56 protein-coding genes and 1 riboswitch (1 of these 57 cut by a window edge) are annotated in these 56,395 nt (G+C 64.2%); of the genes, 45 read left to right on the forward strand and 11 right to left on the reverse strand.

The features are described from left to right. Positions 1–144: 144 nt before the first annotated feature. The 9 genes from QXZ85_RS23705 (at position 145) to QXZ85_RS23745 (ending at position 7,617) form a co-directional block, all read left to right on the forward strand. Positions 145–1,158 carry an ABC transporter permease gene (locus QXZ85_RS23705; protein WP_315744228.1) on the forward strand — a complete coding sequence of 338 codons (1,014 nt, stop codon included), beginning with the start codon at positions 145–147 and terminating at the stop codon, positions 1,156–1,158. Continuing rightward, the gene (locus tag QXZ85_RS23710) at positions 1,155–2,054 is read left to right on the forward strand and encodes an ABC transporter permease (RefSeq protein WP_315744229.1); all 900 of its coding nucleotides are present in this window, start codon (positions 1,155–1,157) and stop codon (positions 2,052–2,054) included. Before QXZ85_RS23705 ends, QXZ85_RS23710 begins: the two co-directional genes overlap by 4 nt. A 12-nt stretch (positions 2,055–2,066) precedes the next feature. Beyond that, positions 2,067–3,866 carry an ABC transporter ATP-binding protein gene (locus QXZ85_RS23715; RefSeq protein ID WP_315768928.1) on the forward strand — a complete coding sequence of 600 codons (1,800 nt, stop codon included), beginning with the start codon at positions 2,067–2,069 and terminating at the stop codon, positions 3,864–3,866. 12 nt (positions 3,867–3,878) lie between these two features. Next, entirely contained in the window at positions 3,879–4,058 is a 180-nt protein-coding gene (locus QXZ85_RS23720) for a DUF4089 domain-containing protein (RefSeq protein ID WP_315702716.1), read from the forward strand. A 10-nt stretch (positions 4,059–4,068) separates the two neighbouring features. After that, the gene (locus tag QXZ85_RS23725; protein WP_315702717.1) at positions 4,069–5,445 is read left to right on the forward strand and encodes an AtzE family amidohydrolase; all 1,377 of its coding nucleotides are present in this window, start codon (positions 4,069–4,071) and stop codon (positions 5,443–5,445) included. 3 nt (positions 5,446–5,448) lie between these two features. Further along, entirely contained in the window at positions 5,449–5,847 is a 399-nt protein-coding gene (hpxZ, locus tag QXZ85_RS23730) for an oxalurate catabolism protein HpxZ (RefSeq protein ID WP_315702718.1), read from the forward strand. Next, the gene (locus QXZ85_RS23735; RefSeq protein WP_315744231.1) at positions 5,844–6,575 is read left to right on the forward strand and encodes a GntR family transcriptional regulator; all 732 of its coding nucleotides are present in this window, start codon (positions 5,844–5,846) and stop codon (positions 6,573–6,575) included. The genes hpxZ and QXZ85_RS23735 overlap by 4 nt, the downstream gene beginning before the upstream one ends. Positions 6,576–6,661: 86 nt before the next feature. Continuing rightward, the gene (locus QXZ85_RS23740) at positions 6,662–6,880 is read left to right on the forward strand and encodes a hypothetical protein (protein WP_315763458.1); all 219 of its coding nucleotides are present in this window, start codon (positions 6,662–6,664) and stop codon (positions 6,878–6,880) included. 11 nt (positions 6,881–6,891) lie between these two features. Then, a complete protein-coding gene (locus tag QXZ85_RS23745) occupies positions 6,892–7,617 on the forward strand; it encodes a hemerythrin domain-containing protein (protein ID WP_315744233.1) in 726 nt (241 codons plus the stop codon). Between the two features lie 3 nt (positions 7,618–7,620). On the opposite strand, the gene atzF is transcribed toward QXZ85_RS23745, so the two are convergent. From atzF to QXZ85_RS23760, 3 genes are all read right to left on the reverse strand, one after another. Next, positions 7,621–9,414: an allophanate hydrolase gene (gene atzF, locus QXZ85_RS23750; RefSeq protein WP_315768930.1), complete on the reverse strand. Its 1,794-nt coding sequence runs from the start codon at positions 9,412–9,414 to the stop codon at positions 7,621–7,623. Positions 9,415–9,647: 233 nt separating this feature from the next. Next, on the reverse strand, positions 9,648–10,922 hold the full coding sequence (locus QXZ85_RS23755) for an NAD(P)/FAD-dependent oxidoreductase (RefSeq protein WP_315744249.1): 1,275 nt from the start codon (positions 10,920–10,922) through the stop codon (positions 9,648–9,650). A gap of 368 nt (positions 10,923–11,290) precedes the next feature. After that, positions 11,291–11,779 (reverse strand): MarR family winged helix-turn-helix transcriptional regulator, encoded by a 489-nt coding sequence (locus tag QXZ85_RS23760; protein ID WP_315744251.1) that lies wholly within the window; start codon positions 11,777–11,779, stop codon positions 11,291–11,293. Between the two features lie 121 nt (positions 11,780–11,900). Here QXZ85_RS23760 and QXZ85_RS23765 point away from each other — a divergent pair, with 121 nt between their 5' ends. The 18 genes from QXZ85_RS23765 (at position 11,901) to QXZ85_RS23850 (ending at position 29,869) form a co-directional block, all read left to right on the forward strand. After that, complete coding sequence (locus QXZ85_RS23765; protein WP_315768932.1) at positions 11,901–13,136, forward strand: cytochrome P450; 1,236 nt, start codon at positions 11,901–11,903, stop codon at positions 13,134–13,136. Between the two features lie 8 nt (positions 13,137–13,144). Further along, entirely contained in the window at positions 13,145–13,468 is a 324-nt protein-coding gene (locus QXZ85_RS23770) for a 2Fe-2S iron-sulfur cluster-binding protein (protein ID WP_315702725.1), read from the forward strand. A gap of 65 nt (positions 13,469–13,533) precedes the next feature. Next, positions 13,534–14,748, forward strand: coding sequence for an ABC transporter substrate-binding protein (locus QXZ85_RS23775; RefSeq protein WP_315768934.1), 1,215 nt, complete (start codon positions 13,534–13,536; stop codon positions 14,746–14,748). A gap of 248 nt (positions 14,749–14,996) precedes the next feature. Then, the gene (locus QXZ85_RS23780) at positions 14,997–16,169 is read left to right on the forward strand and encodes an ABC transporter substrate-binding protein (protein ID WP_315768936.1); all 1,173 of its coding nucleotides are present in this window, start codon (positions 14,997–14,999) and stop codon (positions 16,167–16,169) included. 126 nt (positions 16,170–16,295) lie between these two features. Then, positions 16,296–17,213 carry a branched-chain amino acid ABC transporter permease gene (locus tag QXZ85_RS23785; RefSeq protein WP_315702728.1) on the forward strand — a complete coding sequence of 306 codons (918 nt, stop codon included), beginning with the start codon at positions 16,296–16,298 and terminating at the stop codon, positions 17,211–17,213. Continuing rightward, positions 17,210–18,157 carry a branched-chain amino acid ABC transporter permease gene (locus QXZ85_RS23790; protein ID WP_315702729.1) on the forward strand — a complete coding sequence of 316 codons (948 nt, stop codon included), beginning with the start codon at positions 17,210–17,212 and terminating at the stop codon, positions 18,155–18,157. Before QXZ85_RS23785 ends, QXZ85_RS23790 begins: the two co-directional genes overlap by 4 nt. Beyond that, the gene (locus tag QXZ85_RS23795; protein ID WP_315768938.1) at positions 18,150–18,917 is read left to right on the forward strand and encodes an ABC transporter ATP-binding protein; all 768 of its coding nucleotides are present in this window, start codon (positions 18,150–18,152) and stop codon (positions 18,915–18,917) included. Before QXZ85_RS23790 ends, QXZ85_RS23795 begins: the two co-directional genes overlap by 8 nt. Continuing rightward, a complete protein-coding gene (locus QXZ85_RS23800) occupies positions 18,910–19,623 on the forward strand; it encodes an ABC transporter ATP-binding protein (protein WP_315702731.1) in 714 nt (237 codons plus the stop codon). Before QXZ85_RS23795 ends, QXZ85_RS23800 begins: the two co-directional genes overlap by 8 nt. 135 nt (positions 19,624–19,758) lie before the next feature. Next, a riboswitch (guanidine-I (ykkC/yxkD leader) is annotated at positions 19,759–19,859 on the forward strand. Between the two features lie 77 nt (positions 19,860–19,936). Next, positions 19,937–21,007 carry a putative urea ABC transporter substrate-binding protein gene (locus tag QXZ85_RS23805; protein WP_315744238.1) on the forward strand — a complete coding sequence of 357 codons (1,071 nt, stop codon included), beginning with the start codon at positions 19,937–19,939 and terminating at the stop codon, positions 21,005–21,007. A 241-nt stretch (positions 21,008–21,248) separates the two neighbouring features. Then, positions 21,249–22,073: an ABC transporter permease gene (locus QXZ85_RS23810; protein WP_315703173.1), complete on the forward strand. Its 825-nt coding sequence runs from the start codon at positions 21,249–21,251 to the stop codon at positions 22,071–22,073. Continuing rightward, a complete protein-coding gene (locus QXZ85_RS23815; protein ID WP_315702733.1) occupies positions 22,070–22,843 on the forward strand; it encodes an ABC transporter ATP-binding protein in 774 nt (257 codons plus the stop codon). Before QXZ85_RS23810 ends, QXZ85_RS23815 begins: the two co-directional genes overlap by 4 nt. Before the next feature lie 35 nt (positions 22,844–22,878). After that, positions 22,879–24,084 (forward strand): agmatinase family protein, encoded by a 1,206-nt coding sequence (locus QXZ85_RS23820; protein WP_315702734.1) that lies wholly within the window; start codon positions 22,879–22,881, stop codon positions 24,082–24,084. A 134-nt stretch (positions 24,085–24,218) separates the two neighbouring features. After that, the gene (locus QXZ85_RS23825; RefSeq protein ID WP_315703174.1) at positions 24,219–24,599 is read left to right on the forward strand and encodes a hypothetical protein; all 381 of its coding nucleotides are present in this window, start codon (positions 24,219–24,221) and stop codon (positions 24,597–24,599) included. Between the two features lie 345 nt (positions 24,600–24,944). Next, positions 24,945–25,322, forward strand: coding sequence for a DUF2946 family protein (locus tag QXZ85_RS23830; protein WP_315768940.1), 378 nt, complete (start codon positions 24,945–24,947; stop codon positions 25,320–25,322). 207 nt (positions 25,323–25,529) lie between these two features. Next, positions 25,530–27,794: a TonB-dependent receptor gene (locus QXZ85_RS23835; protein WP_315768942.1), complete on the forward strand. Its 2,265-nt coding sequence runs from the start codon at positions 25,530–25,532 to the stop codon at positions 27,792–27,794. A gap of 47 nt (positions 27,795–27,841) precedes the next feature. After that, on the forward strand, positions 27,842–28,657 hold the full coding sequence (exbB, locus tag QXZ85_RS23840) for a tonB-system energizer ExbB (protein WP_315702737.1): 816 nt from the start codon (positions 27,842–27,844) through the stop codon (positions 28,655–28,657). 5 nt (positions 28,658–28,662) lie between these two features. Then, positions 28,663–29,097, forward strand: a complete 435-nt coding sequence (gene exbD / locus QXZ85_RS23845) for a TonB system transport protein ExbD (RefSeq protein WP_315702738.1) — start codon at positions 28,663–28,665, stop codon at positions 29,095–29,097. A 37-nt stretch (positions 29,098–29,134) separates the two neighbouring features. After that, positions 29,135–29,869, forward strand: a complete 735-nt coding sequence (locus QXZ85_RS23850) for an energy transducer TonB (protein WP_315762515.1) — start codon at positions 29,135–29,137, stop codon at positions 29,867–29,869. A 73-nt stretch (positions 29,870–29,942) separates the two neighbouring features. On the opposite strand, the gene QXZ85_RS23855 is transcribed toward QXZ85_RS23850, so the two are convergent. From QXZ85_RS23855 to QXZ85_RS23865, 3 genes are all read right to left on the reverse strand, one after another. After that, entirely contained in the window at positions 29,943–30,206 is a 264-nt protein-coding gene (locus QXZ85_RS23855) for a hypothetical protein (RefSeq protein WP_315702740.1), read from the reverse strand. 5 nt (positions 30,207–30,211) lie between these two features. Next, positions 30,212–30,568 (reverse strand): PilZ domain-containing protein, encoded by a 357-nt coding sequence (locus tag QXZ85_RS23860; RefSeq protein WP_315768943.1) that lies wholly within the window; start codon positions 30,566–30,568, stop codon positions 30,212–30,214. 329 nt (positions 30,569–30,897) lie between these two features. Then, positions 30,898–31,821 (reverse strand): helix-turn-helix transcriptional regulator, encoded by a 924-nt coding sequence (locus QXZ85_RS23865; RefSeq protein ID WP_315745212.1) that lies wholly within the window; start codon positions 31,819–31,821, stop codon positions 30,898–30,900. Between the two features lie 113 nt (positions 31,822–31,934). Between QXZ85_RS23865 and QXZ85_RS23870 the strand changes: the two genes are divergently transcribed. From QXZ85_RS23870 to boxB, 4 genes are all read left to right on the forward strand, one after another. Beyond that, entirely contained in the window at positions 31,935–33,485 is a 1,551-nt protein-coding gene (locus QXZ85_RS23870; RefSeq protein WP_315768944.1) for a benzoate-CoA ligase family protein, read from the forward strand. Between the two features lie 110 nt (positions 33,486–33,595). Then, entirely contained in the window at positions 33,596–34,399 is an 804-nt protein-coding gene (locus QXZ85_RS23875) for an alpha/beta hydrolase (RefSeq protein ID WP_315768945.1), read from the forward strand. A 97-nt stretch (positions 34,400–34,496) separates the two neighbouring features. Then, the gene (gene boxC / locus QXZ85_RS23880; protein WP_315702745.1) at positions 34,497–36,185 is read left to right on the forward strand and encodes a 2,3-epoxybenzoyl-CoA dihydrolase; all 1,689 of its coding nucleotides are present in this window, start codon (positions 34,497–34,499) and stop codon (positions 36,183–36,185) included. 85 nt (positions 36,186–36,270) lie between these two features. After that, positions 36,271–37,722, forward strand: coding sequence for a benzoyl-CoA 2,3-epoxidase subunit BoxB (gene boxB / locus QXZ85_RS23885; RefSeq protein ID WP_315702746.1), 1,452 nt, complete (start codon positions 36,271–36,273; stop codon positions 37,720–37,722). 68 nt (positions 37,723–37,790) lie between these two features. Here the strand turns inward: boxB and QXZ85_RS23890 are convergent, their stop codons facing one another. Both QXZ85_RS23890 and QXZ85_RS23895 read right to left on the reverse strand, forming a co-directional pair. Next, positions 37,791–38,600, reverse strand: a complete 810-nt coding sequence (locus QXZ85_RS23890; RefSeq protein WP_315702747.1) for an SDR family oxidoreductase — start codon at positions 38,598–38,600, stop codon at positions 37,791–37,793. A gap of 129 nt (positions 38,601–38,729) precedes the next feature. Next, positions 38,730–39,788 carry a polysaccharide deacetylase family protein gene (locus QXZ85_RS23895; protein ID WP_315702748.1) on the reverse strand — a complete coding sequence of 353 codons (1,059 nt, stop codon included), beginning with the start codon at positions 39,786–39,788 and terminating at the stop codon, positions 38,730–38,732. 327 nt (positions 39,789–40,115) lie between these two features. Here QXZ85_RS23895 and QXZ85_RS23900 point away from each other — a divergent pair, with 327 nt between their 5' ends. The 10 genes from QXZ85_RS23900 to phoB all read left to right on the forward strand — a co-directional run bounded on the left by QXZ85_RS23900 (position 40,116) and on the right by phoB (position 50,437). Continuing rightward, complete coding sequence (locus tag QXZ85_RS23900; RefSeq protein ID WP_315702749.1) at positions 40,116–41,510, forward strand: OmpA family protein; 1,395 nt, start codon at positions 40,116–40,118, stop codon at positions 41,508–41,510. A 5-nt stretch (positions 41,511–41,515) separates the two neighbouring features. Next, positions 41,516–41,821, forward strand: coding sequence for a hypothetical protein (locus QXZ85_RS23905; RefSeq protein WP_315768946.1), 306 nt, complete (start codon positions 41,516–41,518; stop codon positions 41,819–41,821). Between the two features lie 530 nt (positions 41,822–42,351). Continuing rightward, positions 42,352–43,407, forward strand: a complete 1,056-nt coding sequence (locus QXZ85_RS23910; RefSeq protein WP_315702751.1) for a UPF0104 family protein — start codon at positions 42,352–42,354, stop codon at positions 43,405–43,407. Between the two features lie 147 nt (positions 43,408–43,554). Next, positions 43,555–44,865, forward strand: coding sequence for an ATP-binding protein (locus QXZ85_RS23915; protein WP_315703175.1), 1,311 nt, complete (start codon positions 43,555–43,557; stop codon positions 44,863–44,865). Between the two features lie 143 nt (positions 44,866–45,008). Further along, positions 45,009–46,019 (forward strand): phosphate ABC transporter substrate-binding protein PstS, encoded by a 1,011-nt coding sequence (pstS, locus tag QXZ85_RS23920; RefSeq protein WP_315702752.1) that lies wholly within the window; start codon positions 45,009–45,011, stop codon positions 46,017–46,019. A 155-nt stretch (positions 46,020–46,174) separates the two neighbouring features. Next, positions 46,175–47,173 (forward strand): phosphate ABC transporter permease subunit PstC, encoded by a 999-nt coding sequence (gene pstC, locus QXZ85_RS23925; protein WP_315702753.1) that lies wholly within the window; start codon positions 46,175–46,177, stop codon positions 47,171–47,173. Between the two features lie 28 nt (positions 47,174–47,201). Next, positions 47,202–48,077 carry a phosphate ABC transporter permease PstA gene (gene pstA / locus QXZ85_RS23930; protein WP_315702754.1) on the forward strand — a complete coding sequence of 292 codons (876 nt, stop codon included), beginning with the start codon at positions 47,202–47,204 and terminating at the stop codon, positions 48,075–48,077. Further along, a complete protein-coding gene (gene pstB / locus QXZ85_RS23935; protein WP_315702755.1) occupies positions 48,074–48,895 on the forward strand; it encodes a phosphate ABC transporter ATP-binding protein PstB in 822 nt (273 codons plus the stop codon). Before pstA ends, pstB begins: the two co-directional genes overlap by 4 nt. Positions 48,896–49,000: 105 nt before the next feature. Next, positions 49,001–49,717: a phosphate signaling complex protein PhoU gene (gene phoU, locus QXZ85_RS23940; protein ID WP_315702756.1), complete on the forward strand. Its 717-nt coding sequence runs from the start codon at positions 49,001–49,003 to the stop codon at positions 49,715–49,717. A 15-nt stretch (positions 49,718–49,732) separates the two neighbouring features. After that, the gene (gene phoB, locus QXZ85_RS23945) at positions 49,733–50,437 is read left to right on the forward strand and encodes a phosphate regulon transcriptional regulator PhoB (protein WP_008972608.1); all 705 of its coding nucleotides are present in this window, start codon (positions 49,733–49,735) and stop codon (positions 50,435–50,437) included. 266 nt (positions 50,438–50,703) lie between these two features. Here phoB and QXZ85_RS23950 read toward each other — a convergent pair whose 3' ends face one another. Beyond that, on the reverse strand, positions 50,704–51,216 hold the full coding sequence (locus tag QXZ85_RS23950; protein ID WP_315702757.1) for a GcrA family cell cycle regulator: 513 nt from the start codon (positions 51,214–51,216) through the stop codon (positions 50,704–50,706). A gap of 487 nt (positions 51,217–51,703) precedes the next feature. On the opposite strand from QXZ85_RS23950, the gene QXZ85_RS23955 reads away from it, so the two are divergent. Both QXZ85_RS23955 and argF read left to right on the forward strand, forming a co-directional pair. After that, positions 51,704–52,912 carry an aspartate aminotransferase family protein gene (locus QXZ85_RS23955; protein WP_315702758.1) on the forward strand — a complete coding sequence of 403 codons (1,209 nt, stop codon included), beginning with the start codon at positions 51,704–51,706 and terminating at the stop codon, positions 52,910–52,912. Beyond that, on the forward strand, positions 52,909–53,835 hold the full coding sequence (gene argF / locus QXZ85_RS23960; RefSeq protein WP_315702759.1) for an ornithine carbamoyltransferase: 927 nt from the start codon (positions 52,909–52,911) through the stop codon (positions 53,833–53,835). Before QXZ85_RS23955 ends, argF begins: the two co-directional genes overlap by 4 nt. Here the strand turns inward: argF and QXZ85_RS23965 are convergent. Further along, complete coding sequence (locus QXZ85_RS23965; protein WP_315703202.1) at positions 53,832–53,972, reverse strand: hypothetical protein; 141 nt, start codon at positions 53,970–53,972, stop codon at positions 53,832–53,834. The two genes, argF and QXZ85_RS23965, sit on opposite strands and share 4 nt — an antisense overlap. Between QXZ85_RS23965 and QXZ85_RS23970 the strand changes: the two genes are divergently transcribed. Beyond that, positions 53,916–54,113 carry a DUF559 domain-containing protein gene (locus QXZ85_RS23970; RefSeq protein WP_315762610.1) on the forward strand — a complete coding sequence of 66 codons (198 nt, stop codon included), beginning with the start codon at positions 53,916–53,918 and terminating at the stop codon, positions 54,111–54,113. The two genes, QXZ85_RS23965 and QXZ85_RS23970, sit on opposite strands and share 57 nt — an antisense overlap. Positions 54,114–54,255: 142 nt before the next feature. Continuing rightward, entirely contained in the window at positions 54,256–55,254 is a 999-nt protein-coding gene (locus QXZ85_RS23975; protein WP_316165030.1) for an Hsp33 family molecular chaperone, read from the forward strand. Positions 55,255–55,405: 151 nt separating this feature from the next. On the opposite strand, the gene QXZ85_RS23980 is transcribed toward QXZ85_RS23975, so the two are convergent. Then, on the reverse strand, positions 55,406–56,395 hold the 3' end of the coding sequence (locus QXZ85_RS23980) for a molybdopterin-dependent oxidoreductase (protein ID WP_315745200.1). It continues 1,338 nt past the right edge of the window; only the last 990 of its 2,328 coding nucleotides appear in the window; the start codon falls outside the window, past its right edge; it ends in the stop codon at positions 55,406–55,408.

The following is a 56,395-nucleotide window of genomic DNA, read 5'->3' on the forward strand; positions in this document are numbered from 1 at the left end:
GGTTGGGCCTCGAAGCGTTCCGCCGCATCAAATACGGCACCACTCTGAGGCTCAAAAATGTGTGAATCGAATAGCCCACAGGGGGGGAGGGAGCCGACCGCGGGTGGCTTCACCACCGACCGCACCATTGGCAAGGCTGCTCGCATGCTGACGCTCATCGCCAAGCGCCTCGCGTTTGCGATCCCCTCGCTGATCGGCGTCGTCGTCGTCACCTTCCTGCTGACGCGCGCCTTGCCGGGCGATCCCGCCGCTTATTTCGCCGGTCCTGCCGCGACCAAGGAAGCGGTCGAGCAGATCCGTAAGAAGCTCGGCTTCGACAAGCCGCTGGTCGAGCAGTTCTTTCGTTATACCGCCGACCTCGCGCATGGCGACCTCGGCAACTCGCTGACCACGGGCCAGCCGGTCGCGACCGAGATCCGCAACCGCTTGCCGGCCTCCGCCGAGCTCACGCTGCTCGGCCTGTTCATCTCGATCCTGATCGCGCTGCCGCTCGGTGTGCTCGCCGCGACGCGGCCGGGCTCGTGGATCGATCATCTCTGCCGCATCGTCACCACGGCCGGCGTGTCGCTGCCGGTGTTCTTCACCGGACTCGTTCTGGTCTATGTGTTCTATTTCCGGCTCGGCTGGTCGCCGGCGCCGCTGGGCCGGCTTGATGTGTTCACCAGTGCGCCGCCAACGGTGACCGGCTTCTACCTGATTGACACGCTGCTTGCGGGCGACTTCGAGGCGTTCCGCTCGGCGTTCAGCCAGCTGATCTTGCCGGCGGCCACGCTTGCCATCTTCTCGCTGGCGCCGATCGCGCGCATGACCCGGGCTTCGATGCTGTCCGTGCTGGCATCCGAATTCGTCCGCACCGCGCGCGCCTCCGGCCTCTCCCCGTCGACCGTGACCATAACTTACGCCTTTCGGAACGCCATGCTGCCGGTGATCACGACGCTGTCGATGGTGTTCTCCTTCCTGCTCGGCGCCAACGTGCTGGTCGAGAAGGTGTTCGCATGGCCCGGCATCGGCTCCTACGCGGTCGAGGCGCTGATCGCCTCCGACTTCGCGCCGGTGCAGGGCTTCGTGCTGACCATGGCCGTCATGTATGTCGCGCTGAACCTCATCATCGACATTCTCTATGGCGTCATCGATCCCCGCGTGAGGCTGGAAGGATGAGCACTGTCGCGCCTGCGGTAGAACCCGTCACGTCATCGCGAGGCTCCGGCCTGATCGCTCTCGTTGAGCATGCCCGCTATGTGCTCGGTGAGAACAAGGTCACGGCCTTCGCCTTCGCGCTGCTCGTTCTGATCCTGCTCTCCGCGCTGCTGGGACCGTGGATGGTACCCTATGATCCGCTCGCCAGCGACACCGCGGCCGCGTTGAAGCCGCCGTCGGCGGCGCATTGGTTCGGCACCGATCAGCTCGGGCGCGACATCTTCAGCCGTGTCGTGGTCGCCACCCGCCTCGATACATTCATCGCGGTTGCGTCGGTGGCGCTGGTGTTCGCCATGGGCGGCCTCGCCGGCGTCGCCGCGGGCTTCTTCGGCGGTTGGACCGACCGCATCGTCGGCCGCATTGCCGACACCATCATGGCCTTTCCGCTGTTCGTGCTGGCGATGGGCATCGTCGCCGCACTCGGCAACACCGTGCAGAACATCATCATCGCCACGGCCATCGTGAATTTTCCGCTCTATGCCCGCGTGGCGCGGGCCGAAGCCAATGTCCGCCGCAGTGCCGGTTTCGTGCAGGCGGCGCGGCTGTCCGGCAACAGCGAAGCTCGGATCCTGCTCGGCCACATCCTGCCCAACATCATGCCGATCATGATCGTGCAGATGTCGCTGACCATGGGCTACGCCATCCTCAACGCCGCCGGCCTCTCCTTCATCGGACTCGGCGTGCGGCCGCCGACGGCGGAGTGGGGCATCATGGTCGCCGAAGGGGCGTCCTTCATGGTCTCCGGCGAATGGTGGATCGCGCTGTTTCCGGGACTAGCGCTGATGATCGCCGTGTTCTGCTTCAACCTGCTCGGTGATGGCTTGCGCGATATCGTCGATCCGCAGCGGCGGACGTAAAGGAGCTTTTCGATGACCGCGCAGCCGCTGCTCGATGTCCGCGATCTCACCGTCGAATTCTCCACGCGTCGCGGCATCGTCAAGGCGGTGCAGCATGTCGACATCTCCGTCGCCAAGGGTGAGACCGTTGCGATCGTCGGCGAGTCCGGGTCGGGCAAGTCGGTCACGTCCTATGCTGTGATGCGTATCCTGGATCGTGCGGGGCGCATCGCCCAGGGCTCGGTGGTGTTCTCCGGCATCGACGTCAAGGCCGCCGGCGAGGCCGAAATGCGCGATCTGCGCGGGCGCGAGATCTCGATGATCTTCCAGAACCCGCGCGCCGCGCTCAATCCGATCCGCAAGGTCGGCCTGCAGATCGAGGATGTGCTGAAGCAGCATGTGCAGGCCGCTGCGAACGAGCGGGCTGAGAAGGCGATCGCGGCGCTGGAGCAGGTCAAGATCGCGCGGCCGCGCGAGCGCTACCACGCCTATCCGTTCGAACTGTCAGGCGGCATGTGCCAGCGCGTCGTGATCGCGCTGGCGCTGGCCTGCAATCCGCAGCTCCTGATCGCGGACGAGCCGACGACCGGCCTCGACGTCACGACCCAGAAGGCGGTGATGGATCTGGTCGTCGAGTTGACGAAGAGCCGCGGCATGTCGACGATCCTGATCACGCACGATCTTGGGCTTGCCGCCGCCTATTGCGACCGCGTGGTGGTGATGGAGAAGGGCCATGTGGTCGAGACGGCGAGCGCTGCCGAGATCTTTGCGCGTCCGCAACATCCCTATACGCGCAAGCTGATGCGGGCGACGCCGCGGCTGGGCGTCTCGCTGCAGGATTTGTTGCCGGAGGATGATGTTCTCGTCACCTCTCCCCGCGTGCGGGGGGAAGTCGGATCGCGCAGCGATCCGGGTGAGGGGAACTCGCCGCGAGTCGTCCTGCCCGAGAGAGCCCCTTACCCCGACCCTCTCCCCGTAAGCGGGGAGAGGGAGAAGAGGCCGCTCTTGCTGGTCGACAAACTCGTCAAGGACTATCCGCGCCGGGGTGCGACCGCGACGCTGTCAAAATTGTTTGCGCGCAAGCCGCCGGTCGAGCCTGAGGTGTTTCGCGCTGTTGATGGCATCGGCTTTACGATCGGCCATGGCGAAAGCGTCGGCCTGGTCGGCGAATCCGGTTGCGGCAAGTCGACCACGTCGATGATGGTGATGCGGCTGTTGGACCAGACCTCCGGTCGCATCGCGTTCGACGGCGAGGAGATCGGCGAGATCTCGCCGCAGGCCTTCGCGCGGCTGCCGCTGCGCAGTCGCATCCAGATGGTGTTCCAGGATCCGACTGACAGCCTTAATCCGCGCTTCACCGCGGCACGCGCCATTGCCGATCCGATCCTGCAGCTCGGCATGATCAAGGGGCGCGATGCGGTGCGGGCGCGCTGCGAAGAGCTCGCGACGCTGGTCGGCCTGCCGATCGACCTGCTCGACCGCTTCCCGCATCAATTATCCGGCGGGCAGAAGGCGCGCGTCGGCATCGCACGCGCGATCGCGCTGCATCCCAAGCTCGTGATCCTGGACGAGCCGACCGCTGCACTCGACGTCTCGGTGCAGGCGGTCGTCCTGAACCTGCTGCAAGAGCTCAAGCAGCGGATGGGTATGAGCTACCTGTTTGTCTCCCATGATTTGAATGTGGTGCGGCTGTTGTGCGATCGTGTCATCGTGATGCGATCGGGACGGATCGTCGAGGAAGGATCGGCGGAGCGCGTGCTGGGCGATCCGCAGGATGCCTATACACGCGAACTGCTGACGGCGATTCCGCACCCGCCGCTTCCGGGTCATTGAGAGGGAAAGCCCATGGCTGAGCCATTGGACGATTATATCGACGCGGTCGGGCACGCGCTGGGCCTGCCGATCGAGGACGCGTGGCGCCCGGCGATTCGTGCCAATCTCGAGGTCTCGCTGAAGATGGCGCGGCTGGTCGACGACTATCAACTGCCCGATGAAACAGAGCCCGCCAGTGTCTTCACCGCTTGATTCCTCCGATATGAACGCGGCCGCCATCGCTGCCGCGGTGGCCGCACGCAAACTGTCCGCCCTCGAGGCGACCGAGGCCGCACTGGCGCGGATCGCCCAGCATAACGGCGTGCTGAATGCATTCACCGACGTGACGGCGGATCGTGCGCGCGAACAGGCGCGGGCGGTCGATGCCGCGATTGCGGGAGGGCAGAGCGTGGGCCCGCTCGCGGGTGTGCCGTTCGCCGTGAAGAATCTGTTCGATGTCGAGGGGCTGCCGACGCGCGCCGGCTCCAAGATCAATCGCGACCGCGCGCCGGCCGCGCGCGATGCGACCTTGATCGCGCGGATGGAAGCGGCCGGAGCGGTGCTGGTCGGCGCGCTCAACATGGGCGAATACGCCTACGATTTCACCGGCGAGAACATCCATGACGGACCATCGCGCAATCCGCATGATGTGACGCGCATGAGCGGCGGTTCCTCGGGCGGTTCGGGCAGTGCAGTCGGTGGCCGGCTGGTGCCGATCGCGCTCGGCTCCGATACCAATGGCTCGATCCGGGTGCCATCCTCGTTCTGTGGCATCTTCGGCCTGAAGCCGACCTATGGGCGGCTGTCGCGCGCCCGCTCCTTTCCTTTCGTCGCGAGCCTCGATCATCTCGGCCCGTTTGCGCGGTCGGTCGAAGACCTCGCGCTTGCTTATGACGCCATGCAAGGTCCGGATCCCGATGACGCCGCCTGCACGACGCGCGCGCCGGAGCCGGCAACGCCTCTGCTTCGGCGGGGCACCGGAGGCCTGCGCGTCGCGATGGCTGGCGGGCATTTCCAGAAGCACCTCTTTACGGAGGCGGTGGAAGCCGTGGCCCGCGTCGCCAGGGCTTTGAACGCGACCGAGGTGATCGAGGTGCCGGAGGCTGCGCGCGCCCGCGCCGCGGCTTATGTCATATCCACCACGGAAGGCGCATCGCTGCATCTCGATCGTTTGCGATCGCGGCCGCTCGATTTCGATCCGGCCGTACGCGATCGGCTGATCGCGGGCGCGATGATTCCGGCGCCGCTGGTCGATCGCGCCCAGAAATTCCGGCGCTGGTATCGCGCGCAAGTGCTGGAACTGTTCAGGAGCGTCGATCTGCTGATCGCGCCGGCGACGCCATGTGTTGCCCCAAAGCTCGGGCAAGCGACCTTCGTGCTCGACGGCGTCGAGCTGCCGGTGCGGGCCAATATCGGCATCCACACCCAGCCGATCTCCTTTATCGGTCTGCCCGTCGTTGCCGTCCCGGTTCCGCTATCGCCTCTGCCGATCGGGGTGCAGCTGATTGCCGCGCCTTGGCGCGAAGACATCGCGCTTCGGGTGGCCTACGCCTTGCAAGAGATGGGCGTTGCCGCCGCGCCGGCACCGAAAGGGTTCTAGTTTATGGAAGTCGATCTGCCCGATGTCGTTGCGGAGGTCACCGCGCAGTTCCAGCGTTATGAACAGGCGCTGGTGACGAACGATGTCGCCGTGCTCGACGAACTGTTCCGCAACGATCCGCGCACCCTGCGCTACGGCATTACGGAAAACCTGTATGGCTATGACGAGATCTCGAGCTTTCGCGCCGCCCGCTCGCCGGCCGGCCTGATGCGCCGAACAGCAGGCACCGTGATCTCCACCTATGGCCGCGACAGCGCGGTCGCTTCGACCTTGTTCTACCGCGACAGCGCACCCGGCCGCGTTGGCCGCCAGATGCAGACCTGGATCCGTTTTCCGGAAGGGTGGAGAATCGTCGCGGCCCATGTCAGCATCATCGACGAACCGAAGGGCGCCCCGGCATGAGCCTCGACGATGTATCGACTCGGTCGCGCCAGCGGTTGATCCGGGAGCCGGAGCTCCAGCGCGTCGATCGCGCCCTCCCAAGCGTTGCCAAGATCACCCGCGCCGAAGAGCTGCGGCTGCAGCTCGCCGACGAGATCGTGCGCGGGGTGCTCGCGCCCGGTGCGCCTCTCGACGAGACCGAGATTGCCAAGCGCTTCAACGTGTCGCGCACGCCGGTGCGGGAAGCGCTGCGTCAGCTCGCAGCCTCCGGCCTGGTCGAGGCTCGCGCCCATCGCGGCGCGGTGGTGGCGCGGCCGGGCGTCGAACGCCTGAGCGGGATGTTCGAGGCGATGGCCGAGCTGGAAGGTCTCTGCGCCGGTCTTGCGGCGCAGCGCATGACCCCGGTGGAGCGGCAGCGGCTGGAGCTCATTCACGACGAGTTGCGGACGCTCAGTCACGCCGGGAATCCCGAGCGATTCCACGAGGTGAACGAGCGGTTCCACAGCGCGATCTATGCCGGCGCGCACAATGCCTATATCGCCGAGATCACCTTGGCGACGCGGGTGCGGGTGCAGCCGTTCCGGCGCGCCCAGTTCCGCAATCTCGGACGGCTGGCGAAATCGCATGCCGAGCACGACCGCGTGGTGGTCGGGATCCTGCGCGGCGACAAGGCCGGTGCGGCGAACGCCATGCGCGCGCATATCGAGCTCGTCCGCGGCGAATACGAAATCTACGCGGTCTCCGTCTAGTCTTTGCATCCTGATGTGAGCAGCGAGGAACCTCCATCGCGGGCGGTCGTTTTCTCTGTTCAGTCCTGATCAGAGGAGACGTGTCCATGGCTACAGCTTCGGAGAAGGATCCTCGTCACCACACCCAGCGGATGAAGCAGCGCCTGCAAGAGACGGTGACGCATCTGCGCGAGGATATCGGCAAGGTCGACGAGCCGCAGCTCAAGGCGATGTTCGAGACCTCGGCGGAAGTGCTGAATGGCCTGATCAAGGCCTTCGACGATTACGGCAACAAGAACGAGTCGGCCTGGCGCAAATCGGCCTGATGGGACGTAACATGGTCCTGCTCACGCCAACTGATCTCGTCGCCGAAATCGACAAGCGGCGTTTCCTGAAGGCCGCCTCGACCGCAGCCGTCGCAGGTGGTCTTGTGCTCTCGCCCGTGGCCGCCTTTACCGCCAAAGAGGCAAAGAGCGAAAAAGAGCCGGAGGTCACGCCGCCGGAGGACCTGATGCGCGAGCATGGCGTGCTCGACCGCGTGCTGCTCATCTATGAGGCGGCGGTGCGCAAGTTCTCGGCCAATGAGGATTTCGATCCGGCCGTGATCACCAATGCGGCGGGAATCGTCCGCGACTTCATCGAGAACTATCATGAGCACTCGGAAGAGCAGGCCGTCTTTCCGCGATTCAAGCAGGCCGGCAAGCTCGTCCCGCTCGTCGATACGCTGTTGGCGCAACACGAGGCCGGCCGGCGGGTGACTGCGAAGATTTTGCAGGCGGCGTCAGGGAGCCGGAAGGCGGGCGACGACCGGCGTCAGGTCGTCGACGGCATTCATGCCTTCATCGCCATGTATCGGCCGCACGCGGCGCGCGAGGACACCGATCTGTTTCCGCTGCTGCGCAAGATCGTCTCGCCGCATGAATATGACGCGATGGCGGAGGATTTCGAGAAGAAGGAACAGCAGATGTTCGGCGGCGACGGCTTTGAAATGATGGTGCAGCGCGTCGCTTCGCTCGAGCAGCAGATCGGCATCGCCGATCTCAATCAGTTCACGCCGCGCTGATGTCTATGCCGCGCTCTGCGCCAGATACGCCCGCCAGCCGCCGAAAGAGGAGATGTCGCGGGCGCCGTGGGTCGCGGCGGACTCGACAATGAAGCCTTTGACATTGCGCTGGTCGGCGAGGCGGATCGTGCCGATCGACAGCGGCTCCGGCACGGCTGCGACGAACCGGCCGAAGCTCGCCGCCGACAGCGCCCACAGTTCGACGTCGACCGACACGCCCTCGCCGGGTTCGATGCGCAGCATGCCGGGCTTGGGCGGGACGGTCGCAAGCGCATAGAGCCGATAGTCCGGCGCGGTCTTGGTCGTTTCCAGCAGGCGCCCGCCGAGCGAGGTCAACTCGTTGTTCAGCGCCATTCCCGACAGGTGGGCGCCGACCACGGCGATCGTGATTTCGTCGCCAAGCGGCGCCGATGACAGCGGTGCGAGCGGCGGCAGTGGCACGGCATTGGCTCCGGCCGGAAGCCTGGTATCGGCATGGAAGGCGCGGCCGATGCTCGCGAGCTTTGCGTCGTGACCGGCTGGCGCGAGCAGGGTGACGCCGAATGGAATGCCGTCGTTGCGCATCGCCGCGGGCAGCGCCAATCCGCAGAGGTCGAGCAGGTTGACGAAGTTGGTGTAAGTGCCGAGCCGGCTGTTGAGCTCGACCGGATTGGCCAGCACTTCGGCCGTGGTGTAGGTGGTCGGAGCGGTCGGCAACACCATCGCGTCGATCTCGGCAAAGGTGCGTGCGGCCACCTTGCGCAATGTCTGCAGTCGATACAGCGCAGCGAAGGTATCGGCGGCACTCGGGCGTGCACCGGCGATGGTGATCTCACGTGTGACCGGATGGATTGCATCCGGATCCGACGCCAGGAGATCGCGGATCACGAGATAGCGCTCGGCGACCCACGGCCCTTCATAGAGCAGCCGCGCCGTCTCATAAAACGGCTCGAGATCGAATTCGACCAGGTCGGCGCCAAGTTTGGCGAACCGCGCAGTCGCCTCGCCATAGGCGGCTTCTGCGGCCTTGTCGCCGAAGAAGATCAGTTGCCCTGCACGCGGCACGCCGAGCCGCACGCCGGACGGGAAGGGCGCGAGCGCCTGCAGCGGCCGGTCGCGCGAGAACGGATCGAGCGGATCGGGGGCTGCCATGACGCCGAGCGCAGTCGCGGCGTCATCCACGATCAGCGAGAACAGCGAGATGCAGTCGAGCGTGCGGCAGGCCGGCACCAGTCCTGTCGTCGAGATCATGCCGAGGCTCGGCTTGAGGCCGACGATGTTGTTGAGCATCGCCGGCACGCGGCCCGAGCCGGCGGTGTCGGTGCCGAGCGAGAGCGGCACCAGCCCCGCCGCCACCGCGACCGCCGAGCCCGAGCTCGATCCCCCCGGCACGAGGTCACTGCGCACGGCATTCTTGGGAATGCCGTAAGGCGAGCGGACGCCGACCAGGCCGGTCGCGAACTGATCGAGATTGGTTTTGCCGATGATGATGGCTCCGGCGGCGCGCAACCGTGCCACCGCGGTCGCATCGCGCGCCGGCGTGTAGGCGAAGGCTGGGCAGCCGGCAGTGGTCGGCATGCCCGCGACGTCGATATTGTCTTTCACCGCGACCGGCACGCCATAGAGCGGCAGGCTTGCCGCATCCTTGTCGCCGAGGCGCTCGGCCTCGGCGATGGCCTCCTGCTCGTCACGCAGGCTGATGAATATGGCGGGATCGCCATGGGCACGGATGCGCGCGAAGCTGCGTGCCACCGTAGCTGCAGGTGACGTCAGCTCCTGCCGATGCGCGGCGACGATCTCGGCAACGGTCTCGATCACGAACGGCCCCGATCGTTGGAGATACCTGACGTCAGCCGTTGCATTCGCGTGCGCTCCCACAGTCCAGATGTCCTCCGACTGTAGCAAGGCACGTGCCATTGTGTACATCGGCGCAAATCGGCTGCATCGATGCTTATTGTTTTGATTTCAATCGTTTGGTTGGCAGTTGGGGGCGGCTGCCGGGGCCGGATACAGATCCTTGTCTGCCAAATTGCTCAATTTATGAGCAGATACTAGTCCATCACCTTGCTGGATCCTTGCGTGATCAGGCGCGCCGCGCGCTGGTCACGGGCGTGGATCCAGAGCCAGCTGAGCGCCACCGCGAGCCGGTTGCGCAACCCGATCAGGAAATAGATGTGCGCGATGCCCCAGATCCACCAGGCGATGGCGCCGCGCAGTTTGATCCAGCCGAAATCGATCACCGCAAGCCGCTTGCCGATCTGGGCCAGGCTGCCGGAATGGCTGTAGCGGAATGGCGGCAAGCTGCGGCCTTGCAGCCGCGCCTTGATGACTTCGGCCACATAGCGGCCCTCCTGCTTGGCCGCCGGCGCGATGCCCGGTACCGGCTGCCCATTCCAGGCGGGGATGGTGACGGTATCGCCGATGGCGAAGATCTCGGGATGACCGGGCACGGTCAGGTCGGGGGCGACCTGCAGCCGGCCGGCGCGATCGGCCGGTGCGCCCAGCCATTCGGCCGCGCGTGAGGCGCGCACGCCGGCGGCCCAGATGATGGTCTTGGCCTCCAATTGCTTGCCGCCATAGACCACGCCGTCCGCATTACAGTCGGTCACCGGCTGTCCGAGCACCACGTCAACGCCGATGCTTTCGAGCGATTTGAGCGCATAGGCCGAGAGATCGTCGGGAAAGCCTGCCAGCACGCGCGGGCCGGCTTCGATCAGCACCACCCGCGCTTTTTGCGTATCGATGTTGCGGAAGTCCGGCGGCAGCGTGGCGCGCGCCATATCGGCGATAGTGCCGGCGAGCTCCACGCCGGTAGGACCGGCGCCGATGATGACGAAGGTCATCAAAGCCGCGCGTTTGGCGGCATCGGTCTCGCGCTCCGCGCGCTCGAATGCGACCAGGATGCGCCGCCGCAGGGTGGTGGCGTCTTCGAGCGTCTTCAGGCCCGGCGCGAACGGCTCCCACTCATCGTGACCGAAATAGGCGTGGCGCGCGCCGGTGGCGAGCACCAGGCTGTCATAAGCCACCTCCGTGCCGTCCTCCAGCAGCACTCGGCGATTCGCTGCATCGATGCCGGTGACCGTTGCGAACAAGGTGGTGACTTCAGGGCGGTGGCGCACCAGATAGCGGATCGGCCAAGCGATCTCGGATGTCGAGAGCGAAGCCGTCGCGACCTGATAGAGCAGCGGCTGAAACAGGTGATGGTTGCGACGATCGATCAGCGTAATGCGCACGGGCGCGCCGGCCAGGCGATAGGTCGTTTCCAGGCCGCCGAAGCCGGCCCCGACAATGACGACATGATGAAGGTTGCGCGGTTCGGTCGTCATGAGGCTGTTCATCGCTGATGCGCTCCCAGCTTTAAGTACATGTCCGTGCGGCTGCTTCAAGCCCGTCGGCGCTATCGTACGATAGCAGGAATCTATCGCGTTGGTATGAGGCGCAATGCGGGCAACACCGTGCCAATCCCATTCGCGCCGCTGGCGCGGCCGTTGCGGTGCGATAGCGCGAATTTATGGTTGCCAAGGCAACTATATTCTGGATATTCTGTTGAGAACAGCAGGGGCGTGCGACCAATGCGCGCCTGCAGAGGGATGGAAGCGAGATGCAGGGTTCGGCCAACGCGGGCGAAGTCGCCGACGGACGTCGTGCTGGAGCGCAGCGCGATCGCCCGGTGAGCCGCGCAGCGATGGACCTCCTAGGAGTCGGCCGCTTCCGTGACCGCGTCGAGATTGTCGTGGATGGTGCGGAGCAGCCGGATCAGCGTTTCCTGCTCTTGCCTGTCGAGGCAGGACAGCAGCCGACGTTCGCGCTCCAACGCTGCCACGATGACTTTGTCGTGGGTGGCTCGTCCTTTGGCGGTCAGCGAGATCGAGTGGCTGCGGCCATCGACAGGATCGGAGCGGATGGCGATCAGCCCGCGCTTTTTCATCGCTGCCAGCGTGCGGCTGACCGGTCCCTTGTCAAAGCCGATCACGCTGCAGATGCGCGAGGCCGGAATGCCGGGCTCGATCGCCAGCAGCGACATGATGCGCCATTCCGTGACGTTGACGCCGAAATTGCGCTGATAGAACGCGGTCGCGCTGTTCGACAGTTTGTTGGCGATGAAGGTGATGAAGGCGGGCACGTAGCGGTCGAGATCAAGCGTGAGGTCATGGCCAGGGGGCTGGCCGCCCGTCGTCTCCATCTGCGGCTTTGTTGCACGCGATTTGCGGGCTTGGTCGCTCATGATCTCCATCACCGCTCGTCCATTTCAGTCATAGAGACAGCAAAAGCCGCATGACAAGGCCAAACTTCGGGAGGACTGCATGAACCAGACGGATATCTCCGCGCCGGCCGCTCGCCCCGCCGCGCCACCAGCCGATATTCCCCACCTCGACATCGATCCGTTCTCGATCGCCTTTTTTAATGATCCTTATCCGGCGCATGACCAAATGCGCCAGGCCGGACCCGTCGTTTATCTCGATCGCTGGAATGTCTATGGCGTTGCCCGCTATGCGGAAGTCTATGCGGTGCTGAATGATCCCCAAACCTTCTGCTCCAGCCGCGGCGTGGGGTTGAGCGATTTTGCCAAGGAGAAGCCGTGGCGGCCGCCGAGTCTCATTCTGGAAGCCGATCCGCCGGCACATACGCGTACCCGGGCGGTGTTGAGCAAGGTGCTGTCGCCCGCGGTGATGAAGCGCCTGCGCGACGGCTTCTTGGCGGCGGCCGAAGCCAAGATTGACGAGCTGCTGGCACGTCGGCGCTTCGATGCCGTCACTGATCTCGCCGAAGCCTATCCGCTGTCGGTGTTTCCGGATGCGCTGGGCCTCAAGCCCGATGGCCGCGAGCATCTGATCCCCTATGCGAGTCTGGTATTCAATGCGTTCGGTCCGCCCAACGAGCTCCGGCAGCAGGCGATCGAGCGCTCGGCACCCCATCAAACTTATGTCACCGCGCAGTGCCAGCGCGACAATCTTGCGCCGGGCGGCTTCGGCGCCTGCATCCACGCCTTCGCCGATAGCGGTGACATTACGCCGGCGGAAGCGCCGCTTCTGGTGCGCTCGTTGCTGTCGGCCGGACTGGACACGACGGTGTATGGCATCGGCGCGGCGGTCTACTGCCTGGCCCGTTTCCCGGAGGAATGGCGACGGCTGCGCCAGGATCCGTCGCTGGCCCGAAATGCATTCGAGGAAGCCGTGCGTTTCGAAAGCCCGGTGCAGACTTTCTTCCGCACCACCACCCGCGAGGTCGAGATCGCCGGCGCCAGCATCGGCGAAGGCGAGAAGGTGCTGATGTTCCTGGGCTCGGCCAACCGCGATCCGCGGCGCTGGGAGCAGCCCGACAGATATGACATCACGCGCAAGGTGTCCGGCCATGTCGGATTCGGTGCGGGCATCCATATGTGCGTCGGCCAGCTCGTGGCCCGACTCGAAGGAGAGGCGGTGCTGACGGCGCTCGCGCACAAGGTGGATTCGATCTCCATCGATGGTGCGGTGAAGCGCCGCTACAACAACACACTGCGTGGGCTGGAAAGCCTGCCGGTGAGCATCACTCCAGCCTGAGCGAGACCATGACGAGGATCACCTTCATTCATCCGGACAATCGCAGCGAGCAAGTCGATGCCGAGGACGGCGCCAGCATCATGCTGGCGGCGCTGACCCATGGCGTCGACGGCATCGTTGCCGAGTGTGGCGGCAACGCCGTGTGTGCGACCTGCCATGTGTACGTCGATGACGCCTGGCTTCCGAAGCTTGATGCGGTGAGCGACGACGAGGATGCGCTGCTCGACGGCACTGCATCGGAACGGCTGCCGAATAGCCGCCTGGCGTGCCAGATCAAGGTGTCGCCCGCGCTGGAGGGGCTCGTGCTGCGCCTGCCGGAACGGCAGAGCTGACGTTCGATCGGCCGGGGCGCAGAGCCCGGCCGCAACAACAAGCAAATCAAAACGGGGAGGGATATATGAAGCAGTTGAACTACGCGCTCGCACTTGCCGTGCTGGGCTTGGCCTGTGCGCCGGCTCGCGCGGAAATCTCTGACAATGTCGTCCGCATCGGGGTGTTGAACGATATCTCCGGCATTTTCCAGGACACCAATGGCATGGGCTCGGTCGAGGCCGCGCGCATGGCAGCGGAAGATTTCAACGGCGGCGGCAAGGGCATCAAGGTCGAGATCGTCTATGCCGACCATCAGAACAAGGCCGATGTCGGCTCGGCGATCGTGCGCAAATGGCTCGATGTCGACAAGGTCGACGCCGTGGTCGATGTCCCGAATTCGGCCGTGGGCCTGACGGTCAATGAGCTGCTGCGCAACAGCCGGATGACCTTTCTGGCTTCGTCGACGGCCAGCTCGGATCTCACCGGCAAGGCCTGCTCGCCGAATACGATCCAATGGGTCAACGATGCCTGGGCCACCGGCAACACCACGGCAGCCGCGATGATGGGGCGCGGCGGCAAGGATTGGTACTTCATCACCGTGAACTATGCGCTGGGCCAGGGCATCGAGGCCGAGGCCACCAACTACATCGACAAGCATGGCGGCAAGGTGCTGGGCTCTGCCAAGCATCCGCTCGGGACCTCCGATTTCGCCTCGTTCCTGCTGCAGGCGCAGAGCTCGAGAGCCAAGGTGATCGGGCTCGCCAATGCCGGCGGCGATACCATCAACGTGGTGAAGCAGGCCGCGGAGTTCGGCATCCAGCAGGGTGGCCGGTCGCTGGTCGCCTTCCTGCTCTTCATCAACGATATCCACGGCATGGGGCTGAAGGCCGCGCAGGGGTTGCAACTCCTGGAGGCGTTCTATTGGGACATGGACGACGATACGCGTGCGTTCGCAAAGCGTTTTGCCGCCCGTCCGGGCATGAACGGCAAGATGCCGAGCGGTAACCAGGCCGGCGTCTACGCCTCGACCCTGGCCTATCTGAATGCCGTTGCGGCGACCGGCAGCGACGATGCCAAGGATGCCGTGCCGCAGATGAAGACGTTCAAAGGCAAAGACAAGCTGTTCGGCGAGGTCACCATCCGGCAGGACGGCCGCGTGATCCATCCAATGTATCTGTTCGAAGTGAAGCAGCCGGAGGAGTCGAAATACCCTTACGACTACTATCGCCTGGTTGCGACCATTCCCGCCGACCAGGCGTTCCGGCCGCTCGCCGACGGCGGTTGTTCGCTGGTGAAGTGAGTGCGGCCATCTGAGGTGGCAAGCGAGAGGCCGGCCGTATGTGATGCGGTCGGCCTTCGGCTTTCACCATCATTGTCCCGCCGGCAGTATAGTTCTTGCCATCGGGCATTTTGGCGAACTATGGTGCATGAAGCCTGAGAAGCCCGGAGGCGCGCTGCGGCGAAACGCCGCCGGCACGTCATTGGCCGGTGCTAGATTCGGCCGATGGTACATAGAGAATAAAGACAAGAGCAGCAGGGGGAGGGAACATGAAAGCAACAGTCTGGCTGGCCGGCGCAGCGGCGTTGTGCCTGGCGCAATCCGCGCTTGCGGCCGACAGCATCAAGATTGGCTTCGTTTCCACATTCAGCGGTCCGACCGCCGTGATCGGTAACGACATGCGCAACTCGTTCGAGCTCGCGCTCGATCATCTCGGCCGCAAGATGGCCGGCAAGCCGGTCGAGGTGATCTATGAGGACGACCAGCAGAAGCCTGATATCGGCAAGCAGAAGACCGAGAAGCTGGTGCAGTCCGATAAGGTCGATTTCATCGTCGGCTATATCTGGTCGAACGTGCTGCTGGCCTCGCTGAAGACAGCTGTGGACTCGAAGACCTTCCTGATCTCGGCCAATGCCGGGCCATCGCAGCTGGCCGGCGAATTGTGTTCGCCTTACGTGTTCTCGACCTCCTGGCAGAATGACCAGACGCCCGCAGCGATGGGCCTCTATATGAACCAGAAGGGCGTGAAGTCGGTCTTCCTGATCGGCCCGAACTACGCCGCCGGCAAGGACATGCTGGCCGGCGTGAAGAGCACCTTCAAGGGGCAGGTGGTCGGCGAGGAATATACGGTGTGGCCGAGCCAGCTCGATTTCTCCGCCGAGCTGTCCAAGGCGCGCAACTCCAACGCCGAAGCGATCTTCGTATTCTATCCGGGCGCGGCGGGCGTGCAGTTCCTCAATCAGTACGCGCAGGCCGGATTGAAGGAGAAGATGCCGCTCTATACCGCCTTCACCATCGACGAGCTGTCGCTGCCCTTGCAGAAGGACAACGCGATCAGCGTGCCCGGCGCCCAGGAATGGGTCAACGATCTGCCGAACGAACAGAACAAGAAATTCGTTGAGGACTACCGCAAGAAATATACTGGACTGCGCCCGACCTATTATGGCGCCCAGGCCTATGATGCGGCGCAGCTGATCAACAGCGCGGTGGTTGCGGTCAAGGGCGACACGTCGCAGAAGGATGCGATGAAGGCGGAGATGGAGAAGGCCGACTTCAAGTCGCTCCGCGGCTCCTTCAAATATGGCAACAACCACGTCCCGATCCAGAATTTCTATCTTCAGGACGTGGTCAAGGAGGCCAACGGCCAGCTGTCGCTGAAGACGGTCACCACCATCGTCAAGGACGACCAGGATCGCTTCCACGACAAGTGCCCGATGAAATAGGCCGAAGGAAAACGGCCTGGAATTTGCTTGAAGCTTAAAGCATCGGCGGCCTAAGATCGGCCGGCTGGATTGGCGGCAGCGCCATACGGGTTCTGCCGCCATATTTGTTGAACGTGAAGTGAGGGCATGCTTCTCGTCGTCGAACAATTCCTGAATGGGCTGCAGTTCGGGCTGCTGCTCTTCCTGTTGGCCGCCGGATTGACGCTGGTGTTCGGCATCATGGACCTCGTCAATCTCGCCCATGGCTCGCTCTATATGATGGGAGCCTATTTCGCGGCGACGTTCGTGGCCTGGACCGGCAGCTTCGTCCTCGGCGCGCTGCTGGCGCTGGCTGCGACCCTGTTGCTCGGCATCGTGCTCGAATTGGCGGCACTGCGCCATCTCTATGGCCGCGACCATCTCGACCATGTGCTCGCGACCTTCGGCCTGATCCTGTTCTTCAACGAGGCGGTTCGGCTGATCTGGGGGCCCGCGGGCCTCGCGTTGCCGCTGCCGTCCTGGCTGGCGTTTCCGGTCACGATCATGCCGGGCATCCAATACCCCGCCTATCGGCTTGCGATCATCGTCGTCGCGCTGGCCGTGGCACTGCTGCTCTATCTCGGCGTGATGCGCACGCGGATCGGCATGCTGATCCGCGCCGGCGCCTCCAACCGGGAGATGATCGGCGCGCTCGGCATCAACATCAAGCTGCTCTATACGCTGGTGTTCGGCCTGGGCGCGGCGCTTGCTGGCCTCGCCGGGCTGATGCAGGCGCCGATCCTCACCGTGCAGATCGGCATGGGCGAGAACATCCTGATCCTCGCTTTCGTCGTGATCGTGATCGGCGGTATCGGTTCGATCCGCGGCGCCTTCATCGCCGCGATCCTGATCGGCCTGATCGACACATTGGGGCGAGCTTTCCTGCCCAACCTGCTCCGGCTGATCCTGAGCTCAGCCTCGGCCTCGACCGCGGCCCCCGCAATGTCCTCGATGCTGATCTATCTCCTGATGGCGATCGTGCTGGTGGCGCGGCCCGAGGGTCTGTTTCCGGCCAACCGCAGATGAAGTCCTCGCCCAACGTCCAGACCATCGTCGCTGCCGCGCTCGTCGCCGGCCTGGTGCTGCTGCCGGTCTATTCGAGCTTGACCGGCAACGTCTTCCTGCTGACCCTGTTCACCCGCATCGTCATCCTCGCGCTCGCCGCGGTCAGCCTGAACCTGATCATGGGCTATGGCGGCATGATGAGCTTCGGTCACGCCGCCTATCTCGGCATCGGCGGCTATGCGGTCGGCATCCTGGCACAGGAGGGCATCGGCTCCGGCTATGTGCAGTTCGGGGTCGCGCTCGCCGCGTCCGCGATCTTCGCGCTGGTGATCGGTGCATTGAGCCTGCGCACCCGCGGCGTCTATTTCATTATGATCACGCTGGCCTTCGCGCAGATGGCCTATTACGTCGCCTCGGGCCTCGCCCGCTATGGCGGCGATGACGGGCTCACCATCTACAAGCGCAGCGATTTCGGCGGACTCGTCAATCTCAACTACCGTATCGAATTCTATTATCTCTGCCTCGTCTGCCTGCTGGGCGTCGTGTTTCTGATCTGGCGGATCGTCAATTCGCGCTTTGGTCTGGTGGTGCAGGGCTTGCGCTCCAATGAGCAGCGCATGCAGGCGATCGGCTTTGCGTCCAAGCGCTACAAGCTCGTCTGCTTCGTCATTGCCGGCACCTTGTGCGGGCTTGCCGGCGCGCTGCTTGCCAACAACACCGATTTCGTCAGCCCCGCCGTGATGTATTGGACCCGCTCCGGCGATCTCATGGTGATGGTGATCCTCGGCGGCATGGGCACCTTGTTCGGCCCGGTGATGGGCGCGGTGGTCTATCTGGTGCTGGAAGAGCTGTTGTCGCAGCTCACCGAATATTGGGCGCTGATCATGGGGCCACTGCTGCTGCTCGTGGTGCTGTTCGGTCGCGGTGGCATCATGGGCCTGCTCGGGAGATTGAACCGTGGCTGAACCATTGCTGCGCGTCGACAATCTGGTGCGCCGCTTCGGCGGCATCGTCGCGACCGATCATGTCTGCCTCGATGTCGCCAAGGGTGAAATCCACGCCATCATCGGTCCGAACGGCGCCGGCAAGACCACGCTGATCGGCCAGTTGACCGGCCATCTCGCCCCGCATGCCGGCCACATCCATCTCGCCGGCCGCGATATCTCCCGGCTTCCTGCTTATCGCCGCAGCGCGCTTGGGCTGGCGCGCTCGTTCCAGATCACGTCGCTGTTGCCGGACTTCACCGCCGCGGACAACGTCGCGCTGGCGGCGCAGGCGCATGACGGTCACTCCTTCCGCTTCTTCGGCAATGCGCGCAAGGAGCCGCAGCTCCGCGCCGCGGCGCATGCGGCGCTGGAGCGCGTCGGTCTTGCACATCGCGCGGATGTGCCGGTCTCCCGGCTCAGCCATGGCGAACAGCGCGAGCTGGAGCTCGCCGTCGCGCTCGCCACCAGGCCGCAGCTGCTGCTGCTCGACGAGCCGATGGCCGGCCTCGGCGTCACCGAATCCGCGCGTATGGTGAAGCTGCTAATGGAGCTTCGCCGCGAAGTGTCGATCGTGCTGGTCGAGCACGACATGGAGGCTGTGTTCGCGCTGGCCGACCGCATCTCGGTCCTGGTCTATGGCCGCATCATCGCCTCCGGCACGCCGGATGAGATCCGCAAGAACGAAGAGGTCAAGCGCGCCTATCTCGGCGACCAGCATGTGGTGGTGAAACATGGCTGACGCCCTGCTCGAGGTCGAGGGCATCGAGACTTGCTATGGTCTCAGCCAGGTGCTGTTCGGCCTGTCGCTGTCGATCCGCCCGGGCGAGATGATGTCGCTGATGGGCCGCAACGGCATGGGCAAGACCACCACCATCCGTTCCATCATGGGGCTGACGCCGGCTCGCGCCGGGTCGATCCGTTTCGCGGGCCAGGAGACGCGCAAGCTGCCGTCCTACCGGATTGCGCAGCTTGGCATCGGTCTGGTCCCGGAGGGGCGGCAGATCTTCCCCAATCTCACCGTCACGGAAAACCTGGTCGCGGCGTCATCCAACCGCCTCGGCAATCCCGATCCCTGGACGCTGGAGAAAATCCACGCGCTATTCCCGCGCCTTGCCGAGCGCGGCAGCAACATGGGCAACCAGCTCTCCGGCGGCGAGCAACAGATGCTCGCCATCGGCCGTGCGCTGATGACCAACCCGAAGCTCCTGATCCTCGACGAAGCGACCGAAGGGCTCGCACCCTTGATCCGCGAGGAGATCTGGAACTGCCTCTCGATGCTGAAGGCAAAAGGGCAGTCGATCCTGGTCATCGACAAGAATGTCGAGCACCTCACCCGCATCTGCGACCGCCACACGATCATCGAGCGCGGTCGCACGGTCTGGAGCGGCACGTCGGATCAGCTGATGGCTGAGCCCGACCTGCAGCATCGCTACCTCGGAATTTGACCGCGCGGCTCGGATCTCCCAGCTCAGGCCGCTCAAAATCCGTTCTCGTTGATGCGTTTTTGGGCAGGCGATACGGAGAGTTGGCCTGAATCGCCAGCGTTTTCCTCTGGCATGACGATTGCTCCTTTCACGATCAGAGTTGGCAGCTAGGGTTCCGGTTCTCGTAGAGAATGCTGGTCCGAGAGCAGCCGCCAGGGGAGAGCCCTGGTGCACGGCGGGACAAAAACCCGGGAGACCTCAGTGGCCGCGCTTGGCAGGCTCGAGGTTCTTCATGCCAGTCCGCGGGTCCACCAAAAACCGTGAGGGACTGGATATGGGAAAAGCGCGAAATCTGTTTGTTGCCTTGATCGCTGCCTCCACGCTGGCGACTGCATCGCTGTCGCCCGCGTTCGCCGAGAAGAAGAAAGAGTTCAATATCGCCTGGACGATCTATGTCGGCTGGATGCCCTGGCCCTATGCCGCCGAAGCCGGCATCGTCAAGAAATGGGCCGACAAATACGGCATCTCGATCAAGGTCACGCAGATCAACGATTACGTCGAATCGATCAACCAATACACCGCCGGCAAGTTCGACGGCGTCACCGTCACCAACATGGATGCCCTGACCATTCCAGCCGCCGGCGGCGTCGACACGTCGGCCATCATCATGGGCGACTATTCCAACGGCAATGACGGCGTGGTGCTGAAGAAGGGCAAGACGCTGGCCGACATCAAGGGCCAGAAGGTCAATCTGGTCGAACTGTCCGTCTCGCATTATCTGCTCGCGCGCGGGCTGGGCACCGTCAAGCTGAGCGAGAAGGACATCAAGACCGTCAACACCTCCGACGCTGACATCGTGGCGGCGGCGAAGTCGCCCGACACCACCGCGGTCGTGACCTGGAATCCTCAGCTTCTGGAGGTGAAGTCCGAGCCCGGCGCGACGTTGGTGTTCGACTCCAGCAAGATCCCCGGCGAGATCGAGGACCTCCTGGTCGTCAACAGCGCGACGCTCAAGGACAATCCGGAGCTCGGCAAGGCGCTGGTCGGCATCTGGTACGACACCATCGCCCTGATGAAGGACCAAAGCGAAAAAGGCCGCGCGGCGCGCGAGGCGATGGCGAAGCTGTCCGGCACCGATCTGGCCGGCTTCGAGACCCAGCTCAAGACCACCTTCATGTACTACACGCCGAAAGATGCGCTCGCCTTCATGACCGGACCCGAACTACCCAAGACCATGGACCTCGTGCGTACCTTCTGCTTCGACCACAACCTGCTTGGCGAGAATGTGAAGTCGAAGGACGCAGTCGGCATCTCGACGCCTTCCAAGGCGCTGGGCTCGACGTCCAATGTCAAGCTGCGTTTCGACCCGACCTTCATGAAGCTCGCTGCCGACGGCAAGCTGTAGGCCCGATATTGGAGGGCAGGCGAGCCGCGTTCGCGGTGCGCTCCCTCTCCCCGCTTGCGGGGAGAGGGTCGGGGTGAGGGGGAGCCTCGACAAGGCCGCTGCAGGTGGGTCGCGGAGACCCTCCCTCACCCGGATCCGACCTCTTCCCGCAAGCGGGGCGAGGTTTAGCCGAGCTCGCAGAAAACCCTGTGAGCTTTCCTAACAGGCCGGGCGTTAGCAATCATCTCCGAGGGAGGCTGCCATTCCACGCGCAATGAACATCGTCCCCGGACGTGGCAGCCGGCTGTTGCTCGCACTGCTGCCGTTCCTGCTGATCGCGCTGATCTACGTGATCGGCTCGGCCGAGCGCCGCGCCGCCAATCCCGACGACAAGCTGCTGCCGCCGGTCGCCGAGATGGTCGCGACGTCGAAGCGTCTCGCCATCGAGCCCGATCGCCGCTCCGGCGACTATGTCCTGTGGGCCGACACGGCGGCGAGCCTGCAGCGGTTGGCGCTCGGGCTCGGCATCTCCGCCGTCATCGGCCTGGTGCTGGGACTGGCGATCGGGCTTCTGCCCGTCGCTGGCGCGGGTTTCGGCACGCTGGTGGCGGTGCTCTCGATGATCCCGCCGATGGCGGTGCTGCCGATCCTGTTCATCGTGTTCGGGCTCGGCGAGTTGTCCAAGGTGGTTCTGATCATCATCGGCGTCACGCCGATGCTGGTGCGCGATCTCTCGCTGGAAGTGCAGGCCATGCCGCACGAGCAGCTGATCAAGGCGCAGACCCTCGGCGGTTCGACCTGGCAGATCGCGATCCGCGTGGTGCTGCCGCAGATCATGCCGCGGCTGATCAAATGCCTGCGGTTGATGATCGGCCCGGCCTTCCTGTTCCTGATTTCGGCCGAAGCGATCGCCTCCGATGTCGGGCTCGGCTATCGCATCTTCCTGGTGCGTCGTTATCTGTCGATGGATGTGATCCTGCCCTATGTCGCCTGGATCACCCTGCTTGCCTATCTGTTCGATCTTGCGCTGGTCTGGATCGGCCAGCGTGCGTTTCCCTGGGCCTACGAGCAGGAGGCGCGCCGATGAGCGCCCTCTCGTTCCGCAACGTCTGGGTCGAATATGGCGATCAGGTCGTGCTCGAGCGCATCAATCTCGAGATCGCTTCCGGCGCGTTCATGTCGATCGTCGGCCCTTCCGGCGCCGGCAAGAGCACCTTGCTGCGCCTGATCCTCGGCCAGGAGAAGCCGACGCAAGGCGCGGTGCTGCTCGACGGCAAGCCGTTTCCGGCCGAGCCCGGTCCGGATCGCGGCATCGTGTTCCAGCGCTACTCGGTGTTTCCGCATCTCACGGTGCTCGGCAACGTCCTGCTCGGCTACGAATTCGCAAACAGCCCGTTCGCCGCACGGCTGTTCGGCGCATCGCGCCGTGGGGCGATCGAGAAGAGCCTCGCCCTGATCGAGGCGGTCGGCCTCGGTCCGCATCGCGACAAATATCCGAGCGCGCTGTCCGGCGGCATGCAGCAGCGGCTGGCGATCGCGCAGGCACTGGCCAAACAGCCGCGCGTGCTGCTGCTCGACGAGCCGTTCGGCGCGCTCGATCCCGGCACCCGCGCGCAGATGCATGCGCTGATCAAGCCGCTGTGGCGCGACCTGAAGATGACCATCGTCATGGTCACGCACGACATCAAGGAGGCCTTCGGGCTCGCCACCCGGCTGATCGCGCTCGACCGCGTCAGGCACGACCCGCAGGCGCCCGAGCGCTTCGGCGCGCGTATCACCTACGACCTCGACCTCACCCGCGACAGCGCTGTGCCCGTGCTCGGCTTCATCCGCGCCGTCGTGCAGGCAGCTCAGTAACAGCTTCAACAACGAAGAAACGAAGGAGACCTCCGATGTCATTCCCGTCCATGCGCCGGTCGCGCCGCGCCGGACTGTCGTCCCAGTACAAAGCCGTGCGCCGGCATCATCCGGATTTCGACAAGATGGCCACGCAAGGTTGGCAGGCGCTGGAGGCCGAAGGCAAGCTGCCCCACGGCGGCTGGCGCAAGGAGCGTCAATGGGCGCTCGACATGGGCCTGCCCGGCGCCGACAGCCTGACCGATCGCGACATCCCGACCTTCGCGCGTGGCGAGCTGCCGCACTTCGCCGGGATCAATACCTTCATGAAGGCGCCCTATGTCGAGAACGTGCGCGACGTCGGCAAGTACGATGCGGCCGTGATCGGCATTCCGTTTGATTCAGGCACCACCTATCGCCCTGGCACGCGCTTCGGGCCGCAGGGCATCCGCCGCATCTCCGCGCTCTACACACCCTACAACTATGAGCTCGGCGTCGACCTGCGCGAGCAGATGACCTTGTGCGATGCCGGCGACGTCTTCACCATTCCGGCCAATCTGGAAAAGAGTTTCGACCAGATCAGCCGCGGCGTGGCGCATGTCTTCTCGTCCGGAGCGCTGCCGATCATGCTGGGCGGCGATCACTCGATCGGCTTTCCGTGCGTGCGCGGCATTGCCGAGTGCACCGACAAGAGGATCGGCATCATCCATTTCGATCGCCACATCGACATCCAAGAGAAGGATCTCGACGAGCGCATGCACACCACGCCCTGGTACTGGGCGACCAACCTGCCGAACGTCTCGCCCACCAATCTGGTGCAGCTCGGCATCGGCGGCTGGCAGGTGCCGCGCGAGGGCGTCGAAGTCGCGCGCAAGCGCAACACCAACGTGCTGACCATCGCCGACATCGAGAAGATCGGCCTGGAGAAGACCGCGGAGATCGCGCTGGAGCTGGCGTGGAAGGATGCGGACGCGGTCTACATCTCGTTCGATGTCGATTCCATCGATTGTGGCTTCGTGCCGGGCACCGGCTGGCCGGAGCCGGGCGGCTTCCTGCCGCGCGAGGCGCTGAAGATCCTGGGGCTCGTCGCTGCCGAAGGGCTGTGCGGACTTGAGGTGGTGGAAGTCTCGCCGCCTTACGACACCTCCGACATCACCGCGCTGATCGGCGTCCGTGTTGTCGTCGAGGCGCTCGGCTCGATGGTGGCACACGGCAAGCTCGGCAGCCACAAGTCCATCATCAACAAGCCGGTTGCCTATTGAGGACTGTCATGCGCCAACATCACCATGGCCACCATCATCATCACGATCATGATCATCACCATGGCCATGATCACCATCACGAGCATCCGCCACATGGGCCAGGCCACAATCATCCGCATGGCGGACGCGGGCCGGTGCAGTGGCAGAGGCCGCATCAGCCCGAGGGTGCGACGGTTGCCGCGGCGCCCGAGGCGGATCTCGACAAGGTGGAGGCTGCCTTCGTCGATGGGTTCATCGCAGCGCCGGATCCGACCAGCTTTCTCCGGCTTGCGCGCATCCCTTTCGAGATCATGCGAGACGGGACAAGCATGAAGCTGCTGCGCGTCGAGATCGATGCCCTGACCGATGTCGGCAGCCTGACGCCGCATCTCGGTGGCGGCACGTTCCGCTACGATCCGTTGCCGTCGAACTTCATTTCGCGGCGGCGTCGGCTGCGCTTCGTCTATTTCGACGGGCAGGGGCTGACGGCGATGAGCTATGCAGAGCTCAGGGAGGCCGATACGCGGGATCGATGATCCGCTGTACCGTCGGATGTGGCGTCAGACCATTGTCCCGGCCGGTGAGGCAGCTTGCGTTGCGCCGTGAAGCGCGACCATCGATGCCGCGGCGGCCCCGAGCCCCAAGACGTGCAGGTCGAGCTGCGGGCAATCGGCTGCATCGATGCTAAATCGTAGACGGCGAGATCGCGGCAAGCACTCGCGCGGCGCGATCGTAGCAAGATCGTCATGCCGTCGACGGTCAAAGGATGGCAAAAAATTGTCATTGAGGGTTGTTACCAGCGTCAGAATTGACGGGCCAATCCGCTTGGTTAAGATCGCGCTGGTATTCGGTCCTCAAGGGATGATAAGTCGCAGTCGGACATGCGCTGGTTTCGGGACAATATCGGGCGGGGATCGTGGCTGGCGCTGATTGCGCTGGTCATCAACCTGTCGCTGTCCTTCGGCCACATTCATTCCTTCGACGGCAAGGCCGTCAGTGCCGGACCGATCGGCAAGCTCCTCTCTGCAGCTGCGCATGACGACGGTGGTACGCCCGCCCACCCCGACGATGACGATGCAGACACGCTGTGCCCGATCTGCATGGCGAGCTCCGACATCGCGGTGGGCTTGGTATCGTCGCCACCGGCGCTGGCGGTTGATTTCGCCGTCAGCGCGATCGGTCCCCCGGTTGCCCGGAATTTTGCCCGCATCGAGCGGCCGCGCGTCGCTTTCCAATCGCGTGGACCTCCTCTGACCTGACATCGACGCTTGCCTCGGCAGGTGCGCGCGTTGGCTGCGTCGGTCTGATCGGCCGGCGGCCGCCCTCATTTGTCGTCTGCCGGCGCGCTGAAGCGCCGGGAGTCCCTATGAAATCGATGTCAGGACAAATGTTTTATGTTTCCTCCACGGACGCAGTTCGGCCGTAAGGCTTTTCTTTCCGCGTCGTCATGTGCCTTGCTTGTCGCGATGAATGCGGCAGCCTCAGCCCAGGACGGCAATTCCGCTCAGACGCCGGCGGCGCCTGCACAGCAATCCGATCAAGGCACCGTGCTGCCGGAGACCCGCGTGGTCGCACCGGCCGAACGGCCGCGGCGGCGCACGCCGCCGGTCCGTGTGGCGACGTCGCGGCGGCCCGCCGCACGCGCAGTTGCGTCGACATCGGCTCCCGCGCCGACCCCGGCAGAGGTTCAGGTTCAAGCGGTCGCCAGCCAGAACCAGACCTTCGATGCCGCTCGGCAGGGCATCGTCGCCCCGGTCGGGGCGACATCGACGGTGATGAGCAGGCAGAATATCCAGGCCCTGCCGCAAGGCGACAATGCGCCGCTCGACAAGGCGCTGCTGCAACTCCCTGGCGTGACTCAGGATTCCGCCGCTTCCGGTGATCTGCATGTGCGCAACGAGCATGCCAACGTTCAGTACCGCATCAACGGCATCATGCTGCCGGACGGCGTTGGAGCGTTCGGGCAGATCCTCGACACCGGCATCGTCGGCAGTCTGGCGCTGCTTACCGGCGCCTTGCCCGCGCAATTCGGTCTGCGCACGGCTGGCGTGGTCGATATCCAGACCCGCAATGATGCGTTCAACAATTCCGGTTCGATCGGTGTCTATGGCGGCAGTCACGGCACGATCACGACGACCGGCGAATACGGCGGTACGATCGGGAATACTCAATATTTCGTGTCGGGGCGCTTTCTGCAGAACAATCTGGGTATCGAAAACCCGACACCGGCGCGGGATGCGATCCACGACCGCACGTCCCAGGAGAAGGGCTTTCTTTATCTCTCGACCCTGATCGACCCAACCAGCCGTTTGACGTTCATGAGCGGAGTCTCGAACAGCACCTTCCAGATTCCGAACAACCCGGGACAGACCCCGGCCTTCAACGCGTTCGGCGTGACCAACTTCGATTCCACCTTCCTCAACGAGCATCAGAACGAGTTCAACCAGTTCAACGTGTTCGCCTATCAGAAGTCGGCTGACGACGTCGATTACCAGATCTCCTATTTCAATCGTTACAGCCAGCTCCACTTCATGCCGGATCCGATCGGCGATCTCGTCTTCAACGGCGTCTCGTCCGACGTCTATCGGCAAAGCTTCATCAACGGCATCCAGGAGGATACCGCCTGGCGGGCCGGTTATGCGCATACCGTGCGGTTCGGCTTCACGGCGAGTGCGGAGCGCTCGCTGGTCAACAACATCTCATCGGCGTTCCCGATCGATGCCACCGGTGCGCAGGCCTTCGATACCGCCGGCAATCCGCTGGCTCCCGCCACCATCTTCGATTCCAGCTCCAAGCTCGGCTATTTGTTCGGCGCCTATGTGCAGGACGAGTGGCGAATCAACAACCAGTTGACCTTGAATGCCGGGCTTCGGTTCGACCAGATGTGGCAATATGTCGAGGCCAATCAGTTGAGCCCGCGGATCAGCCTGACCTGGAAACCCTACGACGGCACGACGTTCCACGCCGGCTACGCGCGCAACTTCACGCCGCCATCGCAGGTGATCGCGGCGCCGACCAATCTCGCCTTGGTCCAGGGCACCACGCAGCAGCCCGCGGTGTCGCAGAACGACCCCGTGCTGCCCGAGCGCTCGCATGTGTTCGATGTCGGTGTCGTGCAGAAGGTCTATCCGATTCCCGGTCTCGAAGTCGGCGTCGACGGCTATTACAAGCTCGCCAGGGACCTGCTCGACGACGGCCAGTTCGGTGCCGCCTATGTGCTGAGCGGGTTCAACTACGAGCGCGGCGAGAACGTGGGCGTCGAGCTCAAGGCGAATTACGAAAACGGCAATCTGCGCCTGTATGGAAACCTCGCCTGGGCCAAGCAGGTCGCCACCAACGTCGTCTCGAACCAATATTTGTTCGCCCCGGACGAGCTCGCTTATATCGCCTCGCACTACGTCTACACCGATCATGCGCAGGTGCTGACCGCGTCGGCCGGCGCGTCCTACCTGTGGAACGATACCCGGTACAGCGTGTCGATGATCTATGGCAGCGGCCTGCGGTCCGGCTTCGCCAACACCGACCATCTGCCGTCCTACGCCCAGGTCAATCTCGGGGTCTCGCACGACTTCTATTGGGTCGCGCCGAACAAGCCGACCACGTTCCGCTTCGACGTCGTCAATGTTTTCGATTCGATCTACGAGATCAGGGACGGCTCCGGCATCGGCGTGTTTGCTCCGCAATACGGTCCGCGGCGCGGCTTCTATTTCGGCATTTCACAAAAGATATGAGCTGCAAAATCAAAAGCGGTCGGATAGCCGGCCGCGGAAAGGGCGACATGCAAGAGAGCGCGCAATCGGCCTGGAAGTGCGAGGGCAGGAGATATCCTGCCCTCGGCGTGTTTTGCCTCCTGATCGGCCTTGGCTTCCTCACGGCTTCACAGCCTGCCCTGGCGCAGGAGGTCAATGCTCTGCTGCCGCGAAATCTGTCGCCTTGGGGCATGTTCCTGAGTGCCGACATGGTCGTGAAGGCGGTGATGATCGGGCTTGCACTGGCATCGCTGCTGACGTGGACGGTGTGGCTCGCCAAGACGATCGAACTCGCCTCGGAGAGACGACTCGTGCAGCGCCGGATCAAGCTGCTGGAGGCCGGTAGCCTGCAGGAGATGATTCCCTCCTGTCATGACAAGAGCGACGCAGCGGCCCAGCTCGTCATGTCAGCGGTGCGAGAGACCGTGCTGTCGGATCGCTTTGACGACGATTTCAAGGAGCGCGTCGGCCTGCGATTGGAGCGGGTCGAAGCCGCGGCGGCGCGGCGGATCTCTCGCGGCACCAGTGTCCTCGCGACGATCGGTGCGGTGTCGCCCTTCGTCGGCCTGTTCGGTACGGTGTGGGGCATCATGAATGCGTTTATCGGCATCTCGGAATCCCACACCACCAATCTCGCCGTGGTCGCGCCCGGGATCGCGGAGGCCTTGCTGACCACGGCGATCGGGCTGGTCGCCGCCATCCCTGCGGTCGTGATCTACAACCACCTGGCGCGGGTGATCACCGGGTATCGCGCGCTGCTGACCGACGCCTCCGCGCTGATCTTGTTGGCGATCAGCCGGAGCCGGCGAGGGCTGCCCGCATCCCTGCCGCATGCGGCGGAGTGACCACGATGGCTGTGCGTCTTGGCTCGCGGTTAGGCGGCGATGAACTCGAAGTTCAGCACGAGATCAACGTCACTCCGTTCATCGACGTGATCCTGGTGCTCCTGATCATCTTCATGGTGGCGGCGCCGCTTGCCACCGTGGACATCGGCGTCAACCTGCCCGCCAGCACCGCGCCCGAGCAGCCGCGGCCGGACAAGCCGCTGTTCCTTACCATCAAGCCGGACGGGACCATTGCGGTCGGCGAAACCGTGGTCGCGCGCGAGATGCTGGCAAGCGCGCTCGACGCGGCGACCGCCAACCGCAAGGATGAGACGATCTTCATCCGCGGCGACAAGGAGCTGAACTACGCTGCTCTGATGAGCGTGATGAACCTGTTGCGGGACGCCGGCTATCTCAAGCTGGCGCTGGTCGGTCTCGAAGAGGCGCCGGCCAAGCCATGATTATTAGCCATGATCTTCAAGCGATGATCTTGACGCCATGACCTCGTTCGCGCTGCATCTGCCGGAACAACGAAAGCCCGCGCGCTGGTTGCTCGCAGCCATCGTGATTGCTGCCGCGCATGCGTTGCTCATCGCGGGCGCTGTCCTGTGGACCACGCGCACGTCGCCTGAGCCGGCCGTTCTTCCCGCTATCGCGGTCACGCTGGCGCCGGTTCAAAGCGCTGCGCCGCAGGTCCAGGATCAGGAGGATCTTCCGGTCGGGCCGGAAATGCAGCAGGCTGATGCCGCGCCGCCGGAGCCGCCGAAGGTCGAGGCGCAGAAGCCCGACGATCAGATGGCGCCACCACCGCCGGCCGAGAACGCCGAGGCGGCACTGCCCAAGCCCGAACCCAAGCAAGTGGAGGAGATGCAAGCGGCAGCGCAACCGCCGGCGCCCGAAACCACCGCGCCGCCGAAGAACGATCGCATCGGTCAATTCTCCGAGGCTGCATCAAACGCTTACAATGCTCTTGTGGTCGGCCACCTCGAGAAGTTCAAGCGCTATCCGGCGGCGGCCCATCGCGCGGTGGGGAAAGCGACGTTGCGGTTCGTGCTCAATCGTGATGGCGTTGTCACCGACGTGCGGATCATCAAATCATCCGGCAATGCGGTCTTGGACCAGGCCGCACTCGACATCGTTCACCGCGCCAGTCCGTTCCCGAAATTTCCGGAGGCCAAACCTCAGGCCGAAGCCGTGTACCTCTGGCCGATGGATTTCGGCGTCGCACATTAATTCGCAAACGAGTGTGCGGCGGCGCGATGCGAACTTCGCAAGCCAACGACGAGGTCTTTCGTTGCCGGAGAGTTCAGTGGAACGGCGTATGCTTGAGCGCCGCGGCGATCGCCTCGAAGCGGCTGAGGATCTGGGGCAGCACAAGCGCGCGCACAGTGCCGGCCGCAGCGACACCTACGAGCAGCACGAGGGTATATTGGGCGGCGAACAGAAGCACGAGACGTCGGAGCCAGCGCCACCATGGACGGTGTTTCGCGACGCGCGACGCTTGCGGGGTGGGCGTGTTGGCTGCGGCGAGCCAAAGCTCGTCCGCTGACTCCAGCTGATGCTCCGACATTCTGCTCAGCGCTCCGAGAGCAATTGCTCGATGCGCGCTTTCAGCCGCTTGTTGGCCAGCTCGCGTTCGCGCAAGATCCGCGCCCATTCCAACGGGATCACCCCGCCGTCCTCTTCATCGCAGAAGGCGAGGCCGGCGGCGTCTCGGTCGCGCCACATCATCCGCGCGCGGCGCGACAAGCCGCGTCGTTCGATGGTGATGTCGATGCGGTCGGGAAGTAACGCGGTCCCTTCGAACTCGACCTTCGCGCCACGATCGCTGAAATTGCGCACGATGCAGGCGAGCGTCGAGCAGCGTGCATTGAATGTCAGAACGCCGCCGTAATAGACGCGGTGGCGAGTCTCGCGACGACGGTCTTGCACGATACGTCCTCCGATCACTTAACTCTTTATTAATTAATCGGAAGGTGCGCGCCAAGTCGCGACGGTATTGAAATGACGCTGGTGGTTAACGCGGGACGCCAGCCCTCGCGGATGAATGGTGTCGTTTCGCAATGCCTCACCATCATCGCGATCGCGCAGTCCGAGCTCGGGCTTCGAACGCAAGTAGATTGCAGGCAGGATGATGCGTAGCGCATTGCAGCCGGTTGCCGATCGACGAAGGCCGGTGCCGATGTCGCGGAGATCAAGGACAGGCTGACGGCGATTCTTGAAGCTCACGACAAAAGCGGTCGCGGCGACATCTGGATGGGTCAACCCCGCGCGAACACCTTGGCGTCGTTTGCCAGCATCGGTTTGACCGCCTGCGCGAGCCGTGTCGCGGCGGCGTCGACCGTGAGGCCGGCGGTGTCGACCACCGCGTTGGCGCGGGCATAGAGCGGCTCGCGGCTCACCAGGATGTTGCGCAGCTCCGCCATGGCCGAGCGGTCGTCCGCCATCGGCCGCAGGTCGCCCTGCTGGCGCACGCGCGCCATATGCTCTTCCGGCTCGGCCTTCAGCCAGATCGTATAGAAGGATTTCAGGATCAGGTCGAAGGTGACGGGTTCGGAGACGATGCCACCACCGGTGGCCAGCACCATCAGCTCCTTGCGCGCGAGCAGTTGCACCAGCGTGGCCTGCTCCATGCGGCGAAAACCTTCCTGGCCATAGAGATTGATGATCTCGGCCACCGAGAGCCCGTTCTGCCGCTCGATCTCCTTGTTGAGCTCGACGAAGCTCCAACCGATCGCGTCCGCGAGCCGTTTGCCGAGCGTGGATTTGCCGGCGCCGCGCAAGCCGATCAGTGCGATGCCGGAGAACGCGCGGCGCAGCGGCGCCGAGGTGCTGCCGGCCAACAGCTCCTTCGCTTGCGCGATCTGGCTTGGGTTCGCCTTCTTCAGGAGATCGCGGATCACCGGCCAATCCGGCGACGGCTCGCCGCCAGGGATGAGATCTTCCAGCGGTGCGCCCATCGCATGCGCCACACGCCGTAGCAGCACGATCGAGACGTTGCCTTTGCCGCTCTCGAGCTGGGCGATGTAGCGCTCGGAAATGCCGGATACTTTGGCGAGCACCTTACGCGACATGCCGCGTAGCGCGCGCATCGTGCGCACCCGCTGGCCTAATTGTTCGAGAAATGCAGTCTCGGCGTCAGAGTTGGCCGCCGTGTCCTGCTCGGTGCTGCTGTCTTGCGTCATGTCCCTCGGCGGCGCGATCACGAGTCGGAAACATAATGCTGCGAAGCATTGACAGCAAGCGGCGTTAGTGGCCTTCTATGCACTATAATTCAAGAAATCGGGGAGGGAACGCCTTGGAGTCCAAGATTTCAGGGTCCTACAACGCAGTATCGTGGTTGCTCGACCGCAATATCGAGGCTGGACGCGGCGACAAGCTCGCTTATACAGACACGGTCTCTGAGTTGACCTATCGCGGGCTGCAGCAGCAGACCTGCCGTGTCGCCAATTTCTTGCGCCGCCTGGGCGTGCGCCGCGAAGAACGCGTCGCGATGATCATGCTCGACACCGTCGATTTCCCCGCGGTGTTCTTGGGTGCGATGCGGGCAGGCGTGGTGCCGGTGCCGCTCAACACGCTGCTCACGACCGATCAATACGCCTATGTGCTCGCGGATTGCCGTGCGCGCGTGCTGTTCGTGTCCGAAGCGTTGTTCCCGGCGGTGAAGGACATCGTCGGGCGCATGCCCGATCTCGATTGCGTCGTCGTCTCCGGCGCCAACGCCTTCGGCCACAAGCTGCTGTCGGAAGAGCTCGCGCGCGAGAGCGACAGCTTCGCCACGGTTGCGACGCATGAGGACGAGCCGGCCTTCTGGCTATATTCGTCCGGTTCGACCGGCATGCCCAAGGGCGTGCGCCATCTGCACGGCAATCTCGCCGCGACGGCCGAGACCTATGCCAAACAGGTGCTCGGCATTCGCGAGGACGATGTCTGCCTCTCCGCTGCAAAGCTGTTCTTCGCCTATGGTCTCGGCAATGCGCTGACCTTTCCGCTTTCCGTCGGCGCCACCACGATCCTCAATTCGGAACGGCCGACGCCGGCGCTGATGTTCAAGCTGCTCAACCGCTACAATCCCACTATTTTCTACGGTGTGCCGACCCTGTTTGCGGCGATGTTGAACGACGAGTCGTTGAAGAACGAGCAGGCGGGAGATCGCTTGCGCATCTGTACCTCGGCCGGCGAGGCTTTGCCGGAAACGGTGGGCAAAGCCTGGCAGGCGCGTTTCGGCGTGGACATTCTCGACGGTGTCGGCTCGACCGAGCTTCTGCACATCTTCCTGTCGAACGCGCCCGGCGATATCAAATACGGCACCTCGGGACGGCCGGTGCCGGGTTATCAGGTGCGGCTCGTCAACGAGTCCGGCCAGGACGTGCCGGATGGCGAGGTCGGCGAGATGGTGGTGCATGCGCCGTCAGCCGGTGAGGGCTACTGGAATCAGCGCCACAAGAGTCGCTCGACCTTCGAAGGCTATTGGACCCGCACCGGCGACAAATATGTCAGGGATGCCGAGGGGCGCTACACCTACTGCGGCCGCTCGGACGACATGTTCAAGGTCTCCGGCATCTGGGTCTCGCCGTTCGAGGTGGAGAGCGCACTGATCACGCATCCGTCCGTGCTGGAAGCCGCCGTGGTGCCGGACGCCGATCCGGAGGGGCTGCTGAAGCCGAAGGCGTTTGTCGTGCTGCGGCCCGATGCCGACCGGGCGACGTTACACGAGGTGCTGAAGGACCACGTCAAGCAGAAGATCGGTCCGTGGAAATATCCGCGCTGGATCGAGGTGGTGGACGCCTTGCCGAAGACCGCGACCGGCAAGATCCAGCGCTTCAAGCTGCGCGAGGGGGCGCAGTAGTCGTTACGCCGTCATGGCCGGCCTTGTCCCGGCCATCCACGCCTTGCTGATGCGAAGAAAGACGTGGATGCCCGCGACAAGCGCGGGCATGACGAAGGAAAGAGCAGCGCATGAAGCTACGAGCAACCGGCTCCCTCACCATCGACTCCGCTGAACTCGAATACCGCCGGATCGGTCCACAGCCTTCGGCAGCGCCGTGCATCGTCATGCTGCATGAGGGGCTTGGCTCGGTTGGGCTGTGGGGCGAATTTCCGGACAAGCTCCAGCAGGCGACCGGCGCCTCCGTGTTCGTCTATTCCCGCGCGGGCTACGGCAGTTCGAGCCCGGTCGCGCTGCCGCGGCCGCTCGACTACATGGAGCGCGAGGCGCTGACTGTGCTTCCCAAGCTCTTGGATGCGATCGGCTTCCGCGACGGCCTCCTGGTCGGCCATTCCGACGGCGCCTCCATCGCGGCGATCTATGCCGGCGGCCGGCAGGATCATCGCTTGCGCGGCGTCGTGCTGATCGCGCCGCACGTCATCGTCGAAGACGTCTCGGTCACGTCGATCGCGGCGATCAAGGCGACCTACGAGACCACCGAACTCCGGACCAAGCTGGCGCGCTGGCACAAGGATGTCGACAACGCCTTCTATGGCTGGAACGGCGCCTGGCTCGATCCGCAGTTTCGCAACTGGGACATCACCGGCTTTCTCGCTTACGTCCGCGTGCCCGTGGCCGTGATCCAGGGGAGCGATGATCAGTACGGCACCACGCGCCAGGTCGAGATCGTCCAAGAGGAATGTTACTGCCCCGTGGCAGTGACGATGCTGCCCGGCGTCGGCCACTCGCCGCATCGGGAGGCGCCGGAAGCTACGGTCAAGACGATCGCGGATTTTGCGGCCGCGACACTGTCGTCCACGGCATCACAATCATGAAACAAAATGCATGTTTTTGCTTTTCCGGGTAGACGCGATCTAAAACATGCACTATTGTGCATGTAAATGATAATCATTCACCGCTCAAAGGTGTCTCATGGCCGGGGAAGACCGCGTGCTCGCGGGAGGTAAGACGTTCATCGATTTCCAGACTGATCCCTCTCGTTATCGGCACTGGAAACTTTCCGTCGACGGCGAGGTCGCGACGTTGACCATGGACGTCGATGAGAATGGCGGCCTGTTCGAGGGCTACCAGCTCAAGCTCAATTCCTATGACCTCGGCGTCGACATCGAGCTCGCGGACGCCGTGCAGCGGCTGCGCTTCGAACATCCCGAGGTGAAGGTCGTCGTGCTGCGCTCGGGCAAGGCCCGCGTGTTCTGCGCGGGAGCCAATATACGCATGCTGGCCGGCGCGACGCATGCGCATAAGGTGAACTTCTGCAAGTTCACCAACGAGACCCGCAACGGCTTCGAGGATTCCAGCGAGAACAGCGGCCAGCGCTTCATCACGGTCGTCAACGGCACGGCGGCGGGCGGCGGCTATGAGCTGGCGCTCGCGACCGACCACATCATCCTCGCCGACGACGGCTCGTCCTCGGTGGCGCTGCCGGAAGTGCCGCTGCTCGCGGTGCTGCCCGGCACCGGCGGGCTGACGCGCGTGGTCGACAAGCGCAAGGTGCGCCGCGATCACGCCGACGTCTTCTGCACCGTAGAAGAAGGCATCAAGGGCAAGCGCGCCGTGCAGTGGCGGTTGGTCGACGAGGTCGCGCCGAACTCGAAGGTCGACGCCAAGGTTGCCGAGCGCGCCAAGGAATTTGCTGCCAGCTCGAAACGCAAGGGCGGCGGCAAGGGCGTCGCGCTGACGCCGCTCAAGCGCACGATCGATGCGACCAGCGTGCGCTATGGCTTCGTCAATGTCGACATCGACCGTGCGGCGCGGATCGCCACCATCACGATCGCGGCGCCGGAGGCCGCGCCGCCGGCCGATATCGACGGCATGATCGCGCAAGGCGCGTCGTTCTGGCCGCTGCAGGTCGCGCGCGAGATCGATGATGCGATCCTGCATCTGCGGATCAACGAACTCGAGATCGCGATGCTCGTGTTCAAGTCGCATGGCGAGCGCGCGCAGGTCCTGGCTTACGACGCCTTCCTGGACGCCAACAAGGCGCATTGGCTGGTCAACGAGATCAGGCATTACTGGAAACGCGTCTTGAAGCGCATCGACGTTACCTCGCGCACGCTGGTCACGCTGGTCGAACCCGGCTCCTGCTTTGCCGGCACGCTGGCCGAGCTCGTGTTCGCCGCCGACCGCTCCTACATGCTGATCGGCACCATCCAGGGCGATAATCGTCCGCCGCCGGCGATCGAATTGTCGGCGATGAATTTCGGTCCCTATCCGATGAGTCACGGTCTGACGCGGCTGGAATCGCGGTTCCAGGCCGATCCTTCGGAGCTTGAGCGCGTCCGCGACAAGATCGGCCAGGCGCTCGAAGCCGACGACGCCGAGGAGCTCGGGCTCGTGACCTTCGCGCTCGACGACATCGACTGGAACGACGAGATTCGCGTCTTCTTCGAGGAGCGCGCGAGCTTCTCGCCGGACAGCCTGACCGGCATGGAGGCCAACCTGCGCTTCGCCGGTCCTGAGACGATGGAATCCAAGATCTTCGCCCGCCTCACCGCCTGGCAGAACTGGATCTTCCAGCGCCCCAATGCGGTCGGCGAGGAGGGCGCCTTGAAGCGTTACGGCACAGGACAGAAGCCCCGCTACGACATGACACGAGTGTAGCGAATAGCGAATGGGGAGTAGCGAGTAGGGAGTGGTCTCCTCCTATTCGCAATTCGCCATTCGCCCCTTTCGGGAGGAAAAGGCCATGAACATGAACATCATGAACGTCGACTACAGCACCAAGATTCCGAACAACGTGAATCTGGCCGAGGATCGCCAGGTGCTGAAAGCGCTGGAAGGTTGGCACCCCGGCTATGTCGATTGGTGGAACGACATGGGCCCGGATGGCTTCCAGCAGTCGCTGGTGTATTTGCGCACGGCCTATTCCGTCGATCCGCGCGGCTGGGCCAAGTTCGACTACGTCAAGATGCCCGATTATCGTTGGGGCATTCTGCTTGCTCCGCAGGAAGAGAATCGCGTCATTCCGTTCGGTGAGCATTATGGCGAGCCGGCCTGGCAGGAGGTGCCCGGCGAATACCGCGCGCTGATGCGCCGCCTGATCGTGATCCAGGGCGACACCGAGCCGGCATCAGTGGAGCAGCAGCGCCATCTCGGCAAGACCGCGCCCTCGCTGTACGACATGCGCAACCTGTTCCAGGTCAATGTCGAGGAAGGCCGCCATCTCTGGGCGATGGTGTATCTGTTGCAGAAATATTTCGGCCGTGACGGGCGCGAGGAGGCAGACGAGTTGCTCCGCCGCCGCTCGGGCGACGCGGACTCACCACGGATGTTGGGCGCCTTCAACGAGAAGACGCCGGACTGGCTGTCCTTCTTCATGTTCACCTATTTCACCGACCGCGACGGCAAGATGCAGCTGCATTCGCTCGCGCAGTCCGGCTTCGATCCGCTGTCGCGCACCTGCCGCTTCATGCTGACCGAAGAGGCGCATCACATGTTCGTCGGCGAGACCGGCGTCGGACGCGTCATTCAGCGCACAGTTGACGCGATGCGCGCCGCCGGCATCGATGATCCGACCGATGTTGCCAAGGTGCGTGCGCTCGGCGTCATCGATCTGCCGACCATCCAGAAGAAGCTCAATCTGCACTACACGCTCTCGCTCGACCTGTTCGGCTCCGAGGTTTCGACCAATGCGGCGAATGCCTTCAATGCCGGCATCAAGGGCCGCTATCACGAGACTCAGATCCAGGACGATCATCAGCTCAAGAACTCGACCTATCCGGTGCTCAAGCTGGTGGACGGTGAGATCAAGCGGGTCGAGGAGCCAGCGTTGACGGCGCTCAACATGCGGCTGCGCGACGACTACTCGCAGGACTGCGTCAAGGGCCTGTTGCGTTGGAACAAGATCATCACCACGGCAGGCTATGCGTTCCAGCTCAAGCTGCCGCACGTCGCCTTCCACCGTGCCATCGGCGAGTTCAAGGACGTCCATGCGACGCCGGACGGCATCCTGATCGACGAGGCGACCTGGCAGAAGCGCAAGAGCGAATGGCTGCCGTCGGCCGATGACGGCGCCTACATCGCCTCGCTGATGCAGCCGGTCACCGAGATCGGCGGCTTTGCGCCCTGGATCGCCCCGCCCCGGGTCGGCATCGACAACAAGCCGGGCGATTTCGAGTATGTGAAGATCGAGTCGTGATGTGAATTGCGAGTAGGGCGTGGCGAATAGCGAGTAGGGAAGAGCTACTCGCCATTCGCCTTTACTACTCAGCTGTCCCAGCCCGCGCCGGGAATGCCGGGATTGGCATAGACGATGCCGCCGTCGACCGCGACGGTGGTGCCCACCACATAGTCGCCGGCGCGCGAGGCGAGATAGATCGCCGTCCCCGCCATATCCTCCTCGGTCCCGATCCGGCCCGCAGGCACACGCGTTGCCACCTCGTCGGCATGGTCGCGGGCTGCCTTGTTCATGTCGGATTGGAACGGGCCGGGCGCGATCGCGGTCACCACGATGTTGTCGTGGATCAGCTTTGCCGCCATGCGCCGGGTCAGATGGATCAGGCCCGCCTTGCTTGCCGCGTAGGAGTAGGTCTCCAGCGGGTTGACGAAGATGCCGTCGATCGAAGCGATATTGATCACCTTGGCCGGCCGCTCGCGGCTCGCCGCCGCGCGCAGCGGCGCGGCAATCGCCTTGGTCAGGAAGAACGGCGTTTTGACATTCAGGTCCATGACCTTGTCCCAGCCGCTTTCGGGGAATTCGTCGAACTCAGCGCCCCAGGCGGCGCCTGCATTGTTGACGAGAATGTCGAGCTTGGGCTCGCGTGCCTTGATCTCGCCGGCGAGCCTCTCGATTCCGGACAGCGTGGAGATGTCGATCGGCAGCGCGATGCATTCGCTGCCATATTTGGCGCTGAGCTCCTGGGCGGTCTGTTCGCAAGGCCCCGCCTTCCGCGCCGTGATGTAGACGCGCGAGACGCCGGCGCTCAGGAAGCCGGCCGCGATCATCTTGCCGATGCCGCGCGAGCCGCCGGTCACGAGCGCGATGCGGCCTTGGAGTGAGAACAGATCCTTCAACATGGTACCTCCCTGACTTTGCGATCTGTGTGGGCCGCGTGGCTGTTCGAGTCAAGCGAGGGGCTCCGGCAGGTCGCGTCGGAAGCTTGTTCGCGCGAAGTCTGCCGGTTGTACGGAGGACGTCGCTCTAACCTATGCCGCGTCGATGCGGCGGAAGCCGTTCCACATCGCGATGGCCGCGCCTGAGGTCAGGACTGGCAGCACGCGCGCGTCCTGGTAATGGCCGTTGAGCGACACCCGCGGCAGCGCGGTCAAATGCTCTCCATTCTCTGGAAAGATCATGCCGGGGCGGGTGGTGACTGCGCAGTTGAAGCCGGCCCTCGCTGCCAGCATGAACTCGCGTGGACCGGCCGCGGCGCGGTCGCCGTAAGGATAGGCCATGTGTCGCACGGGCCGCTGCAACGCGTCCTCGATCCGCGCCCGGCTCTCCGCCATCTCGCGCAACGCGTCCTCTTCGCTTTGTTTGGCGAGATTGCAGTGGCTTGCGGAATGCGCGCCGATCGTGACCAGCGGCTCGTCTGCAAGTGCTCTCAATTCGTCCCAGGACAGGCAGAGCTCGCGGCAGATCGCGCCCGCATCGACCCCATGTCGTGCGCACAGCGCGCTCATCTCGCGCTGGATCTCGTGTTCACCCGGCAATCCGCGCAACCAGTCGTGCAGGCGCTGGAACGCGATGCATTTGGCGGTCGCATCCTGTGCATCCAATCGCGTCGCGGTGCCTCCGATCGGCGCCTCGATCATGTCCGCGTCGGCAACGATCCTCTCGAGCGCGAGCCACCAGAGCAGGCCGCTGCCCGCGGCGAAATCGGCGGTGACAAAGATCGTGAACGGCGCATCGAACTCGCGCATCACCGGCAGCGCGAAATCGCGATTGTCGCGATAGCCGTCGTCGAAGGTGAAGCAGGCGAAGCGCCGCGAGAAGTTCTGCTCGAGGAGTCGCCGGTGCACCTCGTCGAGGGTGATGATGTCGACTTCATGGGCACGCAAATGGGCGAGCATCTCGCGGAGGAAGTCGGGCGTGACTTCCAGATGGAAATTGGGTTGGAAATCGGCCTCGCGGCGCGGTCGCACGTGATGCAGCGTAAAGATAGCGCCGGCCCCTGCGAAGATCGGTCGCAGCCAGATATGGGCGCCGCTGAAGTAGAGCGCTTCGAGACCCGCCCGAATCAAGGTTTTACGAAATCGCTTCATCGAAAGCGTGCGCCCAACTGGTGCCTCTCCTGAAGCTCGCGACCTGTCGCGTCAACGCCCATCCGCGAACTTCAGAACGTCATGGGCACTCGCAAATGCTATGGTTCTGGCACCGTCCCTTCGATCTGAGATCATCAGCCGCGGCTGCGGCGAGTGAGGCATCGGAAAGGAGGCGAGAGGTGTAACCGTAACGTTAGCGACGAATCGTTGAAGAAACGGTTAGCCGGGCGATCCGCCCGCGGCGCTCGAAAAGGGCGGCGCATTTCCGGTTTGACAGGCCAGCAAGGGTTTGTTTTGTCTCCATTTCCTGACCAGACGGGATGACGAATGCGTGGACTTTTCCGGTGGAGCGGCAAATGGTGGCCTGGAATCATCCCGTTGATCGTGCTTTGGGCCTTCGCCGCCTGGACCAGCACGGCTCCGCTGGAGAATGATCTCGCCGCACGGAGCTCGGAGGCCCTGAAGGGGGCGGTGCTCGACAAGACGAAGATCGCCGCCGACGGCCGCGACGTCAGCCTGAGCGCCTACGCCTTCTCGGACGAGGGCCGTCGTGCAGCCTTGGCATCTGTTGCGGCCGTGCCCGGTGTGCGGCTGGTCGACGACGAGACCCGTCTGGTCGCGGAAGCAAAACCTTTCGTCTGGTCCGCCGAGCGCGATGTGGTCAGGGTCACCCTCGGCGGCAATGCGCCCCTGCCGGCGCTCAAGACGAAGCTTTCGGAAGCCGCGCGTTCGGCGCTCAAGGGCGTCGAAGTTGCCGACCAGATGACGCTCGCCCGCGGTGCGCCGCCGCGCTTCGAGGATGCCGCGCTGCTGCTGATCGGCCAGATCGGCAAATTGAAGGACGGAAAGTTCACGATTTCGGACGGCGACGTTACGCTGTCGGGCATGGCGCGCGAACTCGGCGGCCGCGAGGCGATCGCGGCGGCGCTCAAGGACCTGCCGGATGGCTTCAAGATCGCCAGCAACGAGGTGAAGGCCCCGCCTTATATCTTCCAGGCCTACAAGGATCCGGTCGCCTTGACCGTCAGTTTGTCCGGCAACGTCCCGGATGAAAACATCCATGCCGTGGTCGTCGGCGCGTCATCGCGGCGGTTCTTCGGCGAAAAGGTCGTCGATAATCTCAAGAACAGCGTCGGAGCGCCCTCCGGCTTCGTCAATGCGGTGGTGCCGGCGCTCGGTGCGTTGTCGCGCCTGTCGACCGGCACGCTCATGGTCTCGGAACGGGAGATCAAGATCTCCGGCGACGCACTGTATGACGAGGCGGCGCGGCAGATCCAATCGGGCCTCGCCAAGGACGTGCCGCAGGGTTGGCAAGTCAAGGCTGAGATAACCGTCAAGCCTGCGGCCGGCCCGGTCGATGCGACGGTCTGTCAACAGCTGTTCTCGGATTTGCTCGGCAAGACCAGGATTCGCTTCGAGACCGGGCGAGCCGACATCGACCGGGATTCCACCGGCCTGCTCGACCGTATCGTCGAAATCGCGCTGCGTTGCCCGTCGGCGAACATCGAGATCGCCGGCCATACCGATGCCGAAGGCGACGAGGCGGCCAACCAGGCGCTCTCGCAGAAGCGCGCCCAGGCTGTTGTCGACTATCTCGTCAAGGCAGGGTTGCCGGCCGATCGCTTCACGGCCGTAGGCCACGGCAGCACGCAGCCGATCGCGTCGAACGATACCAGCGATGGACGCGCGCAGAACCGGCGCATCGATTTCGTGGTGAGGTGACCGCAATGGCCTTTCTGATCGCATTCCATTGGGGCTGGCTGCTGGGCGCGCTCTTGATCGGGCTGGCGATGGGCTGGGTCGCCGTGGTGCATCGCGGCCCCAGCGTGTCGCGTCGGCTGATGCTCGGCTTGTCGGCGCTTACGCTGGTTCTGGTCGCCGTTGCTGTCACCCGGGTGCTTCCGGGGCGCGCCGGTTATTGGCTCGAACTGCTGCTCCTGCTGTTCGTGCCATATCTGGCGGGTTGCACGGTCGGTTCCTGGCTACGGGCGTGGGTGTTGTTGCGCAGCATGCGCGCCAAGCCGGCGGCCTGATCGTGGCCCGCGACCGCGCAGATGTCAGGTGTGAAATCCGAAAAAGGTGCTGTGGCAATCCGACACGAAGGTTTGACCATGGCCACCTGCTAACCGCATTCGCCGACGTTATCTCTGCTGTTCGATCTCCAGTGCTCGCCGGGTCGGAAATTTGCCGATCAGGTCGTCGTGATGCGATGCGGACTTCGGACGCGATCGGAGCACTGGGAGCCCCGACATGCGGAAACCACCCCGGTTTCCGGGCATGCTCACAGAAGTTTAACCTGGGACTCGCAGGCTGGGCAGCCTTGCATGGGCTAATAGAGGTCCTGGCCTCCTGCGGCAAAACGGTGCATCGTATCGGTCGGAATCCCTCCTAAGTGTCTTGCATGCCCGAGTTTTGTTCACACCTGCCGAGTTCCCCAAAGGCGCGAAACGCGCTACGAGGGCGCTGATGAGTCATGGCGCGGCGCACGCGTTATTCCGCTCGATCGGACGCGTTTCCCAGGGATCTTGCCGTGCAGCGCGCCGGATCACGGTCAGAGGTGTCGATGCTTGAAGCCATCCGCGGAGCGACCTCTTTCCTGCGCCAGAAACAGGTGCTGCATAAGCTCGGCGTGATCGTCAGCATTGCTGTGATCGCGGTCGCTTGCCGCGTGCTTTATCACATGCTGCGGGGCATCGATACCGGCGAGGTGCTGGAAGCGATCAAGAGCACGGAGCCCTACCAGATCGGACTCGCGGCGCTGTTCGTGGCCGCCGGCTATTTCACCCTGACGTTCTACGATCTGTTCGCGGTGCGTGCGATCGGGCACCGCCACGTGCCCTATCGGATCAACGCGCTGGCCGCCTTCACCAGCTATTCGATCGGCCACAATGTCGGCGCGAGCGTCTTTACCGGCGGTGCGGTGCGCTATCGGATCTATTCGGCCTGGGGGCTGAATGCGATCGATGTCGCCAAGATCTGCTTCCTCGCCGGGCTCACTTTTTGGCTGGGCAACGCCGCGGTGCTCGGGCTTGGCATCACCTATCATCCGGAAGCTGCCGCCGCCATCGACCAGCTGCCGCCCTGGCTGAACCGCGTGGTCGCGATCGCAATCCTGATGGGGCTGTTCGGCTATGTGGCCTGGGTCTGGACCAAGCCGCGCATGGTCGGCCGCGGACCCTGGACGGTCATGCTGCCTGGCGGTCCGCTCACCCTCCTCCAGGTCGCGATCGGCATCCTTGACCTCGGTTTTTGCGCCCTGGCGATGTATGTGCTGGTCCCGGACGAGCCCAATCTCGGCTTCGTCGTGGTCGCCGTGATCTTCGTTTCGGCGACTCTCCTGGGATTTGCGAGCCATTCGCCAGGCGGGCTCGGCGTGTTCGATGCCGCCATGCTGGTGGGGCTCTGGCAGATGGACCGGGAGGAGCTGCTTGCCGGCATGCTGCTGTTCCGAATGCTCTATTATCTCGCCCCCTTCGTCATATCTGTAATCTTGCTGACGTTTCGCGAGATTATCATCAGTGCCCGGTCCAAACGGCTACGTCAGGCCGCCCTCCACTTCGAAGCAGGACGAGCGCACGAAGCCGCTTATGTGACCGAGCACAGGGATGCCGGCGTGTGACCCGGCCGCGGGATGCTCCGCAGGCCGAGGGAACAGTGATCCGGAAAATCTTGGTCAAGAGGCGCGCAGATGAAGCGCAGATATCGCTTCTCCAATCCTCAATGAGAGCTGCAGGACGCGGTGCAGAAATCTGACAGCGACAGCCCGATAGCACTGGACGGTCCATCACCGTCTTCTCCGGCCGCCTTCTCGCCCTGGCCGGACCGGCTCCGGCACTCCGCAATCATCCTCCTGGTGGCCGCGCTCGCGCTCGGCGTGCTCGTGTTGCGCGACGAGCTCCTGCCGTTCCGGGCGGCTGCGGTGTTCCTCTGCATCGCCGCCGCTGCGCTGGTGCCCTGGCGCCTGCACAGCGCCGTGACAACGCGGGAGGATGTGTTCCGTGGCAGCAATCCCGTGGAGGCCCCCGCCGTCAATGCAGTGGTGGCCGGCATGCCCGATCCCGTGGTGCTGCTCGACCGCGCCGGTCGTGTCATCCACCTCAATGAGGCGGCGGCGCAGCTGGCGCCGGCGCTGCGCAAGAACGAGCTCGCTCAATTCGCGCTGCGCTCTCCCGAAATCATCACGGCGTTGCGGGAAGCCATTGCCACCACCGAGCCCCGTCGCGCCACCTATCACGACCATGTGCCGGTCGATCGCTGGATGGAGCTGATCATCACGCCGGTCCCGGTTCCGACCGCCTTCGGCGGCACCGAGAAGTGCATGCTGATGACGTTCCATGACCTGACGCCGCTGCGCCGGGTCGAGGAGATGCGCGCCGACTTTGTCGCTAATGCAAGTCATGAGCTTCGTACGCCGCTGGCGGCACTGTCCGGCTTCATCGACACCCTGCAGGGACCGGCCAAGGACGATCCCAGGGCGCGCGAGCGCTTCCTCGGCATCATGCATACCCAGGCCGGGCGAATGGCCCGCCTGATCGACGATCTGTTGTCGCTGTCCCGGGTCGAGCTCTCCGCGCATGTTCGGCCGGATGCGACCGTTGACCTGATCCCGATCATCCACCAGGTGGCCGACGGGCTCGAACCCTTGGCACGCGAGCGTCAGGTCAAGGTCGAGATCGATCTGCCGGAGACCCCCGTCACCATTGCCGGCGACCGGGAGGAGCTGCTCCGCCTGTTCGAGAATCTGATCGAGAACGCCCTGAAATACGGCGCCTCGGGCGGCCGCGTCATTGTGTCGCTGACCTCGGCAGTCTCAGGTGAGGGAACCCCGGAAATCCGGGTCAAGGTGCGGGACTTCGGCCCCGGTATCGCGCCCGAGCACCTGCCCCGGCTGACCGAGCGCTTCTACCGGGTTGATGTCGGCGACAGCCGCGCGCAGGGCGGGACGGGGCTCGGATTATCGCTGGTGAAACACATTCTTAACCGCCACCGCGGCCGTCTTTTGATCGAAAGTGTGCCCAAAAATGGAGCAACTTTCACCGCCTGTTTCCCCCAGCCAAAGCCGCCATTCGGGGCATAAAAGCCTGTAGCTGCAATGGTTTGATCCATGTCATCCGACTGTCATCAAACCTTTATAAAAGCGGCAACGAGGCACCTTAAAGGGGCCGGCGGGAGCGCAGTCGGGCGCGCGTGGCGCTTCGCTCCCCAAATGGGAGACCAGCAATGAATTTCTTCAAAGCTATCGTCGCTGCCGGCCTGGTCGCCGCATCGACGTCGGCCTTTGCCGCCGACATCACCGGAGCGGGCGCGACGTTCCCGTTCCCGATCTATTCCAAGTGGGCTGACGCCTACAAGAAGGAGACGGGCAACGGTCTGAACTATCAGTCGATCGGCTCCGGCGGCGGCATCAAGCAGATCCAGGCCAAGACCGTGACCTTCGGCGCCACCGACGCGCCGCTGAAGGCCGAGCAGCTCGAGAAGGACGGCCTGGTCCAGTGGCCGATGGTGATGGGCGGCATCGTCCCGGTCGTGAATCTCGAAGGCGTGAAGCCGGGCGAGATGGTGCTCGACGGTCCGACCCTCGCCGAGATCTACCTCGGCAAGATCACCAAGTGGGACGACGCGGCGATCAAGAAGCTGAACCCGAAGGTGAAGCTGCCGTCCGAGGCGATCTCGGTCGTGCGTCGTTCGGACGGTTCGGGCACCACCTTCAACTTCACCACCTATCTCTCCGACGTCAGCCCCGAGTGGAAGAGCAAGATCGGCGCGAACACGGCCGTGGAGTGGCCGACCGGCGTCGGCGCCAAGGGCAATGAGGGCGTGTCCGGCAATATCAGCCAGACCAAGAACTCGATCGGCTATGTCGAGTATGCCTATGCCAAGCAGAACAAGCTGACCTACACCGGCATGATCAACAAGGCCGGCAAGACCGTGCAGCCGACCGTGGAGGCGTTCCAGGCCGCCGCCTCGAATGCGGATTGGGCCCATGCGCCGGGCTATTACGTTGTCCTGGCCGACCAGCCGGGCGACAAGTCCTGGCCGATGACGGCGGCGACCTTCATCCTGATGCACAAGGAGCCGGCCGACAAGGCGGCCTCCGCCGAAGCCATCAAGTTCTTCAAGTGGTCGTTCGAGAAGGGCGCCAAGATGGCTGAGGAGCTCGACTACATCCCGATGCCCGACAACGTCGTGAAGATGATCGAGAAGACCTGGTCGTCCGACATCAAGAGCTAAGCCGCTCCTTCGAATGTGGCCCCTCTCCCAGGCGTGGGAGAGGGGACGTCGACGACGCAGGTGCTGGTGCAGAAGTGCGAGTACACAAGCACAAGTGCGCAAGTACAAGTACGCAAGTACAGGTCTATCAGAAACAGGGGGCGGACTTGGCAGAGATGGCCGTTCAAAGCGACGCAAGCACTGTCAGCGATGCCGCCGGACCCTATGACCGCGCCCGGGCGCTGAGCGCCTTCAAGTTTGGCGACGTCACCTTCTACTGGATCACCCGCCTGTCGGCGATTTCGGTGCTGCTCATCCTCGGCGGCATCATCCTGTCACTGATCATCGGCGCCTGGCCGGCAATGAAGGAATATGGCTTCGAGTTCCTGTGGACGCGCCGCTGGGCGCCGTCAGCCGATCCGCCCGTGCTGGGTGCGCTGGGACCGATCTACGGCACGCTGGTGTCGTCCTTTATCGCGATGCTGATCGCCATCCCGGTCGGTCTCGGCATTGCGATCTTCCTCACCGAGCTCTGCCCGCAATGGCTGCGCCGCCCGATCGGCATCGCCATCGAGCTGCTCGCCGGCATCCCGTCGATCATCTACGGCATGTGGGGCTTCTTCGTGCTGGGGCCGTTCCTGGCCTACACGTTCCAGCCGTTCATGATCAGCCTGTGCGCCAACATTCCGATCCTGCAGGACATCTTCGCCGGGCCGCCGTCCTATCTCAGCCTGTTCAATGCCTCGCTGATCCTGGCCATCATGGTGCTGCCCTTCATCACTTCGATTTCGGTGGACGTGTTCAAGACCGTGCCACCGGTCTTGAAGGAGGCCGCCTATGGCGTCGGCTGCACCACCTGGGAGGTCGTGCGCAGCGTGGTGATCCCTTACACCCGGGTCGGCGTCATCGGCGGCATCATGCTGGCGCTCGGCCGGGCGCTCGGCGAGACCATGGCAGTGACGTTCATCATCGGCAACTCGTTCCGCATCTCCTCGTCGATCTTCGCGCCGGGCACCACGATCTCGGCGGCGATCGCATCGGAATTCCAGGAGAGCGACGGTTTGCACCAGTCGGCCCTGATTCTGCTCGGACTGTTGCTGTTCGTTCTCACCTTCTTCGTGCTCGCCGGCGCGCGCCTGATGCTGCTGCGGCTCGAAGCCAAGGCCGGAAAATAAGCCGGATGGATAGGGCAGGAGAGATCGCATGACGTCTACCGATACGCCCATCAATCCGGCCAACCGGATCTATGGCCGCCGCCGCCGCAAGGACATCTTCGTCCGTGCGCTGTGCGTGCTTGCCGCGCTGTTCGGCGTGACCTGGCTCGCACTGATCCTGATCGATCTGCTCTACCAGGGCCTGGCTGGCCTGACCGTGCAGGTCTTCGCGACCGATACGCCGCCGCCGGGATCGAGCGACGGCGGCCTGCGCAACGCCATCGTAGGCTCGATCATCATGACGGTCTTCGGCGTCGGCGTCGGTGCTCCACTCGGCTTGTTCGCCGGCACCTACCTCGCCGAGTATGGTCGCCATGACCGGTTGACTTCGGTGATCCGTTTCATCAACGACATCCTGCTCTCTGCCCCATCCATCATCATCGGCCTGTTCATCTATGGCGCGGTCGTGGTTCCGATGGGCGGCTTCTCGGCCATCGCGGGCTGTCTGGCGCTTGCCGTGATCGTGATTCCGGTCGTGCTGCGCACCACCGAGGACATGCTGCTGCTGGTGCCCAATCCGCTGCGTGAGGCCGCCTCCGCACTTGGCCTGCCGCGTTCGCTGGTGATCCGGCGCATCGCCTATCGCGCGGCGCGCTCCGGCTTGATCACGGGCGTCCTGCTGGCGACCGCTCGCGTGGCCGGCGAGACCGCGCCGCTCCTGTTCACTGCGTTGTCGAACCAGTTCTGGAGCCTCGATCTTACCCACACGATGGCCAACCTGCCGGTGACCATCAACAACTTCGTCCAGAGCCCCTATGCCTATTGGAAGCAGCTGGCCTGGACCGGGGCCCTTTTGATTACCTTGACCGTACTTGCCCTGAACATCGGGGCCCGCATTCTGGGCGCCGAGAGGAGCGCAAAATGACCGACATGTCTGTTTCCGTCTCAAGTCCGGCGGGCGTCATTCCGAACAAATCCTTGCCGGACGCTCCGGCGAAGGTGACGGTCCGGAACCTGAACTTTTATTACGGCGATCACCATGCGCTGAAGAACATCAACCTGTCGCTCGGAACCAACCGGGTGACGGCCTTCATCGGACCGTCCGGCTGCGGCAAGTCCACGCTGCTGCGCATCTTCAACCGGATGTATGATCTGTATCCGGGCCAGCGCGCCGAAGGCCAGCTGATGCTGGACAACACCAACATCCTCGACCCCAAGCTCGACCTGAACCTCTTGCGTGCGCGCGTCGGCATGGTGTTCCAGAAGCCGACGCCGTTCCCGATGACGATCTACGAGAACATCGCCTTCGGCATCCGCCTGTATGAGAAGATCTCCAAATCCGAGATGGATGACCGCGTCGAGAAGGCGTTGCGCGGCGGCGCGCTGTGGAACGAGGTCAAGGACAAGCTCAACGCCTCGGGCCTGAGCCTTTCCGGCGGCCAGCAACAGCGTCTCTGTATTGCCCGCACCGTTGCGGTGCGTCCCGAGGTGATCCTGTTCGACGAGCCGTGCTCGGCGCTCGATCCGATCTCGACCGCCAAGGTCGAGGAGTTGATCCAGGAGCTGTCGGACAACTACACGATCGCGATCGTGACCCACAACATGCAGCAGGCGGCCCGCGTCTCCGACAAGACCGCCTTCATGTATCTCGGCGAGCTGATCGAGTTCGACGATACCAGCAAGATCTTCACCTCGCCGAGCGATCGGCGGACCCAGGACTACATCACCGGCCGCTTCGGCTGATGCCGGAAACGGACCCCTTGCATCGGTCGGCAAGGGGCAGTTGGCTGAGGCAGCGAGACCCGAATTGACGCGCCGGACTACGACGGCATTGCCGAGGAGATAGAGATGGCCAGTGAACATACCGTCAAGGCGTTTGACAGCGACCTGCAGGAGCTGACGCGGCTGGTCGCGGAGATGGGCGGCTTGGCCGAGCGGCTGATCGTGGATTCCGTCGACGCGCTGGTGCGGCGCGACGTCGCGCTCGGCGAGCGGGTGATCCAGACGGACGCCGAGATCGACAGTCTGCAGCGGCTGATCGAGGAGCGCGCGGTGCTCACCATCGCCCGCCGGCAGCCGATGGCGGTGGACCTGCGCGAGATCGTCGGCGCGATGCGGGTTGCGACCGACCTCGAGCGGATCGGCGACCTCGCCAAGAACATCGGCAAGCGCGTCGCCGCGCTGGAGAGCGATTTCCATCCCTTGAAGCTGATCCGCGGTTTGGAGCACATGACCGACCTGGTGCAGTCGCAGGTCAAGTCGGTGCTCGACGCCTATGCCGCCCACGATCTGCCGGCGGCGATGACGGTGTGGAAGGGCGACGAGGAGGTCGACGCCATCTGCACCTCGCTGTTCCGCGAGCTGCTCACCTACATGATGGAAGATCCCCGCAACATCTCGTTCTGCATTCACCTGATGTTCTGCGCCAAGAACATCGAACGGATCGGCGATCATGCGACCAACATCGCGGAAACCGTGTTCTACATGATCGAAGGCCAGCCGATGATCGACAAGCGTCCGAAGGGCGACATGACGTCCTTCGCGGCCACCGCCCCCGGAAACTGAGAGAGAAGCTGAGCGATGAGTGCGCGCATTCTGGTTGTGGAAGACGAGGAAGCGCTGACGACGCTGCTGCGCTACAATCTCGAGACCGAAGGTTACGAGGTCGAGACGGTTGCGCGCGGCGACGACGCCGACACGCGACTGAAGGAACGGGTGCCCGATCTCGTGGTGCTGGACTGGATGCTGCCGGGGCTGTCCGGCATCGAGCTGTGCCGGCGCCTGCGCGCCCGGCCCGAGACCAAGCAGCTGCCGATCATCATGCTGACGGCGCGCGGTGAGGAGAGCGAGCGGGTCCGCGGGCTCGCCACCGGGGCGGACGATTACATCGTCAAGCCGTTCTCGGTGCCCGAGCTGTTGGCCCGCGTGAAGGGTCTGCTCCGTCGCGCGAGCCCCGAACGGCTCGCCACCGTGCTCGCCTATGGCGACATCGAGCTCGATCGCGAGAAGCGCCGCGTCGCCCGCTCCGGCCGGCCGATCGATCTCGGGCCGACCGAATATCGGCTGCTCGAGTTCTTCCTGGAACATCCGGGCCGCGTGTTCAGCCGCGAGCAGCTGCTCGACAGCGTCTGGGGCCGCGACATCTACATCGACGAGCGTACGGTGGACGTGCACATCGGACGCTTGCGCAAGCTGCTCAATCCGGGACGCGAACAGGATCCGATCCGCACCGTGCGTGGCGCGGGCTATGCGCTCGACGACCGCTTTGCGAAGGCGGAATCGTGAGCTGAGGGCGATCGCGCAGCGACAAACAGCACCCGATCAAAGGCGGAGCTTCGGCTCCGCCTTTTTTGTCATGACAAGCGCGCTTGCAACGTGCGCCGCCGTCATCCCGGCGAACGCCGGTACCCATAACCGCAAATGCTGATGATAGAGCTGCAGCTGTAGCTAACATCCATCATAACCACGCCCGCCGGTGGTTATGGGTCCCCGCGTTCGCGGGGACGACAGCTGATGGCTGAGCTAACAGCGCGTCCAAGATGCGCAACAGATCAGCGTGCCGGGCTCTTGCCGGGGTGACGACGGCGATCGGCCGCGGGCTGATAGGCGATGCGCGAATGCTGCGCGCAATAGGGCAGGCCGTTCAGCGCCTTGCCGCCGCAGAAGAAGAAGTCCGCGCTGGCGGGATCGCCGACCGGCCAGTGGCAGGTGCCTTCGCGGAGCTCGAGCAGCGACAGCCGCTGGTTCATCGGCACCACATTGTCGAAGGTGATCGGATCGGGCTCCGTCTCGACCTCGAACACCTGGGCGAGCGCGGTGTTGCCGCGCGCCACCGGGCGGGCCACCCGCATCATCGGCTGAGCGGGGCGGGCCTTGCGCTGACGCGGAGCGGCGGCGGCAGGGCTCTTGGCACGGCCGGAGAGGCCGAGCCTGTGGACCTTGCCGATCACGGCGTTGCGCGTCACATTTCCGAGCTCCGCTGCGATCTGGCTGGCCGACAGTCCGGCCTCCCAGAGCTTTTTCAACTGCTCGACGCGATCGTCTGACCAGGTCAATACCGTCATCGCACCTTTCCCTTCGCGTTTCGCTGGCCAGTTTCGGGACAGCGCTGCGGTGCCAAACTCACGAAAATCCCTGCTCGCAGAATCCCTTAGCCCTCGCCGGGCGCGAGATGCGCGCCCGGACGTGTACGCCGAACCACCGAACTCTTAAGGATCAGACCTGCTGCACGAGATGTCGTACTCGATGCGAAAAACGCTACAATATGCCGTGACTCCCGCGCAAGAGTCGGGGGCCACCGTCCACACCTTCCGTCGATGTGGACCGGGAACGCTTAGCACTGTCATCGACCGGAAACCCCACCTGTTCCGCGCTGAGGCGGCTGGCTCACGCGTGTTGACAGCGAACGTCCTGCGCATACAATAGTTGTCCGTGCCGCCTTGAAAAGGCGGCACATTTTGTTTTCCAGGGCCGGGTCCCGGGTGCGCGATGGCGCTGCTTTGCGCCTCCTCGTGCGCGTCTTGACCGGCCCGTCAGCTCAAGTGATCAGCCATGACGGACGTCGCGTCGCATCTGCTCCCCGTATTTGCCCGGATCGATCTCGCCTTCGAGCGCGGCGAGGGCGCCTGGCTGATCGCGACCAATGGCGAGCGCTATCTCGACTTCACCTCCGGCGTCGCCGTGAATGCGCTGGGTCACGCGCATCCGCATTTGGTGAAGGCGCTGCAGGAGCAGGCGACCAAGCTCTGGCACATGTCGAACCTGTTCAAGAGCCCGGACGGCGAGCGGCTTGCGGCGCGGCTGTGCGAGCAGAGCTTCGCCGACTACGTGTTCTTCGCCAATTCCGGCGCCGAAGCGATGGAATGCGCGATCAAGATCACGCGCAAGCATCACGCCGCCAAGGGGCATCCGGAACGTTACCGCATCGTTACGTTCGAGGGCGCGTTCCACGGCCGCACGCTGGCGACGCTCGCGGCCACCGGCTCGGCCAAATATCTCGACGGCTTCGGCCCGCCGATGGATGGTTTCGACCAAGTCCCGCTCGGCGATCTCGAAGCGGTGAAGAAGGCGATCGGCCCGCACACCGCGGGCATCTTGATCGAGCCGGTGCAAGGTGAGGGTGGCGTGCGCACCGCGCCGCTGGGCTTCTACAAGGCCCTGCGCGAGCTCTGCAACGCGCACGGCCTGCTGCTCGTGTTCGACGAGGTGCAGACTGGCATGGGCCGCACCGGCGAGCTGTTCGCGCATCGCTGGCTCGGGGTCGAGCCCGACGTGATGTCGCTGGCGAAAGCGCTCGGCGGCGGTTTCCCGATCGGCGCGTGCCTCGCCACGGCCGATGCTGCGGCCGGCATGACGGCGGGCTCGCATGGTTCGACCTTCGGCGGCAACCCGCTGGCGGTGGCCGCGGCCAATGCGGTGCTGGACGTGATGCTGGCGCCGGGCTTCTTCGAGCACGCGCGCAAGATGTCGCTGCTGCTCAAGCAGAAGCTCGCCGCCGTGATCGATCGCCACCCGGAGGTGATCTCCGAGGTCCGCGGCGAAGGTCTCTTGATCGGCATCAAGGCCGTGGTTCCGTCGGCCGATCTGATCGCGGCGCTCCGCGACGAGAAGCTGTTGACCGTCGGCGCCGGCGACAACGTGGTGCGCTTCCTGCCGCCCTTGATCGTCAACGAAACCGAGATCGAAGAGTCGGTGCAGCGGCTCGATCGCGCCTGTACGGCGCTATCGAGCGGTCAGTCGAAGCAGGCAGCCGCGTCATGAGTAAGACCCCCCGTCATTTCCTCGACATATCTGAGGTTCCGCTACCCGAGCTGCGCTCCATGCTCGCGCTGTCCAGCGACATGAAGAAGAAGCTGAAGGCGCACGAGCCGGCGAAGAAGCCGCTCGAGGGCAAGGTGTTGGCGATGATCTTCGAGAAGCCCTCGACGCGCACCCGCGTCTCCTTCGACGTCGGCATGCGCCAGCTCGGCGGCGAGTCGATCATGCTGACCGGCGCCGAAATGCAGCTCGGCCGCGGCGAGACCATCGCCGACACCGCGCGCGTGCTGTCGCGTTATGTCGATGCCATCATGATACGGATCCTGAGCCACGATGCGCTGCTCGAGCTCGCGGAGTATGCCACCGTGCCCGTCATCAACGGGCTGACGCGGCGCTCGCATCCCTGCCAGGTGATGGCCGACGTGATGACGTTCGAGGAGCACCGCGGGTCCATCGAGGGCCGTACCGTGGCCTGGAGCGGCGACGACAACAACGTTTTGGCCTCCTGGGCCCACGCCGCGGAGCGCTTCAACTTCAGGCTCAATGTCGCGACCCCGCCGCAGCTCGCGCCGGGCAAGGTGATGAAGGATTTCATCCGCGCCACGAACGCGGATATTCGCCTTGGCCATGATCCGGAAGAGGCGGTTGCGGGCGCTGATTGCGTCGTCACCGATACCTGGGTGTCGATGGGCGACAAGGACGGCGAGCATCGCCACAATCTGCTCAAGCCCTATCAGGTCAATTCCAAGCTGATGTCGCTGGCAAAGCAGGACGCGATCTTCATGCACTGTCTGCCCGCCCATCGCGGCGAGGAGGTCACCGACGAGGTGATCGACGGCCCGCAATCGGTGGTGTTCGACGAGGCCGAAAACCGCCTGCATGCCCAGAAGGGCATTCTGGCCTGGTGCTTTGGGGCGGGAGCTTAAGGCCGCTCCACGAGCTGACGAACGATCTCGCCGTAGGTGCGCCGCGATTCATCACGAGCCGCCCGTTCAAGCAGTATATTCTGGATTTCGTCTGTTTCGAACGGCGGCTCGTGATCGAGATCGATGGAAGCCAGCACGCGTCATCGGCGACTGACGTCGCAAGAGATCATGTACTCGCGCTCGAGGGGTTCGCTGTTGCGCGGTACTGGAACAATGATGTGCTGCAGCGTCGAACGGCTGTCATGGAAGATATTCTCGCAAGGCTCGGCGCGGGGTGAAAGACCCCTCACCCGGCGCGCTGTCGCTGCGCGTCATCGCGCCACCCTCTCCCACAAGGGGAGAGGGTGCACTGAGCTCGGCGCGAGAGCAGAGGTCCATCGCCCCTTTCCATTTACTATCATCGACCCCATCTAGAGGCCCATGATGGCCAATTCTCCCGACATTGAAATCAAACTTCAAAGCGATATCCGCGCGCCGTCGGCCGTGCCGGTCGACGACGCCGTGCTGCCGTTCGAGGTCGCAGCGCTGGATCTGCGGGGACGGCTGACCCGCATGGGGCCGGCGCTCGACGATATCCTGACCAAGCACGCTTATCCCGCGCCCGTCGGCAAGCTGCTGGGCGAGGCGATCGTGCTGACGACCCTGCTCGGCTCGTCCCTGAAGTTCGAGGGTCGCTTCATCCTGCAGACCCAGACCGACGGCCCGGTCTCGTTCCTGGTGGTCGACTTCCAGGCGCCTGACCGGCTGCGCGCCTATGCGCGCTATGACGAAGCCCGGCTGTCCGAGGCCAAGGATTCCGGCTCCCTGCTCGGCAAGGGCCATCTGGCGATGACGATCGATCAGGGGCCGGACATGAGCCGCTACCAGGGTCTGGTCGCGCTCAACGGCGGCAGCCTGGAAGAGGCCGCGCACGAATATTTCCTGCGCTCCGAACAGATCCCGACCCGCGTGCGGCTTGCGGTCGGCGAGGAATGGAGCGGCGGCAAGCATCGTTGGCGCGCCGGTGGGCTGTTGACGCAGTTTCTGCCGAAGGCGCCGGAGCGTGCGCGGCAGGCCGATCTGCATCCGGGCGATGCGCCCGAGGGTACCGAGGTCCACACGGTCGAGGAGGACGAGGCCTGGGTCGAGGGCCAGTCGCTGGTCGCGACTGTCGAGGATGTCGAACTGATCGATCCCGCGCTGTCGGGCGAACGCCTGCTGTATCGGCTGTTCCACGAGCGTGGCGTGCGCGTGTTCAAGGAGCATCCCTTGCAGGCGCGCTGCTCCTGCTCGCGCGATGCGGTGGCGAACATGCTGAAGAGCTTCTCAGCCCAGGACCGCGCCGACATGGTGAAGGACGACGAGGTCGTGGTCACCTGCGAGTTCTGCTCCTCGGTCTATCAGTTCACGCCGCACGAAGCCGGCGTAACGGAGAATTAGTTCGCGCTTTGCGCGAATGAGTCCGCGCGCTGCTGCCTTCGTCATTGCGAGCGGAGCGAAGCAATCCAGAGACCCGCTTCCACGATTCTGGATTGCTTCGTCGCCTCCGGCTCCTCGCAACGACGCGGAGGCAGCCCAGCTCATGGCATCGTCACATCGTCGTCCCCGCTCCATGAATTCGTTGCGAGCGCGCCTCGGCGGCCGCGGCTTCGGCCGGGGTCAGCCGCTCCAGCCGCACCGCGACGTGCTTGTGATAAGGCGTGCCGGCGATTGGATCGCGGTTGAGGCTGTCGGTCAGCGTATTGATGCGCGGGCCGTTGCTCAGTCGCTCTCCGTCGTCCGTGGGATAGGATTGGCCATAGCCGTGCGGTAGCGCGAGCTGGCCCTGGCGAATGCTGTCGTCCGCCTTGCAGCGGACCACCACCCGTCCCGCCGGTGAGCGGACCGCGATCCATTCGCCATCGCCGGCCCCGAGCGCCTCGAGATCGTGCACATTGACCAACAGCGCCCCGTCCGGGTCGGCGCGCCGCCAAGCCGGATCGCGGAAGATCTGGTTGGCGTTGAACATGCGCCGCTGCCCGGCCGCGAGCACGAACGGATAGTCCTCAGGCGCGGTCGTCTGAGCAGGATCGAGCCGATCGAGCCAATCCAGCAGCGCCGGGATAGCCAGCCGGATCTTGCGGTCGGGATGGGCAACGAGCGACCACACCTCCTGGTAAGCGTGCGTGGTGATCGCGGCGCCGCTGCGCGAGCCGACGATGGCATCGAACAGCGCATCGCCCAGCTCATGATCTGCGATCGGCCTGTCAGGGCCAAGCGCGCGCCGCACGACTTGCGGGTCGCGCTTCGCGCACATCTGTGCCGCCTGCCAGAGCGGCGCCGCCGCGGCCGTGCCGTCGGGCAGTGTGGCGCCGAGCGTGTGATACAGGATCAGCGCGCCGAGCGATGCGGCTTGCGGATTGGCGCCGATGAAGCTGCGCAGTGCCGTGGCGAAGTCGCTTCGCGATTGCCTCGCGATCTCACGCAGCGGTGCCAGCACATTGTCGCCAGGCAAGAGGCCGAGCGCACGGGCGAGGCGACTGTAGATCTCGGGCTCCGGCAGCGTGCCTTGCAGCGGCGGCAGCACGGTCGCGCGCACATG

The sequence above is a fragment of the Bradyrhizobium sp. SZCCHNGR1005 genome, assembly GCF_032489995.1.
Lineage (GTDB): Bacteria > Pseudomonadota > Alphaproteobacteria > Rhizobiales > Xanthobacteraceae > Bradyrhizobium.

Coding starts and splice junctions, on each gene's coding strand:
- QXZ85_RS23705 (WP_315744228.1), top strand. CDS start 145: ATGCTGACGCTCATCGCCAAGCGCCTCGCGTTTGCGATCCCCTCGCTG.
- QXZ85_RS23710 (WP_315744229.1), top strand. CDS start 1,155: ATGAGCACTGTCGCGCCTGCGGTAGAACCCGTCACGTCATCGCGAGGC.
- QXZ85_RS23715 (WP_315768928.1), top strand. CDS start 2,067: ATGACCGCGCAGCCGCTGCTCGATGTCCGCGATCTCACCGTCGAATTC.
- QXZ85_RS23720 (WP_315702716.1), top strand. CDS start 3,879: ATGGCTGAGCCATTGGACGATTATATCGACGCGGTCGGGCACGCGCTG.
- QXZ85_RS23725 (WP_315702717.1), top strand. CDS start 4,069: ATGAACGCGGCCGCCATCGCTGCCGCGGTGGCCGCACGCAAACTGTCC.
- hpxZ (WP_315702718.1), top strand. CDS start 5,449: ATGGAAGTCGATCTGCCCGATGTCGTTGCGGAGGTCACCGCGCAGTTC.
- QXZ85_RS23735 (WP_315744231.1), top strand. CDS start 5,844: ATGAGCCTCGACGATGTATCGACTCGGTCGCGCCAGCGGTTGATCCGG.
- QXZ85_RS23740 (WP_315763458.1), top strand. CDS start 6,662: ATGGCTACAGCTTCGGAGAAGGATCCTCGTCACCACACCCAGCGGATG.
- QXZ85_RS23745 (WP_315744233.1), top strand. CDS start 6,892: ATGGTCCTGCTCACGCCAACTGATCTCGTCGCCGAAATCGACAAGCGG.
- QXZ85_RS23755 (WP_315744249.1), bottom strand. CDS start 10,922: ATGACGACCGAACCGCGCAACCTTCATCATGTCGTCATTGTCGGGGCC.
- QXZ85_RS23760 (WP_315744251.1), bottom strand. CDS start 11,779: ATGGAGACGACGGGCGGCCAGCCCCCTGGCCATGACCTCACGCTTGAT.
- QXZ85_RS23765 (WP_315768932.1), top strand. CDS start 11,901: ATGAACCAGACGGATATCTCCGCGCCGGCCGCTCGCCCCGCCGCGCCA.
- QXZ85_RS23770 (WP_315702725.1), top strand. CDS start 13,145: ATGACGAGGATCACCTTCATTCATCCGGACAATCGCAGCGAGCAAGTC.
- QXZ85_RS23775 (WP_315768934.1), top strand. CDS start 13,534: ATGAAGCAGTTGAACTACGCGCTCGCACTTGCCGTGCTGGGCTTGGCC.
- QXZ85_RS23780 (WP_315768936.1), top strand. CDS start 14,997: ATGAAAGCAACAGTCTGGCTGGCCGGCGCAGCGGCGTTGTGCCTGGCG.
- QXZ85_RS23785 (WP_315702728.1), top strand. CDS start 16,296: ATGCTTCTCGTCGTCGAACAATTCCTGAATGGGCTGCAGTTCGGGCTG.
- QXZ85_RS23790 (WP_315702729.1), top strand. CDS start 17,210: ATGAAGTCCTCGCCCAACGTCCAGACCATCGTCGCTGCCGCGCTCGTC.
- QXZ85_RS23800 (WP_315702731.1), top strand. CDS start 18,910: ATGGCTGACGCCCTGCTCGAGGTCGAGGGCATCGAGACTTGCTATGGT.
- QXZ85_RS23805 (WP_315744238.1), top strand. CDS start 19,937: ATGGGAAAAGCGCGAAATCTGTTTGTTGCCTTGATCGCTGCCTCCACG.
- QXZ85_RS23815 (WP_315702733.1), top strand. CDS start 22,070: ATGAGCGCCCTCTCGTTCCGCAACGTCTGGGTCGAATATGGCGATCAG.
- QXZ85_RS23820 (WP_315702734.1), top strand. CDS start 22,879: ATGTCATTCCCGTCCATGCGCCGGTCGCGCCGCGCCGGACTGTCGTCC.
- QXZ85_RS23830 (WP_315768940.1), top strand. CDS start 24,945: ATGCGCTGGTTTCGGGACAATATCGGGCGGGGATCGTGGCTGGCGCTG.
- QXZ85_RS23835 (WP_315768942.1), top strand. CDS start 25,530: ATGAATGCGGCAGCCTCAGCCCAGGACGGCAATTCCGCTCAGACGCCG.
- exbB (WP_315702737.1), top strand. CDS start 27,842: ATGCAAGAGAGCGCGCAATCGGCCTGGAAGTGCGAGGGCAGGAGATAT.
- exbD (WP_315702738.1), top strand. CDS start 28,663: ATGGCTGTGCGTCTTGGCTCGCGGTTAGGCGGCGATGAACTCGAAGTT.
- QXZ85_RS23850 (WP_315762515.1), top strand. CDS start 29,135: ATGACCTCGTTCGCGCTGCATCTGCCGGAACAACGAAAGCCCGCGCGC.
- QXZ85_RS23855 (WP_315702740.1), bottom strand. CDS start 30,206: ATGTCGGAGCATCAGCTGGAGTCAGCGGACGAGCTTTGGCTCGCCGCA.
- QXZ85_RS23865 (WP_315745212.1), bottom strand. CDS start 31,821: ATGACGCAAGACAGCAGCACCGAGCAGGACACGGCGGCCAACTCTGAC.
- QXZ85_RS23875 (WP_315768945.1), top strand. CDS start 33,596: ATGAAGCTACGAGCAACCGGCTCCCTCACCATCGACTCCGCTGAACTC.
- boxC (WP_315702745.1), top strand. CDS start 34,497: ATGGCCGGGGAAGACCGCGTGCTCGCGGGAGGTAAGACGTTCATCGAT.
- boxB (WP_315702746.1), top strand. CDS start 36,271: ATGAACATGAACATCATGAACGTCGACTACAGCACCAAGATTCCGAAC.
- QXZ85_RS23890 (WP_315702747.1), bottom strand. CDS start 38,600: ATGTTGAAGGATCTGTTCTCACTCCAAGGCCGCATCGCGCTCGTGACC.
- QXZ85_RS23895 (WP_315702748.1), bottom strand. CDS start 39,788: ATGAAGCGATTTCGTAAAACCTTGATTCGGGCGGGTCTCGAAGCGCTC.
- QXZ85_RS23900 (WP_315702749.1), top strand. CDS start 40,116: ATGCGTGGACTTTTCCGGTGGAGCGGCAAATGGTGGCCTGGAATCATC.
- QXZ85_RS23905 (WP_315768946.1), top strand. CDS start 41,516: ATGGCCTTTCTGATCGCATTCCATTGGGGCTGGCTGCTGGGCGCGCTC.
- QXZ85_RS23910 (WP_315702751.1), top strand. CDS start 42,352: ATGCTTGAAGCCATCCGCGGAGCGACCTCTTTCCTGCGCCAGAAACAG.
- pstS (WP_315702752.1), top strand. CDS start 45,009: ATGAATTTCTTCAAAGCTATCGTCGCTGCCGGCCTGGTCGCCGCATCG.
- pstC (WP_315702753.1), top strand. CDS start 46,175: ATGGCCGTTCAAAGCGACGCAAGCACTGTCAGCGATGCCGCCGGACCC.
- pstA (WP_315702754.1), top strand. CDS start 47,202: ATGACGTCTACCGATACGCCCATCAATCCGGCCAACCGGATCTATGGC.
- pstB (WP_315702755.1), top strand. CDS start 48,074: ATGACCGACATGTCTGTTTCCGTCTCAAGTCCGGCGGGCGTCATTCCG.
- phoU (WP_315702756.1), top strand. CDS start 49,001: ATGGCCAGTGAACATACCGTCAAGGCGTTTGACAGCGACCTGCAGGAG.
- phoB (WP_008972608.1), top strand. CDS start 49,733: ATGAGTGCGCGCATTCTGGTTGTGGAAGACGAGGAAGCGCTGACGACG.
- QXZ85_RS23950 (WP_315702757.1), bottom strand. CDS start 51,216: ATGACGGTATTGACCTGGTCAGACGATCGCGTCGAGCAGTTGAAAAAG.
- QXZ85_RS23955 (WP_315702758.1), top strand. CDS start 51,704: ATGACGGACGTCGCGTCGCATCTGCTCCCCGTATTTGCCCGGATCGAT.
- argF (WP_315702759.1), top strand. CDS start 52,909: ATGAGTAAGACCCCCCGTCATTTCCTCGACATATCTGAGGTTCCGCTA.
- QXZ85_RS23975 (WP_316165030.1), top strand. CDS start 54,256: ATGATGGCCAATTCTCCCGACATTGAAATCAAACTTCAAAGCGATATC.